Genomic DNA, 57266 nt, shown 5'->3' with positions numbered 1-57266 from the left:
GGTGACGGCCGACACCTCGGCGAACGACATGGCCTGCACCGCGACGACCGCCCAGCCGACGAGGGCCAGCAGCGTCGACGCCTGTCCCAAGCGCGACAGCAACAGGGTGCGGTCGCGGCGACGCGGGGTGGTGGTCGCCGACCCCGTCGACAGGCCGGCCCGGAGATCCCGCCGCCGTCGTCCCACGCCGGCGAGGGCGGTGGCCGGCCAGACGATCATCGAGGCGAGCAGCACCACGACGGCCAGGACCACGCTCGGCAGCACGGCCGACGCCGCCTGCCAGGGCTGCGCCCGCAGCATGGTGAAGGAGGCGCCCCACGAGATCGCCTCGACGGTCGCGTCCCCCTCGGTGTCGGTGGTCCGCGTCGCGAGCAGGGCGTCCCCACCGACCTCGCGCCACAGGTCGGTCCCGACCTTCTCGTAGACGCCGGTGGTCATGCCGAGGGGTTTCGGCGTGACGGCGACCGTGCCGTCGGAGCGGGGGACGATCGTGGTCTGACCGCTCAGGGCGAGCAGGGCCCCGGGGTTGGTGACGGGGGAGCGCGACGAGAGGTACGTGCCGGCCAGGTCGGCGGCCACGGGGCCGTCGGAGGCGTCGCCGTCGACCGTGCCCGCGCCTCCTCGGCTGGCCGCGTCGGCCGCGTCGGCCGGGTCGGTCGAGTCCGCGGTCGCCGCGTCACGCAGGTACCGGTCGGCGAACCCCTGCAGCACCGTGGTGCGCAGGTCGAGGGAGGCCGTGGCCGATCGTCCGCTGCCGTTCATGCTGAGGAAGATGCCGGTGTCGTGCTCGGGGAACATCCGCATGGCCGAGTGGAAGACCTGCGTGTCGCCGTCGTGCCCGAAGGCGGCCAGGCCGGGCGTGCTGTCGTCGAAGAACGCGAGGTCCATGCGCTGGCCGGCCACGAGCGTGCCGAGGTCGTCGGCGTCGAGGGCGGGACGGTGCATCTCGGCGAGCGTGTCGGGCTGCAGCAGCGCCTGGTCGTCCGGCAGGTCGCCCAGCTGGGCGAGCATGAAGCGGGCCATGTCGGTCGCGGTGGCCGACATCGCACCGGCCGGGGCCGCGTTGACGACCTCGGTGGCGACGGCGGGCTTCGAGTCGTCCGGATAGCCGTGCGCCAGGCGGGCGTCGAGGTCGGCGGGCAGCGGCTGGGCGAACGACGACGAGGTCATGCCCGTACGGTCGAAGACGTCCCGCTGCAGCAGGTCGGCGAACGGGACGCCGCTGACGCGCTCGGCGACGTACCCGGCCAGGGTGGCTCCGTAGTTGGAGTAGGCCGGGGTGGTGCCGGGCGTGAACACCTGGGCGGGAGGCGCCTCCGAGACGGCCTCGCGCAGCGTCTTCTCGCTGCCGGGCGTGCCGATCAGCCCCGCGATGACCTCCTCGAAGCCGGCCGTGTGGGTGAGCAGGTGCCGCAGGGTGACGGCGCCCTTCGGGGTGTCGAGGTCGAAGTCGAGGTACTGCTGCACGTCGGCGTCGAGGTCGAGGTCGCCCTTCTCGACGAGCTGCATGATCGCGGTGGCCGAGACCACCTTCGACACCGAGCCGACGCGGAACAGCGTGCGCTCGGGGTCGACCGCCTCGCCGGGCGTCTCGCCGGTGCCGGTGTCGGCCATGCCGTAGCCGCGGGCGGTCAGCACCTTCCCGTCGGCGACGACCGAGACGGTCGCCCCCGGGATGCCGGTCGTCTGCAAGGCCGATCCGACGGCGCCGTCGAGCCACGTGTCGACGTCGTCCTTGGTGAGCGAGTGACCGCCGGGCTGGTGCTGAGGCGGTGCAGGAGGCGCGGGGTCGGCGGTCGCGCCCGTCGCCCCGGACGCGCACCCGGCGAGCGTGACGCCCAGGGCGACGACGGCCGCGGCGGCGGCGAGACGGGTCGTGCGGGTCGTGCGGACGAGGAGGCGCGGGTGGCGCCGGCGGGACGGAGGGGCTTCTCGGGTCGGTGTCGTGATCATGCCTCTACGCTCGCGGCTGCGCCGCCGCGGCACCGGGTGCAGGAGTCGGGACCTGCCGTACGACTTTCGTCGTACGGCGGGCGTCGGTGGTCGCGCCTACGGTCGCCGACATGGGCGTGCAGACGAAGTTCGAGAACGCGCGGGCGGCACTGCGCAAGCCACCGGCCGAGCACCCGTGCGCGATCCCGCCGATCCCGGGCGGGCAGGGGCTGTGGCTGATCCGGCAGGGCGAGGCGGCTCCGCTCGGCTATGTGCGCCAGCGGCCGGTCACGGGCGGCTTCGCGTTCGACGTCTACGCCCACTGCCGCGACGAGGGCGGGCGTCGGCCCTGGTTGCACACGGCGTCGTCGCTGAACTCGGCCGTGGCGTGGACGCTGCAGCACGACGCCGACGTCCGCGCGCTCATCGCCCGCAGCACGGCCGAGCCCGACCCGTGGCCGCCCGCCGCGCCTCCCGAGCCTTCCGCCGGTCGCCGCCGCCGCACCCCCTGACCCCGGGCCGGCCCCGGGCGGCAACGGAAAAACCCCGCCCCGTGCGTGAGCACGAGGCGGGGTCCACCGGGATCGCCGACCCCGTCGAGCAGGGCGGGGCCGGTGCGTCGTCACGGAGACGACCCGGGTTCCAGGCCGCACCTCGCGAGGCGGGGTACGGCCCTGGGGCCGGGCCAGCGGGTAGCCGGCCAGACAGGTACTACTCCGTGGCGGCGGTGATCTTCGCGACGCCGACGAGCATCTCGTCCTGGACGGCGTCGGTCTTGAAGGTCTGGTTCAGCAGCGACGCGGCGTCGGGGCTGATGTGCACCGTGGTGCCCTCGAGGACGGCGTTGGAGCCTTCCATCTGGATGGGCTTGAGCGTGCCACCCCAGAGGTTGAAGAGGTAGGCGTCCTCGGCGGCGACGGTACCGTTGGCGGTCACGGTGCCGTAGAGCTTGCTCTCGCCCGGGTCGATGCGGAAGTCGGTCAGTTCGACGACGGTGCCGTCGGCCGAGGTCAGCGACAGGCCGGAGCCGTCGTGGTCGATCTCGCCCTGGACGTAGGGTCGCACGTCGCTGTCGGGGCCGTAGTAGTCGACGTTTCCGCCCGTGATCGGGAAGGCGAACGTGCCGTCGGTGAAGGTCGCGGTGCCGACGACGCCGGGGGTCAGGCCGAGCGAGGTGATCGCGTCGACGAAGGACTGGTCGACGGCGACCTGGGTGTCGACGCCGTTGCTGAGGTCGGCGATCGACGCGGCGGGCGTCGACGCGGCCGAGGGCTCGGACGAGGAGGACGACGACGTCGAGGAGGTGTCGGTCGCGGTGCCCGAGTTGGACGAGCAGGCGGCGAGCGAGAAGATCAGGGCGCCGGAGGCGGCGATGCCGAAGGCGGCTTTCGTGATGCGCTTGCGAGTGAAGGCGTTCATGGTGAAGCTCCTTGTCAGTTGGTCCCGGTGGGGATGTACAGGGTTCGCCACCGAGGGCGAGAAGGTTTGGATCTCGGTCACTTCGTTACCCGCCCGTGACCTTCACCCCCGAACGAGGGGTGGTCGTGTCCGAGGGGTCGAAGCCGGTGCGCAGGAGGCGCGGTGCCGGTCTCGAGGACCGGCGCCGCGCCTCCTGCGGTCGCGTCGAGTTCCGCTCTACTTCTTGAGGAACTCGAGCACGACGCGGTTGAACTCGTCGGCGTCGCTGACGTTCGCGCCGTGCGGTGCGCCGGCGATCACGTGCAGCTCGGACCCGGCGATCGCCGCGTGCGTCCGGGCGCCCGAGCCCTCGTACGGCACGGTCGCGTCGCCGTCACCGTGGATGACCAGCGTCGGCACGGTGACCTTGGTCAGGTCGTCACGGAAGTCGGTGTTCGCGAACGAGGCCATGGCCTCGAGCGCGGCGGCCTTGTCCGCCTGCTTCGCGAGGCGCAGGGCGTCCTGGCGGTCGGCCTCGGACACCTTGAGCACGCCGTCGACCGAGAAGAAGCCGGTCGTGAAGTCGTCGTAGAACGAGTCCTCGTCCTTGGTCAGGCCGGCCGTCATCTCGGCGGCGGCCTCCTTGGTGAGGGGGCCGTCGGGGTTGTCGTCGGTCTTGAGCAGGTACGGGGGCACGGCCGAGGCGAAGACGACGCTGTGCAGGCGCTCGGTGCCGTACGTGCTGAAGTAGCGCGCGACCTCGCCGCCACCCATCGAGAAGCCGACGAGCGTGACGTCGTCGAGGTCGAGCTCGGTGAGGACGGTGTGCAGGTCCTCGGTCAGGTGGTCATAGTCGTAGCCCGTCTTGGGCTTGTCGCTGCGTCCGAAGCCGCGGCGGTCGTACGTGACGACGCGGTAGCCGGCCTCGACGAACGCGGGGACCTGCTTGCTCCAGGACTCACCCGACAGGGGCCAGCCGTGGATCAGGACGACGGTGCGACCCGTGCCGCCGGTGTCGTCGACGTGCAGGTTCGTGTCCTTGAAGAGGCCGTGGTGTGCGGTGATCTCGGTCATGGTCGGGTGCCTTCTCTCTCCCGCCGTCCTGGCGGGTACCCCTCCGTTCGTAGTCGGCCTCCCTGGGGGCCGGGCCATCTCGGAGGCATCTCGGAGGTGGGGGACAACCGGCGGGCAGGCTTGGCAGGGATACCCCTAGGGGGTATAAGATGAGGCCCGATCGAGAGGACAGCGCATGACCGACACCACCATCACCACCCTGCAGGTCGACGGCATGACCTGCGAGCACTGCGTCGCGAGCGTCACCGAAGAGCTCTCCGAGGTCGACGGCGTCGACTCGGTCGAGGTCGACCTCAACCCCGGAGGCGCGTCCACCGTCTCGGTCCAGGCCGACGCCACCGTCGAGCACGACCAGCTGCGCGCCGCCGTCGAAGAGGCCGGCTACCAGCTCTCCGCACGATGACCACCGCCGGAGGCGCGGGTCGGCCGGGCGAGGGCGTCACCGGGAGCACCCTGCCACCCGACGCGGTGCAGTTGGACATCACCGGCATGACCTGCGCCTCCTGCGCCAACCGCATCGAGCGCAAGCTCAACAAGCTCCCCGGCGTCGAGGCCTCGGTGAACTACGCGACCGAGAAGGCGCACGTGCGGGTCGTGGCCGGTGCGGTCGACGACGCACGCGAAGGCGACCCCGGGGTGCCCGACGTCGACGCGCTCATCGCCACGGTGGCCGCCGCGGGGTACGGGGCGACCGTGCCCGCGCCTCCTGCGTCCCCGACCGGCGCGGCCGACGGCTCGTCCGACGCCGCCCCGGACGCCCGGGCCACCGAGGTCGACGCCCTCCGCCGGCGCAGCCTCGTCAGCGCCGCCCTCGCTCTGCCCGTCGTGGTGCTCTCGATGGTCCCGGCCCTGCAGTTCTCGAACTGGCAGTGGCTCGCGCTGACCCTCGCGGCCCCCGTCGCCGTGTGGGGTGCCTGGCCCTTCCACCGTGCCGCCGCCGTCAACCTCCGCCACGGTGCCGCGAGCATGGACACCCTCGTCAGCGTCGGCGTGGTCGCCGCCTTCGCCTGGTCGCTCTGGGCCCTGTTCTTCGGCGACGCCGGCCGGCCGGGCATGCACATGTCGTTCAGCCTGGTCGCCACCCACGGCGGTCCGACCGAGCTCTACCTCGAGGTCGCGTCGGCCGTGACCGTGTTCATCCTGCTCGGCCGCTGGCTCGAGGCCCGCGCCAAGCGCCGCTCGGGCGAGGCCCTGCGCGCCCTGCTCGAACTCGGCGCGAAGGAGGCCACCGTGCTGCGCGACGGTCAGGAGGCGCGGGTCGCCACCGCGGGTCTGGTGCCCGGCGACCTCGTGGTCGTCCGTCCGGGCGAGGCGATCGCCAGCGACGCCCTCGTGCGCGAGGGCACCTCGGCGGTCGACCTGAGCATGCTGACCGGCGAGTCGGTGCCGGTCGAGGTCGGCCCGGGCGACCGCGTCGTCGGAGCGACCCTCAACGTGGGCGGACGCCTGCTCGTCGAGATCACCCGCGTCGGGGCCGACACCGAGCTCGCCCGGCTCGGTCGCCTCGTCGAGGAGGCGCAGAGCGGCAAGGCCGAGGTGCAACGACTGGCCGACCGGGTCTCGGCCGTGTTCGTGCCGGTCGTGATCGGGCTGGCCGTGCTGACCTTCGTCGGCTGGCTCGCGTTCGGCGGCTTCGTCGGGGGTGCCGGGGGCGGGGGCTTCTTCGCCGGGTCGCTGCAGACCGCGTTCACCGCCGCCGTCGCCACCCTGATCATCGCCTGCCCGTGCGCGCTCGGGCTCGCGACGCCCACCGCGCTGCTGGTCGGCACGGGCCGCGGCTCGCAGCTCGGCATCGTGATCCGGGGGCCGCAGGTGCTCGAGCGCACCCGCACGGTCGACACGATCGTCCTCGACAAGACCGGGACGGTCACGACCGGGCGGATGAGCGTGCGCGAGGTCGTCCTCGACGACGCCGCGGCCACCGGGGTCGACGACGTCCTGGCCCGGGCCGCCGCCGTGGAGTCCGGCTCGGAGCACCCGGTCGCCCGCGCGGTCGAGGCCGAGGCCGCCCGGCGCGGGTTCGTCGTCCCGACCGCCGAGCAGTTCACCGCCCACGCCGGGGCCGGCGTGCAGGCCCTCGTCGACGGCACGCTCGTGCTGGTCGGCCGCCCCGGGTGGCTGGCCGACGAGTCGTCGGTCACCGCGCCTCCCGGGCTCGAGAGGGCGTTCACCGCCGCCGAGGCGACCGGTGCGACCCCCGTCGCCGTCGCCTGGGACGGTCGGGTGCGCGGTGTCGTCACCGTCGCGGACACCGTGAAGCCCGGTGCGCGCGAGGCCGTCGAGCGGTTCCGCGGCCTGGGCCTGACGCCCGTGCTGTTGACCGGCGACAACGCGGGCGCGGCACGGCACGTCGCGGCGCAGGTCGGCATCGCCGCGGCGGACGTCGTGGCGCAGGCGACCCCGCAGCAGAAGGTGGAGGCGGTGGCCCGGTTGCAGGCCGAGGGTCGCGTCGTCGCCATGGTCGGCGACGGCGTCAACGACGCGGCGGCCCTCGCCACCGCCGACCTGGGCATCGCCCTCGGGACCGGCACGGACGCGGCCATCGCGGCCGGCGACCTGACCGTCGTCAGCGGCGAGCTCGCCGGGGTGGCCGACGCCATCCGCCTGTCACGGGCCACGCTCGGCACCATCAAGGGCAACCTGTTCTGGGCCTTCGCCTACAACGTCGCGGCGATCCCGGTCGCGATGCTCGGGCTGCTCAACCCCGTGCTGGCCGGCGCGGCGATGGCGGCGTCGTCCGTGTTCGTCGTGACGAACAGCCTGCGCCTGCGGCGGTTCCGCGCCGGGTGAGGCGGGGCGGGCTCCGCGTGCCCGCTCGAGTCGCACCGCCGGAACGACCCCCGGGCATGGCGAAGCCCGAGACCGTCCAACCGATCTCGGGCTTCGATGTGCTCTCCGTGAAGAGAACCAGGGACCCAACAGAGATCCCGCTTCATCTGATCGGAAGTGTAATCCCATGACGATCGACGTGCAAACGTCGATCCCACGGGGTGGGTCCCTGGCTCTCTCGCGGTGTTCGCCGGCGCGAACACCGAGAGGAGGGAGCGGATGTCCGACGACGACCGCCGCCCGCCCAGGAAGACCGTGCCGTGGTGGCAGATCGCGACTCTCGTCGTGACCGTCGCCCGGTTCGCGGTCGACCTGGTGAGCAAGGGCTGGGAACAGGGTCCCGGGGCCACCAGGCCCCGGGACCCGCTCCCCGCCGGCTGCTCCGACGCCGCCTAGGGTGAGCGCATGATCATCTTCGGCACCAAGGGCACGAGCGCCCTGCTCGGCGTCCTCTTCTTCGTCTGCCGGGTCTGCGGCAACGAGGCCGCGCAGCGACTGGTCAAGCACCGTCGGTGGTTCACACTGTTCTTCATCCCGGTGATCCCGTACTCGACGAAGCACGTCTACACCTGCGCCTACTGCGGCGCGGGCACCGAGCTCGACGCCGAGGCGGCCGGCCGGTTCCAGGCCGACGCCGAACACGCCGCGGCCTCCCGCGGCGGCCGGTCGCAGGGCTGACCGACCGCTCCCGCGGCGGCCGGCCGCAGGGCTGACCGACCGCTCGGCGACACGGGACGCCCAGGGAGGCGCGGCCGTGGCGTCAGGGCAGCGCGCGATACCAGCCGGCCACGCGGGCACGCAGGCCGACGGGGCGGGACCGGCGCCGCGCCTCCTCGGGGGCGTCGGCGACGGATGGCGCGAAGCCGACGGTCGCGCACGAGGTGCAGACGAGCACGTGACGGTGCACGGAGAGGGCCGTGCCGTAGAACGGGTTGGGCTCGAGACGGGTCGGCGATGCGCACAGCGTGCAGAGGGGGAGTTCGCGCGTTTCGTCCATGAGGATCACCACGACTCATGTTCGGCCACGAGGGGCCCCTCGGTTGTCCCCCACTTCGGGTGGCGGGGTACGCAGCGACGGGCGTCGGGGGGACCCGACGCGGCGCCGGCTCGGCCCGGGCGGGGCCCGACGTCGGGACGAGGAGGCGCGGGTCGGCCACCTAGGATCGTCGCGTGACGGACTCCCACGCTCCCGGGCACGCCGCTCCCGCTCACGGTTCCCTCGGCCACGCCGACGGCGGCTGGTCCCCGTTGGCCGGCAGCGCGCAGGCCGTGGTGCTCGACATCCTCGTGCACGGCGCCCGCCCCCGGACCGAGCTCGCCGCCCGGCTCGGCCTGTCGGGCCCGAGCCTCACGCGCATCACCAGACCCCTGCTCGAGAGCGGGCTGCTGGTCGAACGCGCGTCCCTCGCGCCGTCCGGCTCGGGTCGCCCCTCGGTCCCGCTCGACCTCGACCCGGACGCCCACCACTTCGTCGGCGTCAAGCTGACCCGTGACCGCCTCTTCGTCGTCGTGGCCGACCAGCGGGGCAGGGTGCTGGACGGGCACGACGACGACCTGCCCGACCAGTCGCCCGCCGCCGTCGTCGCCCAGGTCGCGGCGGTCGTGACCTCGGCCCGCGGCCGGGACGATCGCATCCGCGCGGTCGGCGTCACCGTCGGCGGACAGGTCGTCGATCGTGCCCACGTGCGGCACGCGCCGTTCCTCGGCTGGGACGACGTGCCCCTCGCCGAGCTGCTGACCGCCACGACCGGCCTGCCGACCTGGGTCGAGAACGACGTCCGCGCACTGACCCAGGCCGAGCTCTGGTTCGGCGAGGGACGCGGGCTGCGCTCGTTCGCCCTCGTCACGATCGGCGCCGGCGTGGGGCTCGGCCTCGTCGCCGCGGGCGAGGTGCTCGGCGGGGCGCACTCCTCGGCGGGCAGCGTCGGACACCAGCGGATCGTGGCGCCCGAGGGCGTGGCCGCGCCGGTGCCGGTGCCCGTGCCGGTGCCGGTGCCCGTGCCGGTGCCCGTGCCCGCGCCCGCGTCGGCCGCCGCTGCGGCCCGCGCCGACGTGCCGGCCCCCACCTGCGACCTCGGCCACCACGACTGCGCGAGCGCGTTCCTCACGGTCGCCGCGGTCGAGGCCGCCGCCGCCCGGGCCCTCGGCCGCCCGGTCGCCTACGACGACCTGCTCGTCCTCGCCGCCGACGGACACCAGGAGGCGCGGGTCGTCGTCGACACCGCCGCCGACGTCCTGGGCCAGCTGATCGCGGGCGTGCTGAACGTGCTCGACCCCGAGGTGGTCCTCTTGTCGGGCGAGGGCGTGCGGCTCGCGACCGTCGGTGGGGCCGCGGTGGACGCGGCGATCGCACGCGACGCCCACCGGGCGGTCCCGCCGCCCCGCCTGCTCGTCCAGGAGTTCCGGTTCGACGAGTGGGCCCGCGGCGCCGCCGCCGTCGCCATCCAGATGCACGCACTCGGTCGCTGACGCCGCGCGTGCTCGCTCGTCGAGGCCGCGCGTGCTCGGTCGCTGAGGCCGCGAGCGCCCCTCGGGACGCGACCCGCGCCTCCTGCCCGACCCGCGCCTCCTACCCGACCGTTCGCCGATGAACCCCGCATGCGAAGACGAACCCCGATTCATCGGGGTTCATCGTCGTGAACGGGGTTCGTCGGGCAGCGAGCCGGGCAGCCGCCCCCGCCTCACCCCGCGGCGGTGACCCGCAGCAACACGACCCGCTCGGGGAACGACGACGGCGCCTGCAGCCCGGCGACCGCCAGGGCGCGCCCGTCGAGCACGACCCCGGGGTAGGCGCCGGCCTCGTCCACCGTGCCCCACCACGGCGGGGGCGTCAGGCCGTGGTCGGGCGAGCCGACGGTGACGGGGGCGACCCGGTACCGGCGCTCGGGGTCGAGCCCGGGCAGCAGCACGCGGCCGAGCGGTGCGACGTCCGACCGCCCCACGGAGGCGAGGAAGAACAGGGCCTCGCTCGCGTCGGCGGCGACCGAGCCGTAGACCAGCAGGGACGGGTCGGCCTCGTCGACCCGCACGAGGTCGCCCGTGTGCATCAGCTGGCGGTGCTCCTTGTAGAGGGCGATCCACCCGGCGAGGTCGCGGTTCTCGGCGTCGGTGGCCCGGGCGAGGTCCCACTCGATGCCGAGGTGGCCGAACAGGGCGGTGCCCGCCCGGAACGACAGCTCGTGCCAGCGGCCGGTCGAGTGGCTGACGCCCGAGGCGATGTGCGAGCCGAGCAGCTCGGGCGGCAGGAGCTGCATGGTCCAGCGGTTCATCTGCTGCCGGTCGAGCGGGTCGATGCAGTCGCTGACCCAGACGCGGTCGGTGCGCTCGAGCACGCCGAGGTCGACGCGGGCGCCGCCGGACGAGCACGACTCGATCTCGAGACCGGGGAACCTCGCCTTGAGCTCGTCCATCAGCCGGTACGCCGCGAGGGTCTGCTCGTGGACGCCCGCGGCGCCGGTCGGCCAGGTGCCGGCGTCGACGAGGTCGCGGTTGTGGTCCCACTTCAGGTAGGCGATGTCGTACTCGGTGAGGATCGCCGTCATCTGGCCGAGCACGTGCTCGAACGCCCCGGCGATGCCGAGGTTCAGCACCTGCTGGTCGCGCGACCGCGGGGGCAGGCGGTCGCCGGTCTGCAGGATCCACTCGGGGTGCTCGCGGGCGAGGTCGCTGTCCTCGTTGACCATCTCGGGCTCGAACCAGAGGCCGAACTCCATGCCGAGGCCGGTGACGTGGTCGATCAGCGGTGACAGGCCGTCGGGCCAGACGTCGCCGTCGACCACCCAGTCGCCGAGGCCGGCGTGGTCGTCGCGTCGCCCCCGGAACCACCCGTCGTCGAGCACGTACCGCTCGACGCCGAGGGCGGCGGCCCGGTCGGCCAGGTCGCGCAGGCGGGCGAGGTCGTGGTCGAAGTAGACGGCCTCCCAGACGTTGATCGTCATCGGGCGCGGGCGGGTCGGGTGCTGCTCGCGGGAGCGCAACCACCGGTGGAACCGCCGGGCCTGGTCGTCGAGGCCGTCGCCGTACGAGCCGAAGACCCACGGGCTGCGGTACGACTCGCCCACCTCGAGCCGCAGCTCGCCCGGCAGCAGCAACTCGCCGCCGCCCAGCACCTGCGCCCCGGTCGACAGGCGTTCGGCGTAGTGCCGGTGGCCGCCGCTGAACCCGACGTGCAGCCCCCAGCTCTCTCCCGAGCCGGTGCCGAAGCCGAACCCGGGCACGCCGACGCTCAGCACGGTCGCGGCGTCCGGGCCGGTGCGGCCCTTGCGTCCCTCGCGTTCGTGCACGCCGACGACGAGCTCGCGGCGCTGGGGCGTGCGCTCCTTGCCCCAGCGGCCCGCGAAGTCGAGGATCTCGCGGGCTCGTGGCGGCACCGGCAGGGCCAGGTGCAGGTCGGTCAGCGTGTACACGTCCGCCGCCGTGCTCGCGGCGCCGGCCGCGGTGCTCGCCGCCCGGTCGTCGCCGGGGGTCGACCGACCGCCTCCGCGTCGCCCGGCGACGTTCGTCAGCTCGGCCCGGGTGCGGACGAGCCCGCTCGCCGTCAGCTCGATCTCGAGCACGACGGCGAGCCCGGCGACGTCGTCGTGCGCCTCGACCGTGACGACGGCGGCGCCGGCGTCGACCAGCTCGGGACCCGAGGAGGCGCGGGTCGCCTCCGCCTCGCCCGTCACGTCGAGCGCGTCGACCATGAACCGCGGCGACCAGTCGGCGCCGTCCGAGCGGTGGCCGCCGACGCCGGGCTTGCCCGACCAGCCCGCGTGGTGCTCGGGCAGGATCGCCAGGCGCACCGGTTCGTCCATCAGGTTGTTGACGTACGGCGGCACCGCCGCGGCGGCGAGGGACCGCACGTCCTCGAGCGTCGGCCGGCCGAGGGCGGCGCCCCAGTGCAGGACCGCCGGCAGGCGCGCGTCGGTGACGTCGAGCAGCAGGCTGACGCCGGCGCTGCTCAGGTGGACGAAGGCGTCGGGTGCTCGGGACGGCGCGACGACGGTGGGCGACGGGGTGGGGTGCGACACGGGTGCTCCAGACGGCGGCAGATACTTTCGTCCGAAAAGTATCTCCGACGCCGAGCGGGGGTCACAACCCCGGCGGGGTCCGACCGCGGGTCGGGAGGCCCCGGTCAGCAGGCCCCGATCAGGAGGCGCGGGGCGAGAACAGCCCGTCCGTCACATCGGTCGGCTGGTCACGGAACCAGCGCAGCAGGGTGCGGACCTTGTGCGACGACGACGGGGACAGGTTGCTGAAGTCGTCGTGGACGCCGGCACCCGCGACGGAGGCCGTGCCGGTGCCCGTGCCGGAGCCGGAGTCGAAGACGTCGGCGTAGCCCGGGAGGACCGTCGCCAGGTCGTCCGTGACGGCCCGGTAGCCCATGGTCCAGGCGGGGAACAGCCGGTCCTCGACGAGTTCGTCGACGATGGTGTGCACGGCCGTGTGCCGGGGGTCGCGCGCGATCACGGCGAGGCGCTCACGGACCGCCTCCTCGGGCCCCTCGAGCACCTGGATGAAGCGGCCCTCGCGGTGCAGCAGCATGCCGGTGATGCCCAGGCGGGCGTTGTTCGAGCGACTGGTCATCAGCAGGTTGGCCAGGTCGTCGTCGGTGAAGGGGTACGACGATCGACTGACGTACACGGTGGACAGCACGGGTGGGCCTCCTCGGGCTCAGGGCTGGACCGATTCTGCACGGCGTCCCGCCCCGCCGCACTCCCCACTTCTGGGCGCTGACAGGTCCGCCCCCGGCCCCAACGTCCCCGCCGCGTCCCGGCCACGTCCCCGCCCGACCAGGTCGCACCACCGACGTGTCGTCGAACCACCCTCGTGCGTGGCTCGACGACACATCGGTGGTGCGACCTCACTCGGCCCGGGGCATCGTCCGCCCTCCGCTGGAACCGTGCCGCCGACCCTCGAGCCCGAACCACTCGGCCTGCCCTGACCGGCCGTGCCGCGTCACCGTCGCACCGCCGACCCGGGCTCGCACCGTGACCGGCGGGTGCCCCGAGGCCGCACCACGCTCGCGTCGTCGAACCACCTCGGAACACGGTTCGACGACGCGACGGTGGTGCGACCCGACCCGACCCGACCCGACCCGACCCGACCCGACCCGACCCGGTCCGGCACCGACCGGATCAGCTGCCGCGCGGTGCCGACCCCCGGGCCCGACGTCCCTCGAGCACCCCGGCGAGCAGCACCACGGCCACGCCCACCACGGGCACGAGCAGCAGTCCGTACCGCAGCCCGGCCGAGTCCGCGACGAACCCGACGACGGGCGGCGACGCCAGGAACCCCAGTCGCAGCAGCCAGCTCACCAGCGTCAGCCCCGTGCCGGCCCGGAACCCGGGCAGGTTGTCCGCCGCGTGCATCGCCGCCGGGATCAGGGTCGCGACGCCGAACCCCGCCGCCGCGAAGCCGAGGATCGTGCCGATCACCGACGGGAACGCCAGGGCGATGCCCATGCCCACCGCGACGAAGACGCCCCCGGCCCGGGCGACGGCCTTCTGGCCGAAGCGGTCGACCATGCCGTCGCCCAGCAGTCGTCCGACGAACTGGGCCCCCTGCAGCGAGACGAACCCGAGGGCGGCGACGGTCACGCCGGCCCCGAGCGAGCCCAGGTAGAGCGCGGCCCACGTGCTGCCGGCGTCCTCGACGACGGCGCCCGACGACGCGATGACGACGAGGGCCAGCAGCACGCCCCACTTCGCGACGAACCCGGGCGAGACGCGGCGACGGTCACGAGCCGAGGAGGTGCGGGTCGCGTCGTCGACGGAGCCCGCCCCGGTCACCGAGCCGGCCCGCGCCTCCTGCGCTCCGCCGTCGGGGGAGTCCGTCGCCACGGGCGCGGCCGCCGCCCCGGCACCCGCGGTCACGTCGTCGCCGGGCAGGACCGCCGCGTCGGCCGTCTCGGCCGCCCCCTCGGCCGGTTCGGGCCCGGCGAGCAGCAGCGGGTAGGCGACGAGCGCCACGACGGCGAAGATCAGCGCCGAGGCCCCGAGGTGCCAGACGATCGGGATGCCGAGTCCCGCCGCCGCCCCGCCCATCAGCCCGCCGAGGACGGCCCCGATGCTCCACACGGCGTGGAACGAGTTGAGGATCGACCGGCGGTAGCGGTACTGCACGCGCAGTCCGTGCGAGTTCTGCGAGACGTCCACGATGGCGTCGAGGGCGCCGGCGAGCAGGAAGCCCGCGGCGAGCAGCCCACCGACCGGGGCGATGCCGGCCAGCAGGACGGCGACCCCGGTGACGACCGTGCCGACCACGGCCACCCGTGACGACCGGAGGCGGCGGATCAGCCATCCGGCACCGAGCCCCGCGACGAGCGCGCCGACGGGCATCGCCGCGACCGCCAGGCCGAAGTCGGCGTTGGACAGCTCGAGGCCGTCCTTGATGGCGGGGTAGCGCGGGAGGAGGTTCGCGATCAGGGCGCCGTTGGTGAAGAAGAGCAGGGCGACGCCGAGTCGGGCTCGGCGGTCCTCGCGCGTCGGCACGGTGCGGGCCGGCGCCGCGGGAGAGGTCGTCGGTGACGTCATGGTGTACGAACGTACACTAAGGCCGGGCGGCCGCGGACCGCTCGCGGGGACGCGCCGCCGAGGTGATCAGCGAGGCGCCCGCGACCACCACCAGCACGACGATCATCGCGCTGCGCAGGCCCACGTGCTCGCCGACGAAGCCGAGCAGCGGCGGCCCGACCAGGAACGCCACGTAGGCCATCGTCGCCACGGCTCCGACCGCCGTCGTCGGGTCGTCGCCGTCGGCCGCGGCCGAGACGGTCACCGGGAAGCCCAGGGCGGCACCCAGACCCCACAGCACGACGGCGACGCCCGCGACGACGACCGAGTCCGAGAAGACGACGAGGGCGATGCCGACCGCCGAGACCAGTGCGCTGGCGCGCAGCACGGTGGCGTGCCCGAAGCGGGCGAGCAGCGGTTCGCCGAGGAAGCGGCCGACCGTCATCGCTGCCGCGAACGCCGTGAAGACGACCGTGCCGGCGGTCGCCGAGACCCCGTGCCCGTCGACGAAGAGCAGCGGCAGCCAGTCGTTGGCCGACCCCTCGGCCAGGGCGAGCGCGAGCACGATCAGGCCGAGCAGCACGAGCCGGCGGTCGCGCCAGACCGCGAGCGACCCGGCGAGCCGGGCCCGCACCCCGGAGGCGCGCTCGGCCCGCTCGTCGGCGCGTCCGGTCGAGCGCGGCACGATCGGCACCGCCCAGGCCAGTGCGGCGCCACCCGCGAGCGCGACCCCGAGCAGGTGCCACTGGACGGGGACGTGCGTCGCCGTCAGCAGGATGCCGAGGCCGGCCCCCGCGACCGTGCCGAGGCTGAAGCAGCCGTGCAGCACGGGCAGCACCGACCGGCCGGAGGCGGTCTCGATGGCGGCGCCCTCGATGTTGACCGCGATCTCGGCCAGGCCGACCCCTGCCCCGACCAGGGCGAGGCCGACGAAGACGCCGGGGGTGATCGAGAGCGAGGCGGCCACGCCGACCAGGGCCACGCCGGCGACCAACGAGCTGCCGCCGATCGCCACGGCGCGGTGGGCTCCGTGCCGTCGCACGATCGGGGCGGACGACAGGACGCCGCCCATCGACCCGATCGACAGGCCGAAGATGACGAGGCCCATCTCGCCCGTCGACGCCTGCAGCAGGTCGCGGATGGCCGGGGTCCGCACGACCCACGAGGCGAGCGAGACGCCGACGACCGCCATGAAGACGAACACCGCCGCCCGGCGTCGGGCGAGCTCGGGGCTGAACGGCGGTCGGTTGGTCATGGGTCCAGTGTGTACGTTCGTACGCTCGTCGTCTAGGGTGTCGTGCATGACCACCACCGACCACTTCGCCGGCGACCCGCGCACGAACCACGAGCGGATGCTCGCGGGCGACCTCTACATCGCGGACGACCCCGAGATCGCGGCGCAGCAGCAGCGGGCGATCACCTTGCAGGCGCGCTTCGCCGCGGTCTTCGCCGACGACGTCGACGCCGCGCAGGCCGTCGCGCGCGAGCTGTTCGGCAGCATGCACGAGACGGCCCACGTCCGGCCGCCGGTGTACGTCGACTACGGCAGCTCCATCACCATCGGGGCCGGCACGTTCGTCAACTACGGCCTGACCGCGCTCGACGTGGCCCCGATCACGATCGGGGCCGACTGCCAGATCGGCCCGAACGTCCAGCTGCTGACCCCGACGCACCCGGTCGAGCCGCAGCCCCGTCGCGACAAGCTCGAGGCCGCGAAGCCGATCACGATCGGCGACAACGTCTGGCTCGGCGGCGGCGTGATCGTGCTGCCCGGGGTGACGATCGGCGAGAACAGCGTGATCGGCGCCGGGGCGGTGGTGACGAAGGACGTCCCGGCGAACGTGGTCGCGGTCGGCAATCCGGCCCGCGTGCTGAGGAGCATCTAGTCGTGGGCGCCGTTCGCCGTACCGAGCCCGACCGTCGTGACCGCCTCATCGACGTGGCGCTCGACGTCGTGGCCGAGGTCGGCGTCGCCGGCGCCTCGCACCGCAAGATCGCGGCGCGCGCCGACGTGCCCCTCGGCTCGATGACGTACCACTTCGACGGCATGGACGAGCTGCTGTACGAGGCGTTCTCGCGCTTCGCCGAGACGATCATCGTGCGGTTCGAGAGCCGGCTCGGTGCCGCGACCACTCGCGACGATGCCAAGGAGGCGGTGGTCGCGTTGGTCCACGACGACCTGACCGGCCCTGCCGCGGTCCGCGACCAGGTGCTCAGCTACGAGCTCTACACGCTGGCCGCGCGGGAGCCGAGGTTCCGCGAGATCACCCGCGAGTGGATGCGCCGCAGCCGGGTCGAGCTCGAGCGCCACTTCGACCCGGACACCGCCCGCCAGGTCGACGCCCTGATCGAGGGGCTCTCGATCCACCGTGCCCTCGACCCGTCCCCGCCGAGTCGTGCGCTGACCCGCGAGGCCGTGGACCGCATCACGCGCGCCTCCTGACCGTCGCCGGCCGCGCCTCCTGCGGTTCCGCTCGACATGGCCACAAACCGAACTGTGGTCGCCCCCGGATGCGACTCACAGTAGCTAGGCGCTCTAATGGGACCGGTGCAGAAGATGCACGGCGGTGAGAAGGTACGCACCGGATCGGGACGAGAGTCGAGAAACCAGTGGACGCAGAGAGCGACATGTCGCGCCGCGCCCCCGAGGTCGACGCTCCCGGCGCCTCCGACGCGGCGTTCGGCGACTTCAACGTCGCCAGCGACTTCGGCGAGATCGGCGACGCGACCCGCACGGCGGCGGCCGACCTCTTCTTCGGCGACTTCGCGCCCCCGCTCGACCCCGACCTGGTCTTCGAGTGCTCGGCGTCCATGAACGGCGAACACGGTGCGGTGGCCCTCTACGAGGACCGCGTCATCGTCGAGAGCCCCGACGAGCCCGACGGCGAGGCCGTGTTCTCGACCGAGACGGTGCGGGCCTGGTGGCTGGTCGAGGGCGAGACGTTCTTCGCGCTGGTCGTCGAGGCCGACGTGCTGCACCGCACGCGGCTGCCGACGGGCTTCAAGGCCGTGCTCAAGGCGGCGTTCACGAAGGCCTTCGGCCCGGCGACGAGCCCCGCCGGCGCGTGAGCCCCGCGCACCTCCGCCCCCGCTTCGGGGCTTCGGCCCGGTCAGGACGTTCTTTCAGGGGCCCGGTCATGGCAGGATCACTGTGATGGAACCCGAACAGACCCTGCCCCCGGTGCGTTCCGAGATGGGCGGCCGCGACATGGACCAGGCGCGCGCCCTGTTCGAGGACACCTACAACGGCGCCGGGTTCCGCACCGACACCCGGCAAGAGACCTTCGCCTACCGCTACACGACGGCGGGCGACGAGGACATGACCCTGCGGTCGGCGATGTTCCTCGGGGACATCCGCGGGGCCATCCAGCCCGAGCGCGAGTACGTCGTCGCCTGGATCACCGCGGGCGAGGGCCGGGTCGACGTGGGCGCCGAAGAGGCCGCGTTCGAGATCGGCCGTCCGCTGATGTTCCCGACCGGCAAGGCCTTCGAGTTCGAGGTGCGCGAGTACCGCCAGAACCTGGTGCACTTCGACGCCGCCTACCTCGAGCGCATGGCCGCCGAGCACGAAGGGGCCCTCGCCGGGCCGTTGCAGTTCGACCACACGGCCGTGCCCGACCTGGCGAACCTGCGTCGTTGGCAGTCCACCATCACCAACGCCGCGAAGACCATCCTCGGCGGCGAGTCGACCGAGCTGCTGCGCTCCGAGCTCAAGCGCGAGTCGGCGTTCGCCCTGCTCGACACGTTCTCGCACCGGTCGATCGACCTGCCGCCCGCCCTGCTCGTGCCGCGCAACGCCCGGCTGCGCGAGGCGGTCGAGTACCTGCACACGCACTCGCACCTGCCGGTCAACATGACCCAGCTGGCCGAGTCCGTGCACCTGACGCCGCGAGGGCTGCAGCAGGCCTTCAGCCGACAGCTCGGCGTGACGCCCACCGAGTACCTGCGCACCATCCGCCTCGACCACGTGCGGGCCGAGTTGATCGAGCTCGCCCCGGGCGAGGCCACCGTCGGCGCCGTCGCCCAGCGCTGGGGCTTCACCCACCTGAGCCGCTTCACGGCGTCGTACGTCGGACGCTTCGGCGAGTACCCCAGCGCGACGCTGCAGCGCTGAGCCCCCGCCGTCAGCCGCGCCGGCGCGAGCAGGCCGCGCCGCGCCTCCTCGAGTGGGCACGCCGCCACGATGTAAACAGTCCGCCACGTCTTTGTGTGGCGGACTGTTTACTTCATGGCGGGATGGGGTGTGGCGCGACCAGCCCACCAGCCACCACGCCAGGAGGTGGTCACCGCGCCACGGGAAAACCTGGCGCCGTGACCACGTCCTGGCGCCTTGACCACCTCCTGGCGCGGTGCCCGTCACCCGGCGGCGTGCGCGCGACGCGGGGCAGCCTCCTGGAGGCGCGGGTCGCCACCCGACGCGGGTCGCGCCCGACGGCGCGCGGGTCGCGGGCCGCGGGTTGTGCCCGATGGTGCGCGAGGCGGGTCGCGTCAGCCGCGCAGCGCGGCGGCGACCCGGTCCCACCAGGCGGCCGACGCCGCGCGGGTACCGTCGAGGCGGTCGGCCCACGCCGAGCGCACCGCGTCGCGTCCGGCCCAGGCCGCCAGCGCGACCGCGTCGGCCTCGCCCGCGAGCAGCTGCGCGGCCGAGACGACGCTCGTCTGCCCGAAGTTGCCGAGCGCCCCGGTCAGCTTGATCGTCGTGTAGTCGTCGACCGCGAGCCCGACCGTCGGCACGCCGCCCGCGACGGCGAACACGGCCGGGTGGTAGCGGCTCGTCAGGTGGAGGGCCGCCCCGCGGGCGAAGCGGGCGGCCGCGGGGGAGTCGGTCGTGGGTTCGACCCGCGCCGGCACGGTCAGCTGGTCGAGCACGGCCCGGTGCAGCAGCGAGTCGCCGCGCTCCTCGGTCGGGTCGAGCGAGCCCCAGTGCGCGAGGAACACGACCTCGAGCCCCGCCTCGCCCGCCACCCGGTCGAGCAGTCGGGCGACGGCCGTGGCGAAGGCTCCCCGGTCGGCGTCGCCCACGTGTGCGGACAGGCTGACGGCGAGGTACGGCGCCGCCGCGCCCGCCACGGACGCCGCGCTCGCCGCACCCCCGGCAGGAGGCGCGGCCTCGAACCCGAGGAAGCTCGCGTCGTCCACCGTCCCCACGGTCGTCGCCGGGTCGACGCCGAGCGACCGCACCAGCTCGAGCGACGCGCCCTCGCGCAGGCCCACGAGCGCGGCGGCGTCGAGCAGTTCGGTGACGAGCTCGCGGTCCTCGCCCTCGAGCACCGGCCCGATGGTCTGCCCGCTGACGACCAGCGGTTTGTCGAAGCGTCGGGCGATGAGTCCGAGCGTGTTCCGCTCGTAGACGTGCATCGGCCAGAGCGAGGCCATGTTGCCGCCGCCGGCGACGAGCACGCCGTCGGCTTCGCGGACGGCCTCGACCACCTGCCAGGCCGGGTCGTCCTGCGGGAGGTGACCCGCGCCTCCGTCGATCGCCGACAGCACGCGGGCGCGTCGCTCGCGCTGGCCGAGCCGGCCGCCGGTCGTCGCGGGGTGGAAGCCGATCGCGGGCACGGCGTCGATGCCGTACCGCTCGGCGGTCTCGGCCGGGTTCGACGAGACGCCGGTGATCGTGGCGCCGCGGGCACGCAGCTGCACGGTCGCCTCGTGGAACATCGCCTCGTCGCCGATGTGGACCATGCCGTCGAGCACGCCGACGTCTCCGATGGTGACGATTCGCACGGGTGGGACCTCTCGCTGCGGGACTCGGCAGCGGGATCGATGCCGCCCACGACGGTACCGGACCCCCGCGGCGTCGAGCACACCGGCCCGCCACCGGGCGGCCACCGGGCGGCGATAGGCTCCACCAGGCCCCGGGCTCCCCGGGCCGGGCACCGCACCACCACCCCGCCGCACCCGAGAGGCACCGCCATGGGCATCCAGACCTCGCTCGACGCGATCCACGAGGCCGACCGCCTGGTCGACTCGATGCGCCTCGCCGACGACCTCGCGCTCGACGCCGCGCGCACCGGCGGGGCCCGGACGATCCGCGTGCTGCGCGGCGCGCTCGGCAGCCCCGACCAGCTCGTCGCCATCGCGGCGACGAACGCCCTCGCGCAGGTCTTCGACGAGCAGGCCGACGTCGTGCTGAGCGATCTGCTGTCGAGCGACCGCACCTTCCTCCGCGAGCACGCCGCGTCGGCGCTCAGCCAGCGGCTGCCCCGCTACGACACGGTCGGTCGGCTGATCGGGCTCGTCGTCGCCGGGGGCTTCACCGGCATGGTCGCCCAGCGCACGCTCGAGCAGTGGTCGTCGGCCGCCCCCGCCGTGGTCGGCGTCGCCCTCGAGGGCGCCCTGATCGGCGTGCACGAGCCCGACGCCCGGTACCGCCTGGTCGAGACGCTGGGCCTCGTGCGCGCCCGCATCACCTCCCGCCCGCTGCTGACGATCGCCCGCGACCGGGGCGAGGACGAGCACGTCCGCGTCGCCGCCGTCTCGGCCCTCGGCCAGCGTCGTGGCGACCAGGCGGTCGCCGCCGTCGTCCACGAGCTCGCCCGCCACGACGGCTACCTCGGCGACGTCGCGCGCCTGTCCGCGATCGACCTCTCCGCCCCGGACGAGGTGCCCGACGGCCACCGGGTGCACGACCGCGGAGTCGAGGACGGACCCGACGGCGACCACCCCGCCGGGCGCGACGGTCTCACCATCGCGCAGCTCTTCCTGCACGCCGACATCGACGCCGGCCTCACCCACGCCGGCAGCGGCGACAACGGCGGCATCGCGACGCTGCTCGTGCGGCTCGGCGACGCGCTCGCCGCGGGCGGCGTGCTCCCCGCCGGAGCCGTGCTCCCCGCAGGAGGCGCGGTGCCGGCCCTCGGCGACCGTCGCGTCGAGCGGGTGGTCACCCTCTCGCGCGGGTCGGCGGACGCGGCGGTCGAGAGCGTCCACGATCTGGCGACCCGCGCCTCCGGACACGTCTACGGACGCGTGCCGCTGCTCAGCGACCCCGTCTCGTCGGCGACCGCGTGGCCGCTGCGGGTGGCGGCCCGGCGCGGCATCCGGCGGGTGCTGCGCGCCGCGGGCGGCGTCGACCTGCTGCACCTGCGGATGGCCGACGTGGGCAGCCTCGCGGCGGCCGACGTCGCCCGCGAGCTCGACATCCCCGTCGTCTTCACGGTGGCACCGGACCCGCACGCCGTCATCCAGTCGCTCGACCTGTCGGGCGCGCTGACCCGCGAGACCTTCGGCGACGTCGACGAGGTCGAGCACTTCTGGTTCCGCACCCGGCTCGTCCAGCAGCTCGCGTCGAACGCGTCGCACACCGTGCTGTTCCCCCGGCCCGAGCTCGAGCGCGACATGCGCGAGCTCGTCGGCATCGACGTCACGTCGCACCCCGAGCGCCACACGATCGTGCCCGAGGGCATCGACCTCGGTGTGGTCGACCGCTCGGTCGCCGAGGCCGCCGAGCACGCCGCGGGCCTGCCCGCGACCCCGCCGCTCGCCGAGCTGGGCGCGCTGCTCGAGACCCTGCCGCCCGAGCGTCGCGGCCTGCCGCTGCTGGTCAGCGTCGGACGACTGCACCGGGTCAAGGGCATGGCGACGATCGTCGAGGCCTGGGCCGACGGACCCCTGCGGGACCGCGCGAACCTCCTGCTGATCGGCGGCGACCTCGAGCACCCGAGCGCCGACGAGCGCGAACAGCTCGACCTGATCGACGCGATCGTCCCCGCGAGCCGGCACCGCGCCTCCGGACTCCTGTTGCCCGGCCACCGGCCGAACGACACGGTCGCCCGGTGGGTCGCCGCGGCCCGCTTCGGCCTGCCCGGGCTCGCGGCGCCCCGCGGCGTCTACGTCTGCGGCAGCCTGAAAGAGGAGTTCGGCATCGCCCTGCTCGAGGCGATGGGCTCCGGTCTGCTCGTCGTCGCGCCGCAGGGCGGCGGGCCCTCGACCTACGTGCGCCAGGGCGACACCGGCTGGCTCACCCGCACCTGGGACGTCGACGCCCTGCGCCTCGCGATGGGCGAGGCGCTCACCGCGGCCTCGGTCGAGACGACGGAGGCGCGCGCGGCCCGGTCACGCGACACCGTCGAGCGGTCCTTCACGATCCAGGCCATGGCGCGGTCGCTGTCGGGCGTCTACGACACGGTGCACCACGACGAGCTCGAACAGCGCGAGTGGAGCGTGAGCGCACGATGACCCTGCTCGTCGTCAGCCCCGACTACGCGTCGCACCTGCTGCCGCTCGCGACCCTGGCCACCGAGTGGCGCGACCGGGGCGAGCGCGTCGTCGTCGCGACCGGCCCGGCCACCGCGGCCATCGTCGAGTCGTTCGGCTTCGAGCGCGTGCACCTGCAGCTCGGGCGCGGCTCGAACCCCGGGGTGATCCGTGCCGAGGAACAGGTGGCCGAGGAGGACGCGTCGCTGCGCGGCTTCTTCGACGCCACCCGGCTCGGCATGGTCGAGACGCTCTCGTACCAGGCGCGCGAACGCCTCACCGACCTCATGTGGCAACCGGTCGCCACGGCCCGGGCCGTGCTCGACGTGGTCGCCGCCGTCCAGCCCGACCAGATCGTCGTGGACCACCTCGCGTTCAGCGCCCGGCTCGCGCTCGTGGCCGGCGGCGTGCCGTTCGCCGACGTCGTGCTGGGGCACCCGACCGCGCTGCCCGTGGGCGACGAGGTGTACGGCTGCCCGCCCGATTGGCCCGCGGCGTTCGGCGGTGCCGGCGCCGGTGCCGACCCGGCGCTGGCCGGAGGCCGCACCACCGTCGAGTCGTCGAACCACCCCGGAACGCGGTTCGACGACGCGAGCGTGGTGCGAGCTGCCGGAGATGCGTCGGCGGTGCGATCCGACGCCGGCGCGGCGCCCGACGGCGTCGCCGGGCTGCGCGAGTTGTGCGAGCGGGTCGACGCCTCGTTCACCGCCGAGTGGAACGCCGCGCTGGCCGAGCTCGCTCCGCACCTGCCGCCGTCGACGAGCGCCTTCGGCGAGCACGGCGACCTGCTGCTCTACAACTACCCGGGCGAGCTGGCCGACCCCGAGCGCGAGGCCCTGCTGCCCCCGCACGTCTGGCTCGGATCGGCCGTGCGTGCCGAGCCGGTGGACGCCGAGGTCGCCGCCTGGCTGGCCGACGGCGCCGACCCCGCGCCCGCGCCCGACCTCGACCCCACCCCCGATCGCGACCCCACGTCCGACCCCGACCCCGACCTCGACCCCACGTCCGACCCCGATCCCGCCCCGTTCGTCTACGTCAGCTTCGGCAGCTTCCTCTCGGTGCGGTCGGACGTGCTCGGGCGCGTGGCCGAGGCCCTGCGTCGGGTCGGGGTGCGGGCCGCGATCGCGCTCGGCTCGGGCGACCGGGCCGACCTCGGCGAGGTGCCGAGCGACTGGCTCGTCCGCGAGTTCCTGCCGCAGGTGACGCTGCTCGACGCGGCGACCGCGGCCGTCACGCACGGCGGCAACAACAGCGTGACCGAGGCGATGACCGCGGGCGTGCCCGTCGTCGTCCTGCCGTTCTCGACCGACCAGTTCGCCGGGGCCGCCGCCCTCGAGCGCACCGGGGTGGGCGTGGCGCTCGCCCCGAACACGGCGACGGTCGACGAACTGGCGGAGGCGCTGCGGCACGTGCTCGACCTGCCGACGCGCGACCCCGGTGCGGCCGGGCGCCTGGCCGGGCTGGCGGCGTCCCTGCGCGAGACGCCCGGACGGGCACGAGCCCACGCGGCGCTGACCGGGCGCGGCTGACCGAGACGCCCGGACGGGCACGAGCNGGGCCGGTGCGTCGTCACGGAGACGACCCGGTTTCCTGGCCGCACCTCGCGAGGCGGAGTGCGGCCAGACAGGTACTACTCCGTGGCGGCGGTGATCTTCGCGACGCCGACGAGCATCTCGTCCTGGACGGCGTCGGTCTTGAAGGTCTGGTTCAGCAGCGACGCGGCGTCGGGGCTGATGTGCACCGTGGTGCCCTCGAGGACGGCGTTCGAGCCCTCCATCTGGATCGGCTTCAGCGTGCCACCCCAGAGGTTGAAGAGGTAGGCGTCCTCGGCGGCGACGGTACCGTTGGCGGTCACGGTGCCGTAGAGCTTGCTCTCACCCGGGTCGATGCGGAAGTCGGTCAGTTCGACGACGGTGCCGTCGGCGGCGGTCAGCGACAGGCCGGAGCCGTCGTGGTCGATCTCGCCCTGGACGTAGGGTCGCACGTCGCTGTCGGGGCCGTAGTAGTCGACGTTGCCGCCCGTGATGGGGAACGCGAACGTGCCGTCGGTGAAGGTCGCGGTGCCCACGACGCCGGGGGTCAGGCCCAGGCTCGTGAGGGCGTCGACGAAGGACGCGTCCACGGCGACCTGGGTGTCGACGCCGTTGCTGAGGTCGGCGATGGACGCGGCGGGCGTCGACGCGGCGCTGGGCTCGGAGGACGACGAGCTCGACGAGGAGGACGTGTCGGTCGAGGTGCCGGAGTCCATCGAGCACGCGGCGAGGGAGAAGATCAGGGCGCCCGAGGCGACGAGGCCGAGGGTGGTCTTGGTGATGTTCTTGCGAGTGAAAGCGTTCATGGTGAAGCTCCTTGTCAGTTGGTCCCGGTGGGGATGTACTGGGTTCGCCACCGGGCCCGAAAAGGATTGGAACGCATCTACTTCGTTACCCCGCCGTGACCTCCACCGCCGCGTTCAGCAGATCCGACGTGTCCTAGTCTCGGTCCGTGCTCTCGACCGTGCTCGCCCTGGTGCCGTGGCTCGCCTTCTCGGTCCTGGTCGGCGTCGTCGTCGTCGGTCCGGTCGCCGGACTGTGGCTCGTGGGACGCCGACGGACGACCGGCGTTCTCCTCGGCCTGGCAGTGCTCGCGGTCCTGGCGCTCACGCTGTACCCGGATGGCGCGCCCTACCCGGGCATCACGTGCAACCCGGGCCTGCCGTACCTCTCGCCCACTGCGGTGGAGTCGACCGCGAACGTCCTCTTGTTCGTCCCGGTCTCGTTCTTCGCGGGGGTGCTCTGGCGACGACCGGTGGTGGCAGTTCTCGGTGCCGTCGCACTGTCGGGTGCCATCGAGCTGCTCCAGGCGCTGGTGGTGGTGATCGGTCGGGCCTGCGACACGAGTGACTGGATCACCAACACCGTCGGTGCCGTCGTGGGGGGCGTGCTCGCGGCGAGTGCCCTCACCTGGCATCGACGCCGCACGCCCGGTGCGCGAGGCCGCCTCGGCGGCTAGTCGGTGGGGACCACGTCCCAGTGCTCGCGGATGAGGCCGCCGTCGATGCGGAACAGGTCGGCCGCGAGCAGCGGGTCCCCGGGCTTCGCGCCGACCGCCTGCGAGAAGGTCCAGACGATGTCGCCGTCCGAGAGCGAGATGACGGACTGCTGCGCCGGGAACTGCGCACCGCTCCCGAACAGCTGCTTCAGCGCTGCCGTCCCGTTCGGAGCCACCGGGTTGTGCTGCAGGTACGCGGGGTCGAACGCGCGGTCGAGGATCGAGGGGTCGTGGTCCCGGAACAGCGTGTCGTACGCCGACACCGCGAGGACGCGATTGCGTTCTTCCTGACGTTCGGACGGCGCGGCGGTCGGACGCGCCGACCGGTAGAGGTCGCTGAACATCGAGTTCGTGTTCCCGCTGGCCGGTGTGCCGGTCGGAACGGGCTGCTCGAGCGACCAGTGCTCGACGATCCGGCCGTGCTCGAGGCGGAACAGGTCGACGGCGGCGTCACCGCGTCGTTCGTCGCCGGGGTCCGGCGTGATCTGCCAGTGCACCGCGACGAGGTCGCCGTCGGCTGCGACGTGTTTGATCACGGCGTGGGCACCGGGAACGCGGATGCGGTCCGCCGCGAACTGGGCGAGGAATCCCTCCGGCCCCGCCGCGGTCCCTGCTCCGTGCGCGACCGCGGTCGGGGAGACGAGCCGGGCCGCGAGCTCGCGGGAGGACGTGCCGTCCGGGTCGGCGAAGGTCTGGGTGAGGAGCGTCCGCACGGCGCAGGCGTTGCGGTGTTCGCTGGTGGTGTCTCGCCGGTCCGCGGCAGCCGTCACGGTCGACTTCGGTGGGGTCCCGGGAGCAGCGGCCGCCGGCGTGGCGACGCCGAGTCCGGTGAGGAGGGCGACTCCGGCGAGGACGGCCGTGCCGCGGGCGAGGCGGCGGGAGGAGCTGCGCGTGGTCAGGTCGTTCGTCATGTGCTCTCCTGCTCGTGTGGTCGGCGGGTGATCGCAGCATCGCAGGAAGCCCCGTCGTCGGCAGGTACGCACTTTCTCGTAAGCCACTCACGTGGAGGTCGGAATCGTGGAACCGCCTGCGCCGACCGCGCAGGATCGTGGCGCACTCGTTCGCGTCCCTGCGGCGTGTCCGACGCGAGTCGTGCTCACACCCGTCGCGAGGCGGCGGGGCGTGCTCCTGGCGTGCGGGCCGCCGGCACGCGCCGGCGCTGTCGTCCACGACGATCACGCCGTCTCTGCCGGCGCTCGCTCACGGGTCAGAAGGGCAGGGGCGTCAGCAGCCAGAGAAGCAGCAGACACCCGCTGGCCGCCAGGCCGAGAAGGCCGAGCGCCATCCCGGCCGTGACGACGCGCGGTCGGTCGTCAGGAGCCGACTCGACGTCGTCGCGGGCGAAGGCGACGGCGGCGACTCCGAAGAACACGGACACGGCCGCCCAGAGATCCAGCAGGATGCTCGCCCAGGGCACGAGTGGGGTGCCGATCAGCGAGGGGCCGTTGCCCGCGACCAGCAGGACCGGGCCGGACAGGCTCAGCCAGCCCAGGGCCCAGGCCCAGGACCGCGGCTCCGACGTCCTTCCCGGTGATGTCACGACGATCCCTCTCTCCCTCGACGACGACCCGTCCGCCTCCTCGTGACCCTCTCAGCATCGAGCCGCGGGCGCGTCCTCCCGACGGATGACACCCCCGGCGGGGTCGCGTGCCGCGGAGCCGCCGAGAGCGTTCCGCTGCACGGACTGCCGTGCGACGGACGTCCCCGTCCTCCCGCCACCTCGGCAGGAGGGGCGGGCGGACGGGGACGTCGGCGCGTCGGGGGCTACTCGGCCCGGCGGCGGCCTCGGATCGGGCCGACCACGCGACGGCCGCGACGCGAGAGCGCCAGGCCGAGCGCGACCCCGAGCAGGGCCATGGCGGCGATGCCGAGCACCGACGCGCTGCCGGTGAAGGCCAGCTGCGTCGCCGACAGGATCATCGGGAACGACACCGTGACGACCGCCTGGACCGTCTCGCCGGCCGTGTCGGTCACGCGGTACTGCACCGATGCCTTGGCGTCAAAGCCCTTCGCGGGGGTGAAGACGACGGTTCCGTCGACGACCGTCCAGGTGCCCTGCTCGGGCACGGTCAGCGTGCTGACCCCGTCACCGGTGGCCGGGTCGACGATCACGACGGTGCCGCGGTCGAAGGTCGCACCCTCGGTGGGGGCGTCGTTCGTCGTGACGTCGACGGCGACCGCGTGGTCGGTCGTGCCGCGCTTCTCGTCGTCGACCGCGACGGCCGCGCCCAGCACCGTGATGGCGACGGTCGCCCGGGCGGTCTGCCCGGCCTCGTCGGTCGCGGTGTAGTCGAACGCGTCGACCCCGACGAAGCCGGCGGCCGGCAGGTAGTCGTACGAACCGTCGCGGTCGAGGGTGACCGTGCCGTGCGACGGCGGGGACGCCAGGGCGACCCAGAGGGCCGATCCGTCGTCGTTGCGCATCACGCCGCCGACCGTGCCCGAGACGAGCCGCTTGCCGGCGATCGTCCTGCCCGAGTCGGCCATGGCCTTGACGCCCACGGTGAGGGTGACCGTGGCGGTCGCGGTGCCGCCGTCGCGGTCGGTCACCGCGTAGGTCACGGCGTCCTTCCCCGAGAACCCGGCGTCCGGCGTGTAGACCAGGCGGCCGCTGGGGTCGATGGTCGCCGTACCGTGAGCCGCGAGACCCGTCGAGGTCACGCGCAGGCCGATGCCGAGGTCGTTGCCCAGCACCCCCGGGGCGGCGACGGTCAGCGTCGTGTCGGCCGGCGTCGAGGCGGCGTCGTCGACCGTGGTCGGCAGCACCGTGATGGTGACGGTGCCCGTGCGGGTCTGCCCCTCACCGTCGGTCGCCGTGTACGTGAAGGCGTCGGTGCCCGAGAAACCGGGCTTCGGCGTGTAGACGTACGAGCCGTCGCGAGCCAGCTCGACCGTGCCGCGCGTGGGCGCGGCGTCGAGCGTCGCGGTCAGCGAGCTGCCCGAGTCGTTCGAGAGCACGCCGTGCGGGGCGTCGACGGTCAGCGGGGTGCCGGCACGGGTGCTGCCCGTGTCGTCGAGCGCCAGGGCACCGACGACGATGGTCGCCGTGGCCTTCACCGACCGGCCGGCCGAGTCGGTCGCCGTGTACCCGACCCGGTCGGTGCCCGAGAAACCAGGGACCGGCGTGTAGACGAACGACCCGTTGGGCCGGGTGTCGATCGTGCCGTGCGCCGGGGTGTCGACGCCCGTCACCGTCAGGCCGGTGCCGAGGTCGTCGACCAGCAAGCCGGGGGCCGGCACGGTGAGCGTGGTCGCGGCGGGCGTCGAGTACCGGTCGTCGAGGGCGCGGGGCGTCACGGAGACGGTGACCGTCGCCGTGGCGGTGCCGCCGTCCCGGTCGGTGACCGTGTAGACGACGATGTCGTCGCCCGAGAAGCCCGGGGCCGGCGTGTAGTCGAACGTGCCGTCCGGCGCGATCGTGACGGTGCCGTGCGCGGCCGGGGTCACCGTGGTGACCGTCAGGCCCGTTCCGACGTCGTTGCCGAGCACACCCGGCGCGCCGACGGTGACGCGGTCACCGGCGACGACCGAGGCGACGTCGGGGGCGGCCTTCGGGCTGACGACGATCGTCACGGTGCCCGTGCCGGTCTGTCCGTTGCCGTCCGTGACCTCGTAGCCGAAGGTGTCCTTGCCCGAGGTGCCGGGCTTCGGCGTGTACGTGTACGAACCGTCGGGGCCCGTGGTCACGGTGCCGGCCTTCGGCTGGTCGGTGACCTTCGCCGTCAGGTCGGTGCCCTTGTCGTTCGAGAGGACCCCGTGCGCGGCGTCCACGACGAGGGGCTGGTCGGCCACGGTGCCACCGACGGGCGAGTCGTCGACCACGATCGGACCGACGTGGATCGTCACCGTCGCGACGTCCGAGCCGCCGGATGCATCGGTGGCGCGGTAGGTCAGCTGATCGGTGCCCGAGAAGCCGTCGGCAGGCGTGTAGGTGATGGTGCCGCCGGCCGCGATCGTGGCCGTGCCGTGGGTCGGGGCGTCGACGATCTCGGCGCGCAGGTCGGTGCCGAGGTCGTTGCCGAGCACGCCGGGGGCCGTGACCGTGACCGTGGTGCCGGCGGTCGTCGAGGTCGTGTCGTCGACGGCGTCGGGCAGGACGACGATCGTCACGATGCCCGTGCTCGTCTGCTCCTCGACGTCGGTCACGGTGTAGGTGAAGCTGTCGGTGCCCGAGAAGCCCTTCGCCGGGGCGTAGACGTACGAGCCGTCCGTCGCGACGGTCAAGTCGCCGTGGTGCGGGGTCCCGTCGAGCGTGGCCGCCAGGCCGGTGCCGCGGTCGTTGGAGAGGAGGCCGTCCTTCGCCGACACGGTCAGGTCGCGACCGGCGGTCGCGGTGCCCTGGTCGGCCATGGCCAGGTCGCCGACGACGACCCAGGCGCGAGCCGTCGCGGTCTGCCCCGCGGCGTCCGTCACCTGGTACTCGAACGAGTCGGTGCCCGAGGTGCCGGCGTCCGGCGTGTAGCTCCAGCTGCCGTCGGCGTCGACCGTCACGGTGCCGTGGGCGGGCGTGCCGTGGTCGGTCACGCGCAGCCCGGTGCCGAGGTCGTTGGCGAGCAGTCCGGCCGAGGCGGGCGTGGTCACCGTGGTGCCGTTCGGCGTGGTCGCCGCGTCGTCGACGGCCACCGGCTTCACGGTGATCGTCACCGTCGCGGTCGAGGTGCGACCCGCGGCATCGGTGACCTGGTAGGTCATGGTGTCGGTACCCGAGAAGCCGGGCGTGGGCGTGTGGTCGAACTCGCCGTTCGGCGCGATCGTCGCGCTGCCGTGCTGCGGGCCGGTCACGATGGCGGCGCCGAGGCCGGTGCCGAGGTCGTTGCCGAGCACGCCGGGTCCGTCGACGTGGGCGTTTCCGCCCGCCACGACGGTGATGGCGTCGTCGACGGCCTTCGGGGCGACGGCGACCGTGACGGTCCCGGTGCTCGTGACGCCGTTCGCGTCGGTCAGCGTGTAGGTGAAGACGTCGGTGCCCGAGAAGCCCTTCGCCGGCGTGTAGACGTACGAGCCGTCGGGGTTGACGACGACGGTGCCGGTGGTCGGGGCGGTGGCGAGGGTGGCTTCGAGGGGACCGGTGCCCCCGTCGTTGCCGAGCAGTCCACGCCCGGCGGGCACGTCGAGGGCCGAGCCCGCGACGGCGTCGGCGGTGTCGGCCGAGGCGCGCGGCGCGACGGTCACGGTGACCGTGCCGGTGTCGGTGCCGCCCGTGCCGTCGCTGACGGTGTAGTCGACGAGGTCGGTGCCCGAGAAGTCGTCGGCCGGCGTGTAGAGCACGTCGCCCGCGGGGGTCACCGACGCGGTGCCGTGACCCGGCGTCGAGGCGGCGGTGACCTTCAGGCCGGTGCCGTCGTCGTTCGCGGTCAGGGCGCTTCCGGCGATGGTCGTCGGGGTGCCCGCGACCGCGCTCGCCGTGTCGTCGACGGCGGTGGGCAGCACGGTGACGGTCACCGTGCTCGTGGTGCTCGCGCCCTCGGAGTCCGTGGCCGTGTAGGTGAAGGTGTCGGTGCCCGAGAACCCGTCGGCCGGGACGTAGCGGTACGAGCCGTCACGACCGAGCACGAGGGAGCCGTGAGAGGGTCCGGTCGCCACGGCGGCGGTCAGACCGGTGCCCGAGTCGTTCGCCAGGACGCCCGAGGCCGCGTCGACCACGAGGGCCTGGCCGGCACGGGCGGTCGCGACGTCGTCGCTGCTCACCGGGGTGACGGTGATCGTGACCGTCGAGGTCGACGTGCCACCGCCTCCGTCGGTCGTCGTGTACTGGAAGGTGTCGGTGCCCGAGAAGCCCGTCGCGGGCGTGTAGACGTACGAGCCGTCGGCAGCGACGGTGGCCTGCCCGTGCGCCGGCTGCGTGTTCGACGTCACGGTCAGGTCGGTGCCCGCGTCGTCGGCGAGGACGCCGGGCGCGCCGACCCTCAGCGAGGTTCCGGAGGCGGTGGTCCCGGTGTCGTCGGAGGCTGCGGCCGAGATCGCCGCAACGGTGTTCGCGAAGGTGCACACGACGTCCGTGCCGTCGGCGCTGGTCGCGGCCGGGAAGGTGAACTGCGCGGTGTTGCCCGAGCCCGACGCGACGGTCGCGTCGTCGGTGACGTTCGCGCAGCGGTACGTCGTCGAGTAGTCGGCGAGGCGCGTCGAGCTGTTGCCCGCCGTCTGCGAGACGGTGTACGTCCGGGCCGGGATCGCGAGCGCGGCGCCGGCCTTCTGGGCCTGGACTCCGTTCGCGGTGCCGGAGGTCGTCGCGGTGGACGGCGACGAGAGGTTGCCGCCGTCGACCTTGAGGGCGAACTGGTCGCCGGACTTCCAGCGGCCCGTGACGTCCGCCTTGCCCGTCAGGGTGTTGGCGTAGTTGCAGCTCGCGAGGTCGGAGTACGAGGTGACGTTGCTGATGGCCGGGGTCGTCATGCGGCTGACCTCGGTACCCGAGCTCGAGTCGAGCTTGATGATCTGCATGCCCGACGAGACGTACAGGTAGCCGTCGGACGAGAAGGCGATGCCGGGGCTGTTGGTGCCCGTGGGCAGATCGGTCAGCTTGGTGGCGGCGAGGGAGGTGGTGCCGGCCGTGGTCGGGATCGTCTCGTCGTTCAGTCGGTAGACCGCGTTGCTCGCCACGACGAAGAGCAGCCCCTGCGTGCTGAAGGCGAAGTCGCCGTTGCCGGCCTGCAGGCCGGGGATGCGGCCGACGACGCCGATCTTGTCCCCGGTCTTCGGGTCGTACGCCGAGATCGTCGACGGGTCGCCACCGGTCGCGTAGTAGTAGATCCCGGTCACCGGGTTGACGGCGCCCCGCAGGGTCGAGGCGGGTGCGCCCGACGGGTTCGCGTTGGCGACCGTCGTGACGGCCCCGGCCGCCGAGTCGTAGCGCGCGAGCGTGTTGCCGTTCGAGTTGTTGGCCGCGCCGTTGGTGAAGGCGTAGGCGTCGAGGCCGTTCCGCCCGACGCCGAGGCCGTTGTTGGCCGGTGAGAACGGGTTCGCCGTCCCCGCGATCACGTCGGACACCGTGTTGGCCGCGACGTTGATGGCGACGAACTGGCCCTGACCGGCCGTCGCGTAGATCGTGTTCTGGTCGCACGAGAGCGCTGCGGCGGCCTGGGCCGGCGCCGGCGAGACGGCCTGGGTCACGGCGACGGCCGCCAGCAGGGAGGCGGTGGCGAAGGCCGCGAACGAGAGGGCGCGACGACGGGGGCGCACGGAGGCGCGGAGAAGCGACATGGGGGTGTCCTCGGGTGGGGCGTCCGGCCGGGTCGGATCCGGTCGGACGTCGGTCCTGCTCGACACGCGGGGGTTCAGGTGCCCGCGTGTCGCCCCCACGGGTACGGGGGCTCCACGGAAGTGGATGCCTCGACAGTAAAGCTTCTCGTTTGTCGAGTGGAGTCCCCAGAGCAGGGGTGATTTCGTCCGCCTTGTGGGGGACATCGGGGTACAGCGGGGCGGATGGCGGTGCCGAGGACGCGACCCGCGCCTCCTGCGTCCTACCGGCGGGGGCGACGCCCGCCGTGGCCCTGGCCCACGGTCGGGATCGACGTCGTGACGACCGCCACCGACGAGGTGATGACCGCGAGCGACGAGGTCGACAGGGTCGCCTGCGCGTGACCGGTCAGCGGGAATCCGCGTCGGCCCGCCACGATCACGACGAGGCTGATCGCGACGATGGCCGCGGCGGCGAACGGCACCGTGGCGAGGCCCGTCATCCCGTAGACCTGCCCGCCGATCGCGGCACCGGCGGCGATGCCGACGTTCGAGCCGGCGTTGATCAGCGCGCCCGCGATGTCGGGGCTGACCCCGCCGGTGCGGATCGCGGCCGCCATGAAGAGCGTCCCGGTCGTGCCGTTGGCGGCCATCCACAGCCCCGCGACCACGAACGTGCCGACGAGCGAACCGTGCACGAACGGTAGGGCGGCCAGGGCGCCGATCATCACCGCGACCGCGACGATCAGCGTCTGCCGGGGTGCCCGGTCGACGAACGCGCCGGCCGCGAGCAGGCCGACCACGCCCGTGCCGCCGAGCACGAGCAGGGCGCCGCCGACGAGGTCCTCGCCGAGGCCGGCCCCCGTCAGGTACGGGCCGATGAAGGTGTAGACGACGTAGTGGCCGGCGAACAGCATGAGGTCGGCCACGACCACGGCGAGCAGCCCCGAGCGTGCCCACGAGCGGACCGAGCCGACGTGCGGCGACGACTCGCCCTGGACGTGCGGCAGGAACAGCGCGGCCACGACGGCCAGCACCGCGGTGGCGACGGCGACCGCGCCCACGGCGGGACGCCAGCCGAGCTGGTCGCCGACCGTCGTCGCGAGCGGCACGCCGACGACGAAGCCCAGCGAGCTGCCCGAGTAGACGAAGGCGATGGCGCGGCCCGCCAGGCGCGGCGGCACGATGCGCGTCGCGTAGGCCGAGGCCACCGAGAAGAACAGGGCGTGCGCGATGCCACCGACCACGCGACCGGTCAGCAGCACGCCGAAGCTCGGGGCGAGCGCGACCATCAGGTTCGAGGCCGTGTAGCCGACCAGGGTCGTGACGAGCACGGCCTTGCGGGGGAAGCGTGCGGTGGCCCAGGTGAGGGGCAGGGCCAACGCGGCGACGGCCACGGCGTACACCGTGACGACGACGCCCATGCGCGCCTCACTGACGCCGAGGTCGGTGCTCATGGTCGAGAGGAGGCCGACCGGGCTCAGTTCGGTGGTGATCGCGAAGAACGTCGCGAGGCCGAGCACGGCGATGCCGACGACGCCCGAGGGGGTCAGGCGGTGCGGCTGGGGCGTGGGGCGGGTGTCGCGCGGGTGCGTCGACGACGAGCGCGGGGGAGGTGCGGCGGCGGGCGTGCGCACGGCGGGCGTGCTCGAGGTCTGGGGCGGGCGCTGAAGGGTGTCGGTCACGGGAATGCCTCCGGGCCCGGGGCGCGTGCGCACGGCGATCATCTCGTCGGGGGCATCGTGGACGTCGGCGGCCGACTCGTGGTCGACCCCGGTCTGCACGATGCAGCACACTCGTCGCGGGCCATGCTGCTGGCGGGTGGATTGGGGGGATTGCCACTCCACGACGAGGGCGCTCATCCAGTGTGACATGCCACCCCCGGGGGCTCGCAAGGCCCCCGAACGAGAAACCGAACGGCGTTCGCTCGCGGCGAGCGAACCGGGCGGCGATCCGGCGTCCGACCGGATTCCCGGACCGGATCTCGAGACCGGTCGGGGACGAGGAGGCGCGGGTGGCGTGCCCGCGTCCCGTCACCGCGCGTACCCTGGTCGCCATGAGCACCGACACCGCCCCCGACCGCATCCTGATGTTCGGCGCCGAGTGGTGCCGTGACTGCCGCCGCTCGAAGGCGCTGCTCGACCGTGAGGGCGTGGCCTACGACTACGTCGACCTCGAGGCCGTCGCCGACGGTGCCGACCGCGCCTACGCCGTCAGCGGTCGCACGCAGATCCCCGTCGTGGTCTTCCCCGACGGCAGCCACCTGGTCGAGCCGACCGACGCCGAGCTCGCCGCCAAGCTCTAGTCCGGCACGGCCGCGCCGCGTCGCCGCGCCTCCGGCCGCGCCGACCCTCCACCCCGCCACGAAGTAAACGATCCGCCACGCAAACGTGTGGCGGGTTGTTCAGATCGTGGCGGGGTTCGTCAGCAGGCGCTCGTACGTCGTGAGCGCGTCGTACGACTTCGCCGGCCCGCGCACCGTCCACCGCTCCTCGAACGACGTCGGCGAGAGCACCCGGGTCTCGACGAGGTAGGCGTCCGGGGCGCACGGGTGGTGCGCCTCCCAGGCACCCGACCGCAGGTCGAGGTCGACGAAGTGGCGGCCGTCGGCGAAGCGCACGTCGAGCGATCCATCACCCCGGGCCCCGTAGCCGAGTCGTCGGGTGGCGGGCGTCCGCCGGTCGGCCACGACGAGCTCGCCGGACTCGTCGTAGGTCGCCACGAGGTCGGAACCCGCCCGCGCCTCCTCGATGGTCGCCGTCCCGTCGAACCGGGCGTGCTCGCCGGTGCGGTGGTCGTCGATCTCGCGCGTGACGGACCACCGGCCGAGCAGCAGCGCCAGCGTCTCAGCCGGCATGTCGATCGGCGACCACGGAGAACCCCTCTCAGGCGGTCCCCCTCGACGACCGCGGGAGAACACCCGATCTTCGCGCACGGCCGTCGACGGACCAAGTCGCGGTGGCGTGGCGGCCTGGTGCCGCGCGCTCGTGACGCACCACACCGCGTTTCGTGCACCGCACCCCGACTGGTCGTGGTGCGGTGCACGAAACGCGGTGCAGTGCGGGCGGGCGCCTAGTGGCGGGTGGGGTCGTCCGAGTCCTTGGCGACCGTGACCTTCTCGCCGTCGACCTCGTCGCGCTTGGCCTTCTGGGCGTCGCCGCGGGTCTTGGCGAGGCTGGCGATCGTGGCCACGGTGATGGTCGCGCCGATGAAGAGCAGCGAGAACCAGATCGGGATCTCGGGCACCCACAGCAGCGGTTCGCCGCCGTTGATGAACGGCACCTCGTTGACGTGCAGGGCGTGGAAGACGAGCTTGACGCCGATGAACGCGAGGATGATCGCGAGGCCCTGCGACAGGTACACGAGGCGTTCGAGCAGCCCGCCGATCAAGAAGTAGAGCTGGCGCAGACCCATCAGGGCGAAGGCGTTGGCCGTGAAGACGATGTACGCCTCGTTGGTCAGGCCGTAGATCGCGGGGATCGAGTCGAGGGCGAAGACCAGGTCGACGAAGCCGATCGCGATCACGCAGAGCAGCAGCGGCGTCACGAAGCGCTTGCCGCCCTTCTTGACGGTGAACTTGTCCTCGTGGAACTCGTCGTCGACGGGCAGGACGCGGCGGGCGATCTTGACGAAGGCGTTGTCGGCCGCGTTGCCGCCGTGGTCGCCCTTGATCTGCTGGTAGGCCAGCACGAAGAGCAGGGCGCCGAAGAGGTAGAAGACCCACGAGAAGTTCTCGATCAGCGCGGCGCCGGCGGCGATGAAGCCCGCACGCATGATGAGCGCGATGACGATGCCGATCATCAGCACCTTCTGCTGGTACATGCGCGGCACGGCGAACCCGGTCATGATCAGCAGGAAGACGAACAGGTTGTCGATCGACAACGCCTTCTCGGTGAGGTAGCCGGCGAAGTACTCGCCGCCGAAGCCCCAGCCGCTCACGAAGCCGATGCCGACGCCGAACAGCAGCGCGAGGCCGATGTAGAACGCCGACCAGCGGGCGGACTCGCCGATCGTCGGCTCGTGCGGCTTGCGCACGTGGGTGAAGAACTCGAACACGAAGAACGCGATGGTGACGGCGATCGTGATGAGCCAGGTGGTCAGTGAGACGTCCACGGGGATGCTCCGGGTGGGTCGGGCTGATGAGGCGGGTCGGGCTGAGCGGCGCGAACGGCCGGACAGCGGAGAAGGCTCGTGACGAGCGGAAAGGCTCCTGAGACGACGGTACGTGGGGGTCCGCTGGGGGCGTGCCCTCAAGCGACCGTGACAGTGCTGAGAAGCTGCAGTGCGTGCAAGGCCCGCACCCGCATCACCGGGGCGGCCGATGCCCCGGCCGGCACCGAGGCAGGAGGTGCCCCGGCTACGACCGGGGCGCCAGGTGCACCCCGGCGAGCATGCAGCGCACGGACCCGCCGGCGAGCTCGATCGTCGGCACCTCGAGCGGCAGTGGCCGTGCGTGCCGCGACACGGTGCGGCGTTGCGACGGGGTGAGGGACGCCCATCCTCGTGCCGAGATCGCCAGCACGGGCCCGTCGGCCCCCGCCAGTTCGAGCGCGTTGCCCGCGAACTCGCCGAGTTGGGTGCGGGTCAGGGCGACCACCTCGCGTCCGGAGGCCGCCAGGCGCTCGACCACGCGCCTCCGTTCGCTCGGTGACGCGATCGACTCGAGTCCGACCAGGGCGAACCGCGACGCCACGCTCATCATGACGTTCGTGTGGTAGATCGGCACGCCCGTCGCGTCGGTCGCGGTGAAGGTCAGGGGCTCGTAGCCGAGGTCGGAGCAGACCAGGGCGACGGCCGCCCGGTCGGCACGGTGCGAGAGCGCGACGTAGGCGACGCGCCCGACGTGGTCGAGGACGAGCGCCCCGGTGCCCTCGACGACGATCCCGCGCCGTTCGAGCGGGGAACGGTCGAGCACCTCGGTGACGCGGTACCGCTCGCGCAGCAGGTCGACGACGTCCGTGCGTCGCTCACCCCGACGGTTGGGCGAGTGCATCGGGTAGAGCACCACCCGGCCGTCGTCGTGGGTCGAGAACCAGTTGTTCGGGAACACCCCGTCGGGCCGGTCGGTCCGCTCGTCGTCGACGAGGTGCACCGTGACGCCCGCCGCGCGCAGTGCCTCGGCCGCCCGGGTCACCTCGTCGAACGCGCGCGCCGCGAGCTGGGCCCGGGTCGCGTCGACCTCGGCCGGGTCGGTCTGGAACGCGTTGTCGGCCGCGGTCTGCGGGTTCGGCGTGAAGTGGTGCGGCCGCACCATCACGACCGCGGCGGGGGACTGGACGGCCGTCCGCGCCTCCTCGTCGGCGCTTCGGGTGCGCGAGGAGGCGCGGAGTGCGGGGGACGCCGGCGGCGTCACCACGGCGGTCGCCGGGGACGAGGAGGCGCGGGGCGGGGGAGCGACGGTCGTCACGACGGTCTCGGCGCGGCTTCTGCGGTGGGTGCGGTCCGGGGCGGTCGGGGGCTCAGGCGCCGACGGGTCGGCGGGCGGCGACGAGGCCGAACAGGTCCTTCGGGTCGTCGGGGTCGGCGACGAGGTCGATCTCGACGGCGTAGTCGGTGCCGACGACGTCCTGTCGGAGGTACTTCAGGGCGCACACGTCCTCGATGGCGAAGCCGACCGAGTCGAAGATCGTGATCTGCTCGTCGCTCGTGCGCCCGGGGCGCTGCCCGGCGACGACCTGCCACAGCTCGGTGACGGCGAAGTCGGCCGGCTGGTGCTGGATCTCGCCCTCGACGCGGGTCTGCTCGGGGTACTCGACGAAGACGTCGGCCCGGCGCAGCGTCGCGGGGTCGAGCTCGGTCTTGCCCGGGCAGTCGCCGCCGATCGCGTTGACGTGGACGCCGGGGCGGACGGCCTCGTCGGGCAGGACGACCGCGTTCTGCTTGTCGGCCGTGCAGGTCGTGATCACGTCGGCGCCGTCGGCCGCCTCACCGGGGCTCGCGCAGACCGTGATGTCGAAGCCGAGCGGCTCGAGGTTGCGGACGAACTTCGCCGTGGCGCCCGGGTCGACGTCGAACACGCGGACCGTGTCGAGCCCGAGGGTCGAGCGCATCGCGAGGGCCTGGAACTCGGCCTGCGAGCCGGCGCCGATCAGGGCGAGCACGCGCGAGTCGGCCCGGGCGAGACGCTTGGCGGCCATCGCGCTCGTGGCGGCGGTCCGCAGCGCGGTGAGGATCGTCATCTCGGCGAGGAAGGTCGGGTAGCCCGTGTCGACGTCGGCGAGCACGCCGAACGCGGTGACGGTCTGGTAGCCGCGGCCCGGGTTCGACGGGTGGCCGTTGACGTACTTGAAGCCGTAGGTCTCGCTGTCGCTGGCCGGCATCAGCTCGATGACGCCGATGGGGCTGTGGGAGGCGACGCGGGGCGACTTGTCGAAGGCGGGCCACCGGGCGAAGTCGCGTTCGAGGGCGGTCACCATGCCGCTGGTGATCGGGCCGACCCCGCGGTCGGTGACCCATCGGATCATGTTCTGCACGTCCACGAAGCGCACCACGGCGACCTCCTCCTGCTCGGCCCGGTTCGGTCGTCGCGTCCGGGTGGCACCACGTTAGGACTGGGCGATGTGCAGCCACAATCACCATCGAGCGCCATTCCGCACGCTCGATCACCCGTTGTGCGCGGTCGTGCTGTACGTTTCGATCCATGGCGGATCTCGACGAACTCGACCGGCGCCTCCTGGCGGCCCTGCGGGTCGACGCGCGCGAGTCGGCCGCGAGCCTCGCGCGGCGGTTGGGCGTGACGCGGGCGACCATCACCTCACGGCTCGACCGGCTCGAGGCGTCGGGAACGGTGCTCGGCTACACCGTGCGGGTGCGAGAGGCCGACGATCCCGACCTCATCCGTGCGATCGGCTTCATCGAGATCGAGGGGCGGTCGACCGACCACGTCATCCGGCAGCTGCGCGGGTTCCCCGAGGTGGCGTCGCTCCACACGACGAACGGCGGCTGGGACCTCGTCGCCGAGCTGCGCACGTCGTCGCTCGGCGAGTTCGACCGCGTGCTCGCCCGCATCCGCAGCGTCGAGGGCGTCGTCAACAGCGAGACCAGCCTGCTGCTCAGCTCCGTCCTCCGCTGACCGGCACCCGCGCGGCGGCCGCCGTCCTCGGCCTGGTCGCACCAGGGGCACTCAGGCCGCGCCGCGCCTCCCGGCGACGATGCTCTTCAGGGCCTCGTCGAGGTGCGGGTGGACGAACTCGTACCCGCCGTCGACGAGGCGCTCGGGCAGCACCCACCGGCTCTTGAGCACGAGCTCGGTCTCGGTGCGGAGCACGGCCGTGCCGAGCTCGAGCATCCACCGCCAGGCAGGCAGGCCGAACGGCACGCCCAGCACGCGACGGAGGGTGCGCATCACGGTGCGGTTGTCGCTCGGGTTCGGGGACGACAGGTTGAGCGGGCCCTCGACGGACGAGTCCTCACGGGCGAACCGGATCGCCCCGAGCACGTCGTCGACGTGAATCCAGCTGAACTTCTGCCGTCCACCGCCGCGACCCTCGTGGTGGTACGTGCCCGCCGCGAGCCGCGCCCGGGTGGCCGGCCACGGGCCGTCGAACTGCGGCCCGCCGAGGCCGACCCGCACCAGGTTCATCAGGGGGACGAGCGCGCTGCCGTCGCCCAGCACGATGGCCATGCGCAGGGCGACGCGGCGGGTGGCGGGCAGCTCGCCCGAGAAGAACTCGGCCTCCCACGCGGTGGCCACGTCGACCGAGAACCCCGACCCGATCTCGCCGTCCGACTCGGTCATCGGGCGGTCCTCGGCGTGGCGGTAGATCGTCGCCGTCGACGAGTTCATCCAGACCCGAGGAGGCGCGGCGCACGCGAGCACCGCCTCCTTCAGTTCGCGCGTGGTCTCGACGCGCGAGCGCACGATCTCGGCGCGGTTCTCCGGGCCGTAGCGGCAGTTCACGCTCTTCCCGGCGAGGTTGACGAGCAGGTCGGCGCCCTCGAGGAGGGCGGTGATGCCGGCGGTGTCACCCCATGACGCGTCGGGTCCGTGGCGGCCGATCAGGCTGACGCGGGCACCCTCGGCGCGGAACGCGGCCGCGAGGTGCTGCCCGATGAAGCCGCTGGCTCCGGCGAGGACGATGTGGTCGGTCATGCGCTCAAACTAGGGGACCGGACGGTCACCGTCGGCGCGGTCCCTCGACGTCGAGAAGTCCTCACCTGTGGGACGCCGGTTAGCCTCGTCGGCATGAGCCATCCCCTCGTGACCGCCGCCGAGCTCGACGCCACCCTGACGGGCGGGGGAGTCGTCCGCCTGCTCGACGTCCGGTGGCGGCTCGACCGGCCGGACGGCCGCCCCGCCTTCCGCGAGGGGCACCTGCCCGGCGCCGTCTACGTCGAGCTCGACTCCGAGCTCGCCCGTCACGGTGAACCCGTCGAGGGGCGTCATCCGCTGCCCGACCGGGCCGACCTGCAGGCCGCCGCCCGACGCTGGGGACTCCGCGACGGGGACGCCGTCGTCGTGTACGACGACCTCGGCGGGCAGTCCGCGGCCCGCGCGTGGTGGCTGTTGCGGGCCTCGGGCGTCGCCGACGTGCGTCTGCTCGACGGCGGGCTCGCGGCCTGGACCGACGCGGGCCTGCCCCTCGAACAGGGCGATGCCGACGTGGTGCCCGGCGACGTCACCCTCGGCGACGATCCGTGGCCCGTGATCGACGCCGACGCGGCGGCCTCGTGGCCCACCACGGGCGTGCTGGTCGACAGCCGGGCCGCCGAGCGCTACCGCGGCGACGTCGAACCGGTCGACCCGCGGGCCGGTCACGTCCCGGGTGCCGTCAACCTGCCCACGGCGGGCAACCTCGACCCGTCGGGCCGCTTCGTCGACGCCGCGGCGCTGCGGGCCCGGTTCGAGGAGGCGGGGGTCACTCCGGCGACGCCGGTGGCCGTCTACTGCGGGTCGGGCATCACGGCGGCCCACAACGCCCTGGCCGCGACGATCGCCGGGTTCGACCCCGTGCTCTTCGCCGGGTCGTGGAGCGCCTGGTCGAACGACCCGTCGCGACCCGTCGCCACCGGCGACCGCCCCGACTGAGTCGCGCCCGGGTCGCCGGGGCGCGGTCCGTCAGTCGGCGTGACCCGGTTCGGGCACGCTCGTCCGGTCGTCGACCACCGCGTCGACGGCGGTTCGTCGCAGGTCGTCGATCGCGTTCATCGCCGCGCCCTTCTGGCGATGGCCCTCGGAGGAGGCGATGACCACGCCGTTGCCGGTGGTGAGGGCGAAGCGGTACTCGCCCGAGGCGTCCTGGGTGACGACGAAGGTGCCTGCCATGGGGGTCCCCTTGCACGAAGTGGTGCACGCGCTCTGCGTGGCGACAGCATAGGGCCGTACCCCGGGCGGGAGGCCACGCGCGTCGCGGAGTCGGGTGGCGCCTCCCGCGGGTCGGCCACCCGGCGACCACTTGACATGTGACATTCCAACTGTCACACTGTGTGAGTCGGTGCGGCCGCCCGCGAGTCTCGTCCCCCCTCCGAGACCGGGCGGCCGCACCGGTCCGTCTCGGTCGCGCACCGAGCACACGAGAGCGCCCGACCCCGGATGGCAGTCGCGGGGTCGGGCGCTCTCGTCGTCCCGGGCGGTGGCCGCGGGTCTCGGGTGCTAGGTCAGTCGGCCAGCAGGACCGCCATGGCGCCCTTCAGGGCCTCGCGGTCGCGGCGCAGCTTGGCGACCTCCGCCTCGAGCTCGGCGACGCGTTCGGCCGTGGCGGCCGACCCCGAGCCCGGGGGGCGACCTCGGCGCGGGGCCGCGGTGGTCGACGGGGCGGGCTCGTCGTCGTCCGCGGTGACGTCGAGTTCCTTCTCGACCGCGTCGTCGGGTGCCGGCGTGGGGGCGGTCGCCCGCTCGTGGGCCCGGATCCAACCGCGCAGGGACTGCTCGCCGACCTCGAACTCGGACGCCGTCTCGCGGATGATCGACCGGTTGCCCGGCTCGGCCTCGCGACGCTCGAGCACCCGGGCGAGCGACTTCTCTCGCGTCTCGTCGCTGTACTTCTGTTCGAAAGGCATGTGCGCTCCTGGTGTCGAGACACGGTGTCGTGTCGGCTCATTGAATAGCCCCCGTGATGACCGTACTGTACGGTGACGTACGAGCGCACGGTTATGACGACAACTCACGTAACCGATCATGTCGCGCATGTTGACGGATGGTGTAACACGACCGTCGATGGGCGTCAGGTGTCGCCGATGCGACCGCCGCCGCCGGGGTGGCGCCCCACGGCGACTCGCGGCGGAACCGCCCGTCCTCCGGGAGTTGTCGAGGCGGACCGCTTAAGGTGTCAGGGTGTGGCGAGCCGACAGACAGCATGACAACGACGACGACGAGAACGACTCCGTCGCCGTCCCGACCGGCGCGCCCACGGGCGTGATCACACCCCACGCCGTCAGCCTCGGGCACCCGGGGCAGTCCCTGGGCAACGTGGCCGAGCCCGTCTGGAACACCTGGCGCGAGTCCCTCCGCCGGGTGGGCGGCCCCTCCACGCTGCTGCACTTCGGCGACTCGCAGCGGTCCCGCATCGAGCTGAGCACGACCCACCCCGGTGGCCTCGCGCAGTTCATCACGGGCAAGACGACCCTGCTCTCCAGCCTGATCCGCGACGACCTCGCCCTGCGCACGGCCCGTGCCGCGGCCGGTGAGATCGCCGCCAAGGGGCTCGAGCTGAGCACGGTCCGTGGCATCGACGCCGTCCACCTGGCCATCGGCGTCGCCGCCTGGTCCTTCGCCGGAGAAGACTTCCGGGCGCCCGTGTTGCTGCGGCCGTTGGCGATCCGTCGCCACGGGCGTGACTTCGAGGTCAAGCTGCTCGGCGAGCCCTTCCTCAACCCGGCGTTGGTCGACGCGCTGCACGACCAGTTCGGCATCACGCTCGACGCCGAGTCCTTCGTCTCCCTCGCCAGCCGAGAGGGGTCGTTCACGCCCAACCCGGTCATCGACCGGCTCCGTGGGCTGACCGCCCACCTCGAGTGGTTCACGGTGCAGCCCCGCCTGGTCGTCTCGACCTTCACCGAGGTCTCGACCGAGATGGCCCTCGACGCCCGCGAGCTGGGGCACCCGGTGCTCGACGCGCTCGCCGGCAACCCGATGGCCATCCGTCAGGTCGAGGAGGCCTACCGCCCGACGACCGCCACCCCGCAGGACGAGCGCAGTCCTGAGACCGACACCCTGCTGCTCGACGCCGATCCCGAGCAAGAGAACGTCGTGGCCCAGATCGCCGCCGGCAACTCGGTCGTCGTCAAGACCCTGCCGGGCACCGGTGGCACGCAGACCATCGTCAACGCGGTGGGTCGTCTGGTGTCGCAGAACAAGCGCGTCCTCGTGGTCAGCGCCCGCCGGGCGACCCTGCGCGGCATCACGAGCCGTCTCGCCGAGGTCGGCCTGCCGGGCGTCGCCGTCAGCCCGACCACGCTGCGTCGTGACGTGATCCGGTCGATCTCCCGCAACGAGAAGGCCACCCACCCGCAGATGGGTGAGGTCGACGACGCCCTCGTGCGCCTCCGCAAGGTGCTCGTCGACTACCGCGGCGCCCTCAGCCGCCGGGACCCCGAGCTCGGCGTCTCGGTGCTCGACTGCCTCACCGAGCTCTCGCGGCTGGCCCTGTTGCCCGCCGCCCCGGCGACCACCGCCCGCCTCAGCCGCCGCAGCATCGCCGCCATGGTCGACGGTCGCGGCCGCGTCGCCGAGACGATGGTCGGTGCCGCCAACCTGGGCGAGTTCAAGTACGGCCCGGGCGACTCGCCCTGGTACGGCGCGCGCTTCACCGAGAGCGTCGGGGCCGGTGACGCGCACCAGCTCGCCAAGAACCTCCACCACCGTGACCTGCCGCGTCTGCTCGAACGCGCCGAAGAGGTGATCGGCAGCACGCGCATGCGCCCGTTCGAGAGCGTCGCCGAGCTCGGCGTCTACCTGCGCCTGCTCACCGAGATCCGCGACACCCTCGACAAGTTCATGCCCGTCGTGTTCGACCGCTCGGTCGCCGAGCTCGTCGCCGCGACGGCGCCGAAGCGCGAGGCACCCGACATGTCGAGCGCCAACCGCCGTCGGCTCAAGAAGCTCGCCCGCGAGTACGTGCGACCCGGCGTCCACATCGCCGACCTGCACGGTGCGCTGCAGCGCATCCAGCAGCAACGCGTCGTCTGGCAGCGCTACGTGTCGGCGGGCACCCCGCCCGAGGTGCCGACGGGCATCGCCGACACGCACGTGCTGCACCAGCAGGTGTCGCAAGACCTCGAGCGCCTCGACGGCCCCCTCGGCCTCAAGGGTGACGACGGGCTCACCGAGATCGGCATCGTCGAGTTGCAGCAACGACTCGAGGCCCTCGCCGCCGAGAGCGACGTCCTGCAGAACCTCCAAGAGCGCACCGAGCTCATGACGACCCTGCGCGACCTCGAACTGACCCCGCTGATCACCGACCTGGCCAACCGCCACGTGCCTGAGCACCAGGTCGCGGCCGAACTCGAGCTCGCCTGGTGGCGCTCGGCGCTGGAGTCGCTGCTCGAGGCCGACCGGGCCCTGCTCGGCGCCAACACCGCGATGCTCGACCGACTCGAGGCCGACTTCCGCCTCGTCGACGAGGCCCACGCCGCGGGCAGCGCCCAGTTGCTCGCATGGCTCCTGGCCGAGAACTGGAAGATCGGGTTGGTGGACTGGCCCGACGAGGCGTCGGCGCTCAAGGGTCTGCTGCGTCAGGGCCACCTGACCGCTCGCCTGCTGCACGACGCGGCCCCGCACCTGTCGCGCGCCATCGCTCCCGTCTGGGTCGCGTCGCCGTACGAGGTCCACACCATCGCCGACACCGTGCCGTTCGACACGGTCGTGCTCGTCGACGCCGGGGCCACGACCCTGGCCGAGAACGTCGGGGCTATCCGTCGGGGCAAGCAGACGGTCGCGTTCGGCGACCCCGTGACCCAGACCCCCTCCGAGTTCGACATCGGCGTCGTGCCGGGTAAGCCGCCCGTCGACGCGGACGAAGAGGCCCTGGCCGCGTCGCACTCCGAGAGCGCCCTGGCGCGCCTCGCGACCCTGCTGCCCACGCTCTCCCTCACGCGCAGCTACCGTGCCGGCGGAGAAGACCTCGCCGAACTCGTCAACCGTCGTTTCTACGGCGGTCGCATCGAGTCCCTCCCCTGGGCGGGCAGCTTCCTCGGCCACGGCAGCATCGCGCTCGACTACGTCTCGGGCGGCACCGCCGTCCCCGATCCCGAGTCCGGCGCCGTCGAGAGCGTCGACGCCGAGGTCGACCGCGTCGTGTCCCTCGTCCTCGAACACGCCCGCACGCGCCCGAGCGAGTCGCTCATGGTGTTGACGGCGTCGGCCAAGCACGCCATCCGCGTCCAGCAGGCCGTGTTGACCGCCGTCTCGGGGCACAAGGACTTGACCGAGTTCGTCGTGGGCGACCGCAGCGAGCCGTTCATGATCGCCACCCTCGAGCAGAGCGTCGCGCAGAGCCGCGACCACGTCGTGTTCTCGATCGGCTACGGCCGCACCCCGCACGGCCGCGTGCTCAGCGACTTCGGGCCGCTCGGCCAGCCGGGTGGCGAGCGCCTGCTGGCCGTGGCCATGACGCGTGCGCGTCGTTCGATGGTCATCGTCACCTGCTTCCAGCCGGGTGACATCGACTCGAGTCGCATGGGCCACGGAACGGTCGCGCTCAGCGAGATCCTCACCGAGGTGCAGGCCCGGACGTCGGCCGAGCACGTCCCCGACGACAGCGAGCCCATGCTCGTCGACCTGGCCCGCCGGCTCGAGGTCAAGGGCATCCCCGTCGCGCTCGGGCACCGGGGCAAGCTCGGTCTCGTCGCCGCCCACGACGGCGTCTGCGTCACGATCGAGACCGACACGACGCTCTCGCGCACCAGCCTGCGCGAGTCGCTGCGCTCGCGTCCCGAGGTGCTGCGGCGGCTCGGCTGGCACTACATCCGCGTGCACGCGTTCCAGCTCTTCACCGATCCCGACGCCGTCGCCGAGCGCGTCGCCGAGGTGCTCGGCATCGGTGACTCGCTTACGCACGAGGTGCCGGCCCTGTCGGCCAGCCAGCACGTCAACCGTCGATGACCGCAGGAGGCGCGGCGTCCGAGGGCGACGCCCCTCACGCCCTCGAGGCGGCCGAGCCGAGCCCCCTGGTGGTGCGTCGGCGGTCCGGGCGTCGCGTGAGCACCGACCCGGTGCCGGGCAGCGACCCGACGCCCGCTCCCGAACCCGCTCGGCAGGGGTCCAGCGAGAACGACCAGCGACTGCGTGCCGACGTCCCGCCGCACTGGGGCTGAGTCGGCCCCGGGCGGCGACGCGCGCCCGACGTCGGCATGAACCACGAATGCGACGATGAACCCCGATTCCGGGGGGTTCATCGTCGCATTCGGGGTTCACGGGCGGGCGGAGCCCGGGAGAGTCGCCGGGGCGTCAGCGGCTCCCGAGCGGACCGTTCTCGCTGTGGGGGTCGCGCGACTCGAGCACGGGCGCGGCGTGGGAACCGCCGCCGACGGCGGGTGCGGCCTGCGCACGCAGAAGGTCGCGGATCTCGCTGAGCAGTTCGACGTCGGTCGGCGGGACGTCGGCGGGGGTCTCCTCCGCCTTCTGCTTGGCGAAGGTGCGCTTGAGCAGGTTGTTGACCGGCAGCACGAGCACGAAGTAGACGACGGCCGCGATGATCAAGAACTGGATCGCGGACCCGATGACGGCGCCGAACTTCAGCTGGGCCTCGCCGCCGGCGAGCGTCGGGATCGTGACGATGAGCGCCTCGTCGAGCATGGTCGCGTTGAACGCGGCCCCGATCAGCGGGTTGAACACGTTGGTCACGAGCGACGTCACGATGGCGGTGAAGGCCGCACCGATGACGACCGCGACGGCGAGGTCGATGACGTTGCCGCGCAGGATGAACTCTTTGAAACCCTTCACGGGCGACTCCTTCTGATCGGACGAGATGAGATTCTCGACGTCAAGCAAACCACGGAGGCGCGCTCGGGTGGCCCCGTCGGTCGCCGCGGCCGGTCAGGACGAGCTGGACGAGCCGCCCGACGAGCTCGAACCGGACGAGCTCGAGCCCGACGAGCCGGAGCCGGACGAGCCGCTGCCGGAGCCGGACGAGCCCGACCCGCTGCCCGAGGCGCCCGACGAGGACGAGCCGCTCGCGCCTCCTGAGCTCTTCTCGGACGAGCCGGACGACGATCCCTTCTCGCCGGAGCCGCCCGACGAGCCCGAGCCCGAGCCCGACGTGCTCTTCGAACGCGAGTCGGTGCGGTAGAAGCCCGACCCGTTGAAGGTCACGCCGACGGGGCTGAACACCTTGCGGAGCTTGCCCTGGCAGACCGGGCAGACCGTCAGGGTGTCGTCGGTGAACGACTGGACGATGTCGAAGGCGTTGTCGCACTCGGTGCAGCGGTACGAGTAGGTGGGCACGGAGGCGCTCCTGAAGGAAGGCGAGTCTAGAACTCGTGGATGCCGGAGGGGGTGACGACGCCGTCGACGGGTTGGTCGTGCCGCTCTCGGGGCACCGACTCGACGTACTCGGGGTCGAACACCACAGCATAGACGGGCGGACGACGCTCCATCGAGCCGAGGGTCTTGTCGAAGTAGCCCCGGCCCCAGCCCATGCGCATGCCGCCGTGGTCGATGGACGCCGCGGGCACGACGATCAGGTCGACGTCGTTGACCGCCATCGGGCTGAGCACCTCGCCGACGGGCTCGGGCAGGTCGAAGAGGCCCCGCGTCTCGCTCTCGCCGTCGCCCACCGCCCAGTCGAGCAGGCCGTCGGCCCGCGTGATCGGGAACAGCACGCGGACGCCGTTCGCGAAGGCCCAGTTCAGGAACGGACGCGTGTTCGGCTCGACGTCGGTCGACAGGTAGGCCGCGATCGAGCGCACCGACAGGCCCGTCGCGAGGTCGGTGAGGTGCCGCGTGATGCCCTCGGTGGCCTGGTCCCTCTCGTGCGCACCCAGGGTGCGACGCTTCTGGCGGATCTCGGCTCGCAGGGCGCGTTTGGCGTTGCCGACGTCGTCAGTCATGACGACGAGCTTAACCGTCCGACTATTAACCTCCGCGAAACGTCGGGGATGGATACGCTGACCCGCATGGGCTTCACGATTTCTAAAGCAGTCATTCCCGCCGCGGGCCTGGGGACACGATTCCTGCCCGCCACGAAAGCAATGCCGAAGGAGATGCTGCCGGTCGTCGACAAGCCGGCGATCCAGTACGTCGTCGAGGAGGCCGTCAACGCCGGCCTCACCGACGTGCTGATGATCACGGGACGCAACAAGAACGCGCTCGAGAACCACTTCGACCACGTCAGCGAGCTCGAGGAGACGCTGAAGAAGAAGGGCGACCACGACAAGCTCGCCAAGGTCAACCAGTCGACCGACCTCGCCGACATGCACTACGTGCGCCAGGGCGACCCGCTCGGCCTCGGCCACGCGGTGCTCCGCGCCAAGATGCACGTCGGTCGCGAGCCGTTCGCCGTGCTGCTCGGTGACGACATCATCGACGCACGCGACCCGCTGCTGACGCGCATGGTCGAGGTGCAGGGGCAGAAGAACGCCACCGTCATCGCCCTCCTCGAGGTCGACCCCTCGCAGACCCACCTCTACGGCATCGCCACGGTCGAGAAGACCGACGAGGACGACGTCGTCAAGGTCACCGGCCTCGTCGAGAAGCCGGCCCAGGGCGAGTCGCCCTCGAACCTGGCCATCATCGGCCGCTACGTCATCCGCCCCGAGGTCTTCGACGTCCTCGAGAAGCAGGAGCCGGGCAAGGGCGGCGAGATCCAGCTGACCGACGCCCTCATGAAGATGGCCGGTGCCGAAGAGTGGACCGGCGGCGTGTACGGCGTCGTCTTCCGTGGCCGTCGGTACGACACCGGCGACAAGCTCGACTACATCAAGGCCATCGTCCAGCTCGCGTCCGACCGCGAGGACATCGGTGGCGAGCTGCGCCCGTGGCTGCAAGAGTTCACCGCCGGGCTCGAGAAGTAAGCAGGCGACTCGTTCCGTGACGAACATCCCCACGCTGACGGAGGGGGCGGTGACCATCCGCCCCCTCCGTCTCCGTGACACCCGCGACCTCGACCAGGCCCTGATGGAGAACAGGTCGTGGCTGCGGCAGTGGGAGGCCACCAACCCGAACGGCTTCACCAGCCACGACGTGCGCGGCAGCATCCGCTCGTTGCAGACGAACGCCCGGGCCGGGCTCGGTCTGCCGTTCGCGATCGAGCTCGACGGCCGGTTCGTCGGCCAGCTGAACGTCTCGGGCATCGCCTACGGCTCGCTCGGTTCGGCCACCATCGGCTACTGGGTGACCCAGGCCGCGGCGGGCCACAACGCGACGCCGATCGCGGTGGCACTCGCGACCGACCACTGCTTCCGGGCACTGGGGCTCCACCGCATGGAGATCTGCATCCGGCCCGAGAACGCCCCCAGCCTGCGCGTCGTCGAGAAGCTGGGCTTCCGCTACGAGGGTCTGCGGCGGCGGTACATCCACATCAACGGTTCGTGGCGCGACCACTTCTGCTTCGCGCTGGTCGCCGAAGAGGTCCCCGAAGGCGTCCTGCGTCGCTGGACCACGGGCACCGTGCCGGTCGGGCAGGGCAGCGTGCCCGCCGACGCCCTGGCCGAGGCCGGGCGCGCGCTGCCGCTGTAGCGACTCCGCCCCCGGGGGCGCTCGTCGGGTCGCGAGGCACATCCGTGCCGCGACACGCGGACACACCTGTCGATCAGCGGCCTCCTGGGCCCGCCCGCTCATACCTTGGTCACCATGAACATCGAGTCGTGGGGTGGAGGCGTCGTCCTCGCTCTCGTCGCCGCGCTCTGGCTCGTCTACCTCGTGCCCACCTGGCAGCGCCGACGCGAGTACCTCGCGACCGAACGCAACGCCGTGCGGCTGCAGCAGACCCTGCGCATCCTCGCCCAGACGGCCGAGGTCCCCGACGAGGTGCGCATCGAGGCGAACGCCCGCTCGGTCGCCGACGCGCAGAAGATCCTGCGACACGAGGAGGCGCGGCGCGAGGCCCTGAGGCGTGCGCACGAGGCGGCGCGGCAGCGTGCCGTCACCCGTGAGCTCGCCGCGGCCGCCCCCGTGTTGCGTGCCGCCGACCGTGACCCGGCCCTCGCCGCCCGTCGGCTCCGACGCTCACGCCTGGTCTCGACCGTGGTGCTCGCCGTCAGCGTCGTCGCCGTCGTCGGCGGCGTCGCCGCGGGCCTGACGTCGTCGTGGGTGCTCGTCGTCGCCGGCCTCGTCTTCGGCGCCGGCGCGGTCGCGATGCTGACCCAGCTCGCCGCCGTGTCGCGGGCGCGCGCCCGCCGGGCGGTCGTCGCCCCCGTCGCGCAGCCGCTCAAGGACTTCTCCGGCGTCCTGGGCGACGGCGTCGTCATCCGCGACGAGCAGGCCTCGGCCGAGTCGCGCCTGTGGACCCCCGTGCCCGTCCCGAAGCCCCTCTACCTGCGGCGCGGCCGCCAGCGCCCCGTCCCCGACGCGTCGGTGGACGCCGCGTCGGCCGACGCGGCGGCCGAGCTGCAGCGGGACTCCCGTCGCTCGGTCGAGTCCCTCCGGTCGGCCCAACACGACGCCCTGCGCGAGGCCGCCCGGGCCGAGGCCGCGCTGCAGTCGACGCGACGGGCGTCGGTGGCCCGCACCGCGCCTCCTGCACCCGTCGCGGCTCCCGCCGTCCCCGCCGAGGAGGCGCGGGTCGAGCCGGTCGCGCCCCCTCGCCCCCCGAGTCGCTTCGCCCGCATGGGCATCATCGACGACCTGCCGCAGTCGGACTTCTCGCTCGACGAGGCCCTGCAGCGTCGCCGCGCCGTCTGACCCGCGGAGCGCCCGGCCCGGGTTCATCCGGGTGTCGACGAGGTGCTATCGTGGCAGAGCAGTTTCTGGGGCTATGGCGCAGTTGGTAGCGCGTCTCGTTCGCAATGAGAAGGTCAGGGGTTCGAATCCCCTTAGCTCCACCACATCAGGCCCGGGTCGATCACGACCCGGGCCTTCCTCATGCCGGCGCCGCCGTCGTCGGCCCGAGCGACCTGATGGATCCGCTGTGAGCGGGTGCGGCGGGCCGAGGGTGGTCGTAGCATCCGGGCATGTCACTCGCAGTCAGCATCGTGCAGCACGACGAACACGACCACCCGGTCTGGTACCTGCAGTACTCGTACGCCCGCGCCCTGCCCGGCGCGCCGGCCCGGGGGCCGTACCACTCCCGATCCGAGGCCGAGGAGGCGCTGCGCCACCTGCGCGACGCCGCCCACATGTACGGCGAGTTCGAGATCTCGGTGCTGCCGGCCTGACCACCCCGATTCGGCGCATGACCGCCGAGAGGTTGCGGAGGGTGAATCAATTACGACAGATCGGTAACGAAAACCGGTCGCGCAGCCTGTTCGACCCTTGGGGACGTCGAGATCACGACATGCTTGCCTGATGAGCACTCCGCAGCCGCCCTACGGCTCGTCCGACGAGCCCCGTGACCCTCGCGACGAGAACGGACGCGGCGACCAGACGCCTCCGCCGTCGGCACCCCGGCCCCCGCAGCCGGCCTACGGCACGACGCCCCCGCCGAGTGCTCCCCAGCCCGCCTACGGAGCCCCGCAGCAGCCCTACGGCGGGCAGCCGCAGGGCGACCGCTCGCAGCAGCCCTACGGCGGACAGCCGCAGCAGCCGTACGGCGGCCAGCAGCAGCCCTACGGTGGCGCCCCGACCGGCGCTCCCGCCTACGGTCAGGCCCCGCAGTCGCCGCAGGGTGGCAACGGCCTGGGCATCGCCTCGATCGTCGTCGGCGGCGTCGGACTGCTGCTGTCGTTCGTCGGGTTCGGCGTGATCCCCGCGATCGTCGGCCTCGTGCTCGGCATCATCGCGCTCGTGAAGAAGAAGGGTGCGCGCATGCTCGCCCTGATCGGCACGATCGTGTCGGGGCTGGGCGTCCTGATCGGCATCGCCGTCGTGATCTTCGGTGTCATCGTCGGGCTCGCCTCCGTCCAGGCCATCAACGAGTCCCTGCCCACGAGCGGCTCGATCGACTCGGGTGACACCGGGACGGCCGACGGCGACGCCTCGGCCGAGAACAACGCCTTCGGCGACACCTTCACCTACGACGACGGCATCGCCCTGACCGTCTCGGCCCCCGAGGCGTACACGCCCGGCGAGTACTCGAGCGGCGCCGACCAGGCGGCCTCCGTGGTCTTCACCGTGACGATCGAGAACGGCACCGACGCCAACTTCGACCCGATGCCCTACGAGACGGCCACCTCGGGCGGCGTCGAGGCCAGCAAGGTCTACGACTCCGACATCGAGAGCTCGCCCACGACGGTCGTCCCGGCCGGCCAGTCCATCTCGTACCGCATCGTGTTCTCGGTGGCCGACGCCGACCAGATCGTCTTCCAGATGTCCCCGTCGTTCGACTACGACGACGTGGTGTTCACCAGCTGAGCCGTTCCGCGTCCACCGGCCCCGTGTCGGGCGGAGCCCCCGTCGTCCGCGACGGGGGCTCCGTGGCGTCCGGGGCGACCGGTGTCGCGCCTCCTGCACCATGATGGTCGGGTGCCTCCGACGACCCCGACCGATGCCCCGACGCCCCACCTCTCGACCGATCCCGAGCTGCTCGCGCGGCTGAGGGCCGACCTGGCGTCGTCCGGGTTCACGGTCGAGCGGCTGCAGGGTGCCGACGCGTGGGGCTCGCACGCCGGGGCCGCACTCTTCCGCGGCGAGCGGGTCGCGGCCCGTCGTGCCCTCGCCCGCAGCGCGGCTCGCGACGAGTCCGTGCGTCCGGCCGCCACCCTCGCGTCGCTCTTCGTGCTCGGCTACCCGCAGGCCGTCGACGCGGTGGCCGGCGCCCTGCCGACCCTGGGTGCCGAGGGCGCGGTCGCCCTCGGGCTCGTCGCGAGGGAGGGCGACTCGGTCCGTGCGCTCGTCGACCTCCGTCCGTACGCCTTCGTCGACGCCTCGGGCGAGGCGAGCTGGTGGATCGCCTCCGACCTCGGCGAGCTCGTCGTCGAGGGGGCGCTGCGCGAGGACCACGTGCTCGGCGTCGGGGGAGCCTCGGCGACGCTCGCCGGCCTGATGATCTCGCGCCAGGTCGACCGGGCGCTCGACCTCGGCACCGGCTGCGGCATCCAGGCGCTGCACGCGGCCCGGCACGCGCGACACGTCGTGGCCACCGACATCTCGCAGCGCGCCCTCGACTACGCCGCGTTCAACGCCGCGCTCAACCTGGTCGACGGCATCGAGCTGAGGCTGGGCAGCCTGTTCGAGCCCGTCGCCGGCGAGACCTTCGACCACATCGTCTCGAATCCGCCCTTCGTCATCACGCCCCGGGCCGAGGGCGTGCCCGAGTACGAGTACCGCGACGGCGGCATGGTCGGCGACGACCTCGTCGCCTCGGTCGTCGAGGGCCTCGGGCGACACCTCGCGCCGGGCGGCATCGCACAGCTGCTGGGCAACTGGGAGTCCGGAGGCGCGGGTGCGGTCGCCGGCAAGAGGGGCGCGTACTCGGTCGCCGACTGGGCGGCCCGGGGTGGCGTGCCCGTCGACGTCTGGGTCGTCGAGCGCGAGGTGCAGGACCCGACCGCGTACTCCGAGACCTGGATCCGCGACGGCGGCACCCGACCCGGTTCCGCCGACTTCGAGCGCCTGTACGAGGCGTGGCTCGGCGACTTCGAGGCCCGCGGGGTCGTCGAGGTCGGGTTCGGCTACCTGACGGTGCGTCGGCCCGAGGACGACGCGAGCCTGCCCGTGGTGCGCACGGAGCGCCTCCTCGGCGGTCTCGGCCAGAACGACGTGGGACTCGGTGCCCACCTGCTCGGCACGCTCGACGCCATCGACCTGCTGCGCGACCTCGACGACGAGCGGCTGGCCGCGCGTCGGCTGGTCGTCGCGGGCGACGTCACCGAGGAGCGCCACTACTGGCCGGGCAACGACGACCCCACGGTGATCTCGTTGCGGCAGGGCGGCGGCTTCGCCCGCACGGTCGACTCGGGGACGGCCCTGTCGGCCCTGGTCGGTGCCTGCGACGGCGAGCTCAGCGTCGGGGCGATCGTCGGTGCCCTGGCCCAGCTGCTCGGGGCTGACGAGGCCGCTCTGCGGGCGGAGCTGCTGCCCCAGGTCCGCGAACTGGTGACGACGGGCATGCTGCGGGCCTGAGCCGGACGGGCGTGTCCCGTCCCGGGCTCGGAAGACGTGCCGGGCGCCGGCCGGACGGGGTCAGGCGTGGGTGCCCACCGTCGCCAGCGCGAGGCGCCAGACGAGCTCGACGTGCTCGGCCATGTCGGTGGCGGGGTCGAGCATCCACTGGATCTGCATGCCGTCGCTGACCGCGAGAAGGACGGTCGCGAGGCGGGTGGGGTCGACGCCCGCCGGCACCTCGCCCCGTCGCTGTCGGGCGGTGATCGCCTCGGCGACCTGGGCGCGGATCGACGCGTAGCGCTCGACGAAGTACGCGTGGGCGGCATGGCTCGGATCGCTCGTCGCGGCCGTCGACATGCTGGCGAACAGCTGGACCAGCCCGGGCACGTCGGCGTTGTGCCGGATGACGGTGATCAACTGCTCGACGATGTCCGCCTGCGGGTCGGCGAGGGCGAGGTCGACCTCGTCGCGTCGGCGCAGGATGGCCGTGAAGAGTTCGTCCTTGCTGTCGAAGTAGTGCAGCAGCCCGGCCTGGCTGAGGCCGACCGAGTCGGCGAGCTCCCGGACCGACGTGCCGCGGAAGCCGTTGCGGGAGACCACCTCGAGCGCCGTGTCGAGGATCTCCGTGCGCTTGGCCACACCCTTCGCGTACGAACCCCGTTGTGCCATGCGGTCAGGCTAGCGCGACCGTCGGCGGTCGGGCCCGAAACCCACCGTCACTCGGTTTTCGCTGGTAGCGTCACGTCATGACCCTCCACCACGACGGCGACGCGGCCGACGACCAGATCCGAGACGACCAGGCCCGGGACGACCAGGCCCGGGACGACCAGGCCCGACTGACCGAGTTGCTCGGGCGACTCACGCTCGACGAGAAGGTGCAGCTGCTCACCGGCCGCGACTTCTGGACGACCCACCCGAACGAGAAGATCGGCCTGCGGCGCATCCTGGTCAGCGACGGCCCCAGCGGGGTGCGCGGCGAGGTGTGGGACGAACGCTCGCCGTCCCTGAACCTGCCCAGCGCCTCCTCGTTGTCGTCGTCCTGGGACCCCGACCTGGCCCGTCGTTACGGTGCCGCGGCCGCCGTCGAGGCCCGCCGCAAGGGCGTCGACGTCGTGCTCGGCCCGACCATCAACCTGCACCGGTCACCCCTCGGCGGTCGGCACTTCGAGGCGTTCAGCGAGGACCCGGTGCTCACCGCCGAGCTCGCTGCCGCGTACGTCCACGGCGTGCAGGACAACGGCGTCGGCGCGACCCCCAAGCACTACGTCGCCAACGACTACGAGACGGACCGCTTCACCGCGAGCACCGTGGTGAGCGACCGGGCCCTGCGCGAGCTCTACCTGCTGGCGTTCGAGAAGGCCGTCACCGAGGCGCACGCCTGGCTGGTCATGTCGTCGTACAACTCGATCAACGGCGTGACCGCGACCGAGAACGAGCTGCTCGAGACGCCGCTGAACAGCGAGTGGGGCTTCGACGGCGTCGTGGTCAGCGACTGGACCGGCGTGCGGAGCGTCGAGAGCGCGAAGCACTCGCAAGACCTCGTGATGCCCGGCCCGGACGGTCCCTGGGGCGACGCCCTCGTCGCCGCCGTGCGGGCGGGAGAGGTGCCGGAGGCCTCGATCGACCGCAAGGTGCTGCGCCTGTTGCAGCTCGCCGCCCGCGTCGGAGCCCTCGACGGCTTCGAGCCGATCGCCGCGACGCCGACCACGGTCGAGGACGGCATCGCCTTCGTCCGCGAGGCCGCGGCCGCCGGCACCGTCCTGGCCCACGACCGGGGAGGCGCGGTGCCGGTCGACCCCGCGATCGTCCGGTCCGTCGCCGTCGTCGGCCACAACGCGAGGTTCGCGCGGACCCAGGGCGGCGGCAGCGCCACGGTGCTGCCCGAGAAGGTCGTCACGCCCGTCGAGGGCATCGAGCAGGCCTTCCCCGACGCGACCGTGACCTACTCGGTCGGCGCCGTCGTGCAAGAGGGCGTGGCCGAGCTGCCCCTCGACCGCATCACCAATCCCGAGACGGGCGAACCCGGCGTCCGTGTGTCGTTCCGCTCGGGCGAC

50 protein-coding genes and 1 tRNA gene (2 of these 51 cut by a window edge) are annotated in these 57266 nt (G+C 73.0%); 26 read left to right on the top strand and 25 right to left on the bottom strand.

Translation table 11 applies throughout. The features are described from left to right. Positions 1-1953, bottom strand: the 5' portion of a protein-coding gene (locus tag IFT79_RS02625; RefSeq protein ID WP_192122837.1) for a serine hydrolase domain-containing protein. The gene continues 195 nt to the left of window position 1, outside the view; 1953 of the gene's 2148 nt are visible here — the first part of the coding sequence; it begins with the start codon at positions 1951-1953; the stop codon falls past the left edge of the window. Positions 1954-2063: 110 nt separating this feature from the next. Here IFT79_RS02625 and IFT79_RS02620 point away from each other — a divergent pair, with 110 nt between their 5' ends. Continuing rightward, positions 2064-2444, top strand: coding sequence for a hypothetical protein (locus tag IFT79_RS02620; protein ID WP_159825304.1), 381 nt, complete (start codon positions 2064-2066; stop codon positions 2442-2444). Between the two features lie 199 nt (positions 2445-2643). Here IFT79_RS02620 and IFT79_RS02615 read toward each other — a convergent pair whose 3' ends face one another. After that, positions 2644-3351: a hypothetical protein gene (locus IFT79_RS02615; RefSeq protein WP_123570978.1), complete on the bottom strand. Its 708-nt coding sequence runs from the start codon at positions 3349-3351 to the stop codon at positions 2644-2646. 216 nt (positions 3352-3567) lie between these two features. After that, complete coding sequence (locus tag IFT79_RS02610) at positions 3568-4404, bottom strand: alpha/beta fold hydrolase (RefSeq protein ID WP_192122836.1); 837 nt, start codon at positions 4402-4404, stop codon at positions 3568-3570. Between the two features lie 175 nt (positions 4405-4579). Between IFT79_RS02610 and IFT79_RS02605 the strand changes: the two genes are divergently transcribed. The 4 genes from IFT79_RS02605 to IFT79_RS02590 all read left to right on the top strand — a co-directional run bounded on the left by IFT79_RS02605 (position 4580) and on the right by IFT79_RS02590 (position 7911). Continuing rightward, positions 4580-4807, top strand: coding sequence for a heavy-metal-associated domain-containing protein (locus tag IFT79_RS02605; protein WP_054145925.1), 228 nt, complete (start codon positions 4580-4582; stop codon positions 4805-4807). Further along, on the top strand, positions 4804-7194 hold the full coding sequence (locus tag IFT79_RS02600) for a heavy metal translocating P-type ATPase (protein ID WP_192122835.1): 2391 nt from the start codon (positions 4804-4806) through the stop codon (positions 7192-7194). The genes IFT79_RS02605 and IFT79_RS02600 overlap by 4 nt, the downstream gene beginning before the upstream one ends. A gap of 258 nt (positions 7195-7452) precedes the next feature. Continuing rightward, positions 7453-7629, top strand: a complete 177-nt coding sequence (locus tag IFT79_RS02595; protein WP_192122834.1) for a hypothetical protein — start codon at positions 7453-7455, stop codon at positions 7627-7629. Between the two features lie 9 nt (positions 7630-7638). Next, positions 7639-7911, top strand: a complete 273-nt coding sequence (locus IFT79_RS02590) for a zinc-ribbon domain-containing protein (RefSeq protein WP_043596621.1) — start codon at positions 7639-7641, stop codon at positions 7909-7911. 82 nt (positions 7912-7993) lie between these two features. Here IFT79_RS02590 and IFT79_RS02585 read toward each other — a convergent pair whose 3' ends face one another. Further along, entirely contained in the window at positions 7994-8230 is a 237-nt protein-coding gene (locus IFT79_RS02585) for a hypothetical protein (RefSeq protein WP_192122833.1), read from the bottom strand. Between the two features lie 173 nt (positions 8231-8403). Here IFT79_RS02585 and IFT79_RS02580 point away from each other — a divergent pair, with 173 nt between their 5' ends. Then, a complete protein-coding gene (locus IFT79_RS02580) occupies positions 8404-9702 on the top strand; it encodes an ROK family protein (protein WP_192122832.1) in 1299 nt (432 codons plus the stop codon). A gap of 212 nt (positions 9703-9914) precedes the next feature. On the opposite strand, the gene IFT79_RS02575 is transcribed toward IFT79_RS02580, so the two are convergent. The 4 genes from IFT79_RS02575 to IFT79_RS02560 form a co-directional block, all read right to left on the bottom strand. Further along, complete coding sequence (locus IFT79_RS02575) at positions 9915-12245, bottom strand: alpha-galactosidase (RefSeq protein WP_192122831.1); 2331 nt, start codon at positions 12243-12245, stop codon at positions 9915-9917. A 118-nt stretch (positions 12246-12363) separates the two neighbouring features. Continuing rightward, a complete protein-coding gene (locus IFT79_RS02570; RefSeq protein WP_192122830.1) occupies positions 12364-12870 on the bottom strand; it encodes a BLUF domain-containing protein in 507 nt (168 codons plus the stop codon). A 482-nt stretch (positions 12871-13352) separates the two neighbouring features. Next, positions 13353-14750, bottom strand: a complete 1398-nt coding sequence (locus IFT79_RS02565) for an MFS transporter (protein WP_192122829.1) — start codon at positions 14748-14750, stop codon at positions 13353-13355. Positions 14751-14766: 16 nt separating this feature from the next. Continuing rightward, complete coding sequence (locus IFT79_RS02560) at positions 14767-15984, bottom strand: MFS transporter (protein ID WP_192122828.1); 1218 nt, start codon at positions 15982-15984, stop codon at positions 14767-14769. 46 nt (positions 15985-16030) lie between these two features. Here IFT79_RS02560 and IFT79_RS02555 point away from each other — a divergent pair, with 46 nt between their 5' ends. From IFT79_RS02555 to IFT79_RS02540, 4 genes are all read left to right on the top strand, one after another. Beyond that, positions 16031-16615, top strand: coding sequence for a sugar O-acetyltransferase (locus IFT79_RS02555; RefSeq protein WP_192122827.1), 585 nt, complete (start codon positions 16031-16033; stop codon positions 16613-16615). A gap of 2 nt (positions 16616-16617) precedes the next feature. Beyond that, positions 16618-17172, top strand: coding sequence for a TetR/AcrR family transcriptional regulator (locus IFT79_RS02550; protein ID WP_056044717.1), 555 nt, complete (start codon positions 16618-16620; stop codon positions 17170-17172). 167 nt (positions 17173-17339) lie between these two features. Next, positions 17340-17798: a hypothetical protein gene (locus IFT79_RS02545; RefSeq protein ID WP_056044715.1), complete on the top strand. Its 459-nt coding sequence runs from the start codon at positions 17340-17342 to the stop codon at positions 17796-17798. Between the two features lie 85 nt (positions 17799-17883). Then, positions 17884-18843, top strand: coding sequence for an AraC family transcriptional regulator (locus tag IFT79_RS02540; protein WP_056044714.1), 960 nt, complete (start codon positions 17884-17886; stop codon positions 18841-18843). 374 nt (positions 18844-19217) lie between these two features. On the opposite strand, the gene IFT79_RS02535 is transcribed toward IFT79_RS02540, so the two are convergent. Beyond that, complete coding sequence (locus IFT79_RS02535) at positions 19218-20456, bottom strand: polysaccharide pyruvyl transferase family protein (protein ID WP_192122826.1); 1239 nt, start codon at positions 20454-20456, stop codon at positions 19218-19220. 189 nt (positions 20457-20645) lie between these two features. Here IFT79_RS02535 and IFT79_RS02530 point away from each other — a divergent pair, with 189 nt between their 5' ends. Beyond that, positions 20646-22910 carry a glycosyltransferase gene (locus IFT79_RS02530; RefSeq protein WP_192122825.1) on the top strand — a complete coding sequence of 755 codons (2265 nt, stop codon included), beginning with the start codon at positions 20646-20648 and terminating at the stop codon, positions 22908-22910. Continuing rightward, positions 22907-24457 carry a glycosyltransferase gene (locus IFT79_RS02525; protein ID WP_249407722.1) on the top strand — a complete coding sequence of 517 codons (1551 nt, stop codon included), beginning with the start codon at positions 22907-22909 and terminating at the stop codon, positions 24455-24457. The genes IFT79_RS02530 and IFT79_RS02525 overlap by 4 nt, the downstream gene beginning before the upstream one ends. 101 nt (positions 24458-24558) lie before the next feature. On the opposite strand, the gene IFT79_RS02520 is transcribed toward IFT79_RS02525, so the two are convergent. Continuing rightward, complete coding sequence (locus IFT79_RS02520) at positions 24559-25266, bottom strand: hypothetical protein (protein ID WP_192122824.1); 708 nt, start codon at positions 25264-25266, stop codon at positions 24559-24561. A 146-nt stretch (positions 25267-25412) separates the two neighbouring features. Between IFT79_RS02520 and IFT79_RS16800 the strand changes: the two genes are divergently transcribed. After that, positions 25413-25919, top strand: coding sequence for a VanZ family protein (locus IFT79_RS16800; protein WP_123571659.1), 507 nt, complete (start codon positions 25413-25415; stop codon positions 25917-25919). Here IFT79_RS16800 and IFT79_RS02510 read toward each other — a convergent pair. The 4 genes from IFT79_RS02510 to IFT79_RS02495 all read right to left on the bottom strand — a co-directional run bounded on the left by IFT79_RS02510 (position 25916) and on the right by IFT79_RS02495 (position 34918). Continuing rightward, entirely contained in the window at positions 25916-26869 is a 954-nt protein-coding gene (locus IFT79_RS02510) for a nuclear transport factor 2 family protein (protein WP_192122823.1), read from the bottom strand. The genes IFT79_RS16800 and IFT79_RS02510 overlap by 4 nt on opposite strands. 296 nt (positions 26870-27165) lie before the next feature. Beyond that, complete coding sequence (locus IFT79_RS02505) at positions 27166-27498, bottom strand: hypothetical protein (RefSeq protein WP_192122822.1); 333 nt, start codon at positions 27496-27498, stop codon at positions 27166-27168. 224 nt (positions 27499-27722) lie between these two features. After that, entirely contained in the window at positions 27723-33158 is a 5436-nt protein-coding gene (locus IFT79_RS02500) for a beta strand repeat-containing protein (RefSeq protein ID WP_192122821.1), read from the bottom strand. A gap of 260 nt (positions 33159-33418) precedes the next feature. Then, positions 33419-34918, bottom strand: a complete 1500-nt coding sequence (locus tag IFT79_RS02495) for an MFS transporter (RefSeq protein ID WP_192122820.1) — start codon at positions 34916-34918, stop codon at positions 33419-33421. A gap of 272 nt (positions 34919-35190) precedes the next feature. On the opposite strand from IFT79_RS02495, the gene IFT79_RS02490 reads away from it, so the two are divergent. After that, positions 35191-35439 (top strand): glutaredoxin family protein, encoded by a 249-nt coding sequence (locus IFT79_RS02490; RefSeq protein ID WP_043594734.1) that lies wholly within the window; start codon positions 35191-35193, stop codon positions 35437-35439. 99 nt (positions 35440-35538) lie between these two features. On the opposite strand, the gene IFT79_RS02485 is transcribed toward IFT79_RS02490, so the two are convergent. The 4 genes from IFT79_RS02485 to IFT79_RS02470 form a co-directional block, all read right to left on the bottom strand. Next, complete coding sequence (locus IFT79_RS02485; RefSeq protein ID WP_192122819.1) at positions 35539-35991, bottom strand: DUF6314 family protein; 453 nt, start codon at positions 35989-35991, stop codon at positions 35539-35541. Between the two features lie 215 nt (positions 35992-36206). Continuing rightward, positions 36207-37247 carry a TerC family protein gene (locus tag IFT79_RS02480; protein WP_056049019.1) on the bottom strand — a complete coding sequence of 347 codons (1041 nt, stop codon included), beginning with the start codon at positions 37245-37247 and terminating at the stop codon, positions 36207-36209. Between the two features lie 244 nt (positions 37248-37491). Further along, positions 37492-38541, bottom strand: a complete 1050-nt coding sequence (gene ctlX, locus IFT79_RS02475; RefSeq protein WP_199859374.1) for a citrulline utilization hydrolase CtlX — start codon at positions 38539-38541, stop codon at positions 37492-37494. Between the two features lie 52 nt (positions 38542-38593). Then, on the bottom strand, positions 38594-39625 hold the full coding sequence (locus IFT79_RS02470; RefSeq protein WP_173153009.1) for an ornithine cyclodeaminase: 1032 nt from the start codon (positions 39623-39625) through the stop codon (positions 38594-38596). Between the two features lie 149 nt (positions 39626-39774). Between IFT79_RS02470 and IFT79_RS02465 the strand changes: the two genes are divergently transcribed. Then, positions 39775-40206, top strand: a complete 432-nt coding sequence (locus IFT79_RS02465) for an Lrp/AsnC family transcriptional regulator (protein ID WP_056049014.1) — start codon at positions 39775-39777, stop codon at positions 40204-40206. A gap of 51 nt (positions 40207-40257) precedes the next feature. Here IFT79_RS02465 and IFT79_RS02460 read toward each other — a convergent pair whose 3' ends face one another. Continuing rightward, positions 40258-41226, bottom strand: a complete 969-nt coding sequence (locus IFT79_RS02460; RefSeq protein ID WP_192122818.1) for an epimerase — start codon at positions 41224-41226, stop codon at positions 40258-40260. Positions 41227-41319: 93 nt separating this feature from the next. Between IFT79_RS02460 and IFT79_RS02455 the strand changes: the two genes are divergently transcribed. Continuing rightward, positions 41320-42162, top strand: coding sequence for a sulfurtransferase (locus IFT79_RS02455; RefSeq protein ID WP_192122817.1), 843 nt, complete (start codon positions 41320-41322; stop codon positions 42160-42162). Between the two features lie 30 nt (positions 42163-42192). On the opposite strand, the gene IFT79_RS02450 is transcribed toward IFT79_RS02455, so the two are convergent. Continuing rightward, positions 42193-42399, bottom strand: coding sequence for a YegP family protein (locus tag IFT79_RS02450; protein WP_056049008.1), 207 nt, complete (start codon positions 42397-42399; stop codon positions 42193-42195). Between the two features lie 332 nt (positions 42400-42731). Beyond that, positions 42732-43133, bottom strand: coding sequence for a hypothetical protein (locus tag IFT79_RS02445; RefSeq protein ID WP_192122816.1), 402 nt, complete (start codon positions 43131-43133; stop codon positions 42732-42734). Positions 43134-43407: 274 nt separating this feature from the next. On the opposite strand from IFT79_RS02445, the gene IFT79_RS02440 reads away from it, so the two are divergent. Next, complete coding sequence (locus IFT79_RS02440) at positions 43408-47175, top strand: AAA family ATPase (RefSeq protein WP_446718847.1); 3768 nt, start codon at positions 43408-43410, stop codon at positions 47173-47175. After that, positions 47172-47387 (top strand): hypothetical protein, encoded by a 216-nt coding sequence (locus IFT79_RS02435; protein WP_056048999.1) that lies wholly within the window; start codon positions 47172-47174, stop codon positions 47385-47387. The genes IFT79_RS02440 and IFT79_RS02435 overlap by 4 nt, the downstream gene beginning before the upstream one ends. A 133-nt stretch (positions 47388-47520) precedes the next feature. On the opposite strand, the gene mscL is transcribed toward IFT79_RS02435, so the two are convergent. From mscL to IFT79_RS02420, 3 genes are all read right to left on the bottom strand, one after another. Next, a complete protein-coding gene (mscL, locus tag IFT79_RS02430; RefSeq protein ID WP_056049319.1) occupies positions 47521-48015 on the bottom strand; it encodes a large conductance mechanosensitive channel protein MscL in 495 nt (164 codons plus the stop codon). Between the two features lie 93 nt (positions 48016-48108). Continuing rightward, on the bottom strand, positions 48109-48516 hold the full coding sequence (locus IFT79_RS02425) for an FmdB family zinc ribbon protein (protein WP_192122815.1): 408 nt from the start codon (positions 48514-48516) through the stop codon (positions 48109-48111). A 26-nt stretch (positions 48517-48542) separates the two neighbouring features. After that, positions 48543-49121 carry a 5-formyltetrahydrofolate cyclo-ligase gene (locus IFT79_RS02420; RefSeq protein ID WP_043596571.1) on the bottom strand — a complete coding sequence of 193 codons (579 nt, stop codon included), beginning with the start codon at positions 49119-49121 and terminating at the stop codon, positions 48543-48545. Between the two features lie 48 nt (positions 49122-49169). Here IFT79_RS02420 and galU point away from each other — a divergent pair, with 48 nt between their 5' ends. The 7 genes from galU to IFT79_RS02385 all read left to right on the top strand — a co-directional run bounded on the left by galU (position 49170) and on the right by IFT79_RS02385 (position 55230). Then, a complete protein-coding gene (galU, locus tag IFT79_RS02415) occupies positions 49170-50084 on the top strand; it encodes a UTP--glucose-1-phosphate uridylyltransferase GalU (RefSeq protein WP_369794403.1) in 915 nt (304 codons plus the stop codon). Positions 50085-50100: 16 nt separating this feature from the next. Then, positions 50101-50748: a GNAT family N-acetyltransferase gene (locus tag IFT79_RS02410; protein WP_056048986.1), complete on the top strand. Its 648-nt coding sequence runs from the start codon at positions 50101-50103 to the stop codon at positions 50746-50748. A gap of 114 nt (positions 50749-50862) precedes the next feature. Then, entirely contained in the window at positions 50863-51912 is a 1050-nt protein-coding gene (locus IFT79_RS02405; RefSeq protein ID WP_192122814.1) for a hypothetical protein, read from the top strand. Between the two features lie 67 nt (positions 51913-51979). Beyond that, positions 51980-52055 (top strand) — tRNA-Ala (locus tag IFT79_RS02400). Positions 52056-52181: 126 nt separating this feature from the next. Next, positions 52182-52385 carry a hypothetical protein gene (locus IFT79_RS02395; protein ID WP_056048981.1) on the top strand — a complete coding sequence of 68 codons (204 nt, stop codon included), beginning with the start codon at positions 52182-52184 and terminating at the stop codon, positions 52383-52385. A 130-nt stretch (positions 52386-52515) separates the two neighbouring features. Then, the gene (locus IFT79_RS02390) at positions 52516-53520 is read left to right on the top strand and encodes a DUF4190 domain-containing protein (protein ID WP_192122813.1); all 1005 of its coding nucleotides are present in this window, start codon (positions 52516-52518) and stop codon (positions 53518-53520) included. 111 nt (positions 53521-53631) lie between these two features. After that, positions 53632-55230 carry a DUF7059 domain-containing protein gene (locus IFT79_RS02385; RefSeq protein WP_192122812.1) on the top strand — a complete coding sequence of 533 codons (1599 nt, stop codon included), beginning with the start codon at positions 53632-53634 and terminating at the stop codon, positions 55228-55230. Positions 55231-55290: 60 nt separating this feature from the next. Here IFT79_RS02385 and IFT79_RS02380 read toward each other — a convergent pair whose 3' ends face one another. Next, a complete protein-coding gene (locus IFT79_RS02380) occupies positions 55291-55881 on the bottom strand; it encodes a TetR/AcrR family transcriptional regulator (protein ID WP_192122811.1) in 591 nt (196 codons plus the stop codon). A gap of 77 nt (positions 55882-55958) precedes the next feature. Here IFT79_RS02380 and IFT79_RS02375 point away from each other — a divergent pair, with 77 nt between their 5' ends. After that, positions 55959-57266 carry the 5' portion of a beta-glucosidase family protein gene (locus IFT79_RS02375; RefSeq protein WP_192122810.1) on the top strand. Its footprint extends 1206 nt past the window's final position, so 1308 of the gene's 2514 nt are visible here — the first part of the coding sequence; its start codon is at positions 55959-55961; the stop codon falls past the right edge of the window.

Source organism: Frigoribacterium sp. CFBP 8759, assembly GCF_014841655.1.
In the GTDB taxonomy this organism is placed as follows: Bacteria; Actinomycetota; Actinomycetes; order Actinomycetales; family Microbacteriaceae; genus Frigoribacterium.
This window is presented reverse-complemented; position numbering and strand designations above follow the sequence as displayed.

Bases quoted from the DNA above. Each gene is read 5' to 3' on its own strand.
- IFT79_RS02395 (WP_056048981.1), top strand. From the start codon at position 52,182: ATGTCACTCGCAGTCAGCATCGTGCAGCACGACGAACACGACCACCCG.
- IFT79_RS02405 (WP_192122814.1), top strand. From the start codon at position 50,863: ATGAACATCGAGTCGTGGGGTGGAGGCGTCGTCCTCGCTCTCGTCGCC.
- IFT79_RS02585 (WP_192122833.1), bottom strand. From the start codon at position 8,230: ATGGACGAAACGCGCGAACTCCCCCTCTGCACGCTGTGCGCATCGCCG.
- IFT79_RS02615 (WP_123570978.1), bottom strand. From the start codon at position 3,351: ATGAACGCCTTCACTCGCAAGCGCATCACGAAAGCCGCCTTCGGCATC.
- IFT79_RS02485 (WP_192122819.1), bottom strand. From the start codon at position 35,991: ATGCCGGCTGAGACGCTGGCGCTGCTGCTCGGCCGGTGGTCCGTCACG.
- IFT79_RS02380 (WP_192122811.1), bottom strand. From the start codon at position 55,881: ATGGCACAACGGGGTTCGTACGCGAAGGGTGTGGCCAAGCGCACGGAG.
- IFT79_RS02555 (WP_192122827.1), top strand. From the start codon at position 16,031: ATGACCACCACCGACCACTTCGCCGGCGACCCGCGCACGAACCACGAG.
- IFT79_RS02595 (WP_192122834.1), top strand. From the start codon at position 7,453: ATGTCCGACGACGACCGCCGCCCGCCCAGGAAGACCGTGCCGTGGTGG.
- IFT79_RS02450 (WP_056049008.1), bottom strand. From the start codon at position 42,399: ATGGCAGGCACCTTCGTCGTCACCCAGGACGCCTCGGGCGAGTACCGC.
- IFT79_RS02525 (WP_249407722.1), top strand. From the start codon at position 22,907: ATGACCCTGCTCGTCGTCAGCCCCGACTACGCGTCGCACCTGCTGCCG.
- IFT79_RS02420 (WP_043596571.1), bottom strand. From the start codon at position 49,121: ATGACTGACGACGTCGGCAACGCCAAACGCGCCCTGCGAGCCGAGATC.
- IFT79_RS02490 (WP_043594734.1), top strand. From the start codon at position 35,191: ATGAGCACCGACACCGCCCCCGACCGCATCCTGATGTTCGGCGCCGAG.
- IFT79_RS02560 (WP_192122828.1), bottom strand. From the start codon at position 15,984: ATGACCAACCGACCGCCGTTCAGCCCCGAGCTCGCCCGACGCCGGGCG.
- IFT79_RS02600 (WP_192122835.1), top strand. From the start codon at position 4,804: ATGACCACCGCCGGAGGCGCGGGTCGGCCGGGCGAGGGCGTCACCGGG.
- IFT79_RS02530 (WP_192122825.1), top strand. From the start codon at position 20,646: ATGGGCATCCAGACCTCGCTCGACGCGATCCACGAGGCCGACCGCCTG.
- IFT79_RS02500 (WP_192122821.1), bottom strand. From the start codon at position 33,158: ATGTCGCTTCTCCGCGCCTCCGTGCGCCCCCGTCGTCGCGCCCTCTCG.
- IFT79_RS02590 (WP_043596621.1), top strand. From the start codon at position 7,639: ATGATCATCTTCGGCACCAAGGGCACGAGCGCCCTGCTCGGCGTCCTC.
- IFT79_RS02465 (WP_056049014.1), top strand. From the start codon at position 39,775: ATGGCGGATCTCGACGAACTCGACCGGCGCCTCCTGGCGGCCCTGCGG.
- IFT79_RS02390 (WP_192122813.1), top strand. From the start codon at position 52,516: ATGAGCACTCCGCAGCCGCCCTACGGCTCGTCCGACGAGCCCCGTGAC.
- IFT79_RS02565 (WP_192122829.1), bottom strand. From the start codon at position 14,750: ATGACGTCACCGACGACCTCTCCCGCGGCGCCGGCCCGCACCGTGCCG.
- IFT79_RS02460 (WP_192122818.1), bottom strand. From the start codon at position 41,226: ATGACCGACCACATCGTCCTCGCCGGAGCCAGCGGCTTCATCGGGCAG.
- IFT79_RS02520 (WP_192122824.1), bottom strand. From the start codon at position 25,266: ATGAACGCTTTCACTCGCAAGAACATCACCAAGACCACCCTCGGCCTC.
- galU (WP_369794403.1), top strand. From the start codon at position 49,170: ATGGATACGCTGACCCGCATGGGCTTCACGATTTCTAAAGCAGTCATT.
- IFT79_RS02610 (WP_192122836.1), bottom strand. From the start codon at position 4,404: ATGACCGAGATCACCGCACACCACGGCCTCTTCAAGGACACGAACCTG.
- IFT79_RS02455 (WP_192122817.1), top strand. From the start codon at position 41,320: ATGAGCCATCCCCTCGTGACCGCCGCCGAGCTCGACGCCACCCTGACG.
- IFT79_RS02620 (WP_159825304.1), top strand. From the start codon at position 2,064: ATGGGCGTGCAGACGAAGTTCGAGAACGCGCGGGCGGCACTGCGCAAG.
- IFT79_RS02445 (WP_192122816.1), bottom strand. From the start codon at position 43,133: ATGCCTTTCGAACAGAAGTACAGCGACGAGACGCGAGAGAAGTCGCTC.
- IFT79_RS02540 (WP_056044714.1), top strand. From the start codon at position 17,884: ATGGAACCCGAACAGACCCTGCCCCCGGTGCGTTCCGAGATGGGCGGC.
- IFT79_RS02510 (WP_192122823.1), bottom strand. From the start codon at position 26,869: ATGACGAACGACCTGACCACGCGCAGCTCCTCCCGCCGCCTCGCCCGC.
- IFT79_RS02435 (WP_056048999.1), top strand. From the start codon at position 47,172: ATGACCGCAGGAGGCGCGGCGTCCGAGGGCGACGCCCCTCACGCCCTC.
- IFT79_RS02605 (WP_054145925.1), top strand. From the start codon at position 4,580: ATGACCGACACCACCATCACCACCCTGCAGGTCGACGGCATGACCTGC.